Source organism: Brevibacillus sp. B_LB10_24 (genome assembly GCF_046036945.1).
In the GTDB taxonomy this organism is placed as follows: Bacteria; Bacillota; Bacilli; order Brevibacillales; family Brevibacillaceae; genus Brevibacillus_C.
This window is the reverse complement of record NZ_JBJQOQ010000007.1, coordinates 57,672-115,342: the sequence shown is the minus strand read 5'-3', so window position 1 is coordinate 115,342 and position 57,671 is coordinate 57,672. Positions and strand designations below refer to the sequence as shown.

General features: G+C 52.8%; 53 protein-coding genes and 1 pseudogene (2 of these 54 cut by a window edge). 40 read left to right on the top strand and 14 right to left on the bottom strand.

Annotated elements, in window-relative coordinates; genetic code table 11:
• The 3 genes from ACI7RC_RS09145 to ACI7RC_RS09135 form a co-directional block, all read left to right on the top strand.
• On the top strand, positions 1–781 hold the 3' portion of the coding sequence (locus ACI7RC_RS09145) for a protease complex subunit PrcB family protein (RefSeq protein ID WP_408107933.1). 5 nt of this gene lie to the left of the window's left edge; the window shows 781 of its 786 coding nt (coding positions 6–786); its start codon lies off the left edge, out of view; the stop codon is at positions 779–781.
• A gap of 100 nt (positions 782–881) precedes the next feature.
• Positions 882–1,328, top strand: a complete 447-nt coding sequence (locus ACI7RC_RS09140) for an SRPBCC family protein (protein ID WP_408107932.1) — start codon at positions 882–884, stop codon at positions 1,326–1,328.
• A gap of 182 nt (positions 1,329–1,510) precedes the next feature.
• On the top strand, positions 1,511–2,398 hold the full coding sequence (locus ACI7RC_RS09135) for a fructose bisphosphate aldolase (protein WP_486303978.1): 888 nt from the start codon (positions 1,511–1,513) through the stop codon (positions 2,396–2,398).
• 55 nt (positions 2,399–2,453) lie between these two features.
• Here ACI7RC_RS09135 and ACI7RC_RS09130 read toward each other — a convergent pair whose 3' ends face one another.
• A complete protein-coding gene (locus ACI7RC_RS09130; protein ID WP_408107931.1) occupies positions 2,454–3,041 on the bottom strand; it encodes a TetR/AcrR family transcriptional regulator in 588 nt (195 codons plus the stop codon).
• 165 nt (positions 3,042–3,206) lie between these two features.
• Between ACI7RC_RS09130 and ACI7RC_RS09125 the strand changes: the two genes are divergently transcribed.
• Positions 3,207–4,682, top strand: a complete 1,476-nt coding sequence (locus tag ACI7RC_RS09125; RefSeq protein WP_408107930.1) for an MFS transporter — start codon at positions 3,207–3,209, stop codon at positions 4,680–4,682.
• 85 nt (positions 4,683–4,767) lie between these two features.
• Here the strand turns inward: ACI7RC_RS09125 and ACI7RC_RS09120 are convergent, their stop codons facing one another.
• The gene (locus ACI7RC_RS09120; protein WP_408107929.1) at positions 4,768–6,054 is read right to left on the bottom strand and encodes a DHHW family protein; all 1,287 of its coding nucleotides are present in this window, start codon (positions 6,052–6,054) and stop codon (positions 4,768–4,770) included.
• Positions 6,055–6,076: 22 nt separating this feature from the next.
• Positions 6,077–7,483, bottom strand: a complete 1,407-nt coding sequence (locus tag ACI7RC_RS09115) for an MBOAT family O-acyltransferase (RefSeq protein WP_408107928.1) — start codon at positions 7,481–7,483, stop codon at positions 6,077–6,079.
• 281 nt (positions 7,484–7,764) lie between these two features.
• Between ACI7RC_RS09115 and ACI7RC_RS09110 the strand changes: the two genes are divergently transcribed.
• The 17 genes and pseudogenes from ACI7RC_RS09110 to ACI7RC_RS09030 all read left to right on the top strand — a co-directional run bounded on the left by ACI7RC_RS09110 (position 7,765) and on the right by ACI7RC_RS09030 (position 26,180).
• Positions 7,765–8,538 (top strand): IclR family transcriptional regulator, encoded by a 774-nt coding sequence (locus ACI7RC_RS09110; protein WP_408107927.1) that lies wholly within the window; start codon positions 7,765–7,767, stop codon positions 8,536–8,538.
• A complete protein-coding gene (gene pxpB, locus ACI7RC_RS09105; RefSeq protein ID WP_408107993.1) occupies positions 8,538–9,278 on the top strand; it encodes a 5-oxoprolinase subunit PxpB in 741 nt (246 codons plus the stop codon). Before ACI7RC_RS09110 ends, pxpB begins: the two co-directional genes overlap by 1 nt.
• Positions 9,275–10,279, top strand: a complete 1,005-nt coding sequence (locus tag ACI7RC_RS09100; RefSeq protein WP_408107992.1) for a 5-oxoprolinase subunit C family protein — start codon at positions 9,275–9,277, stop codon at positions 10,277–10,279. The genes pxpB and ACI7RC_RS09100 overlap by 4 nt, the downstream gene beginning before the upstream one ends.
• A gap of 11 nt (positions 10,280–10,290) precedes the next feature.
• Positions 10,291–11,052 (top strand): LamB/YcsF family protein, encoded by a 762-nt coding sequence (locus ACI7RC_RS09095; RefSeq protein WP_408107926.1) that lies wholly within the window; start codon positions 10,291–10,293, stop codon positions 11,050–11,052.
• A gap of 24 nt (positions 11,053–11,076) precedes the next feature.
• Positions 11,077–12,264, top strand: coding sequence for an NRAMP family divalent metal transporter (locus ACI7RC_RS09090; protein ID WP_408107925.1), 1,188 nt, complete (start codon positions 11,077–11,079; stop codon positions 12,262–12,264).
• 38 nt (positions 12,265–12,302) lie between these two features.
• Positions 12,303–13,094, top strand: a complete 792-nt coding sequence (locus tag ACI7RC_RS09085) for a putative hydro-lyase (RefSeq protein WP_408107924.1) — start codon at positions 12,303–12,305, stop codon at positions 13,092–13,094.
• Between the two features lies 1 nt (position 13,095).
• Complete coding sequence (locus tag ACI7RC_RS09080) at positions 13,096–14,373, top strand: purine/pyrimidine permease (protein WP_408107923.1); 1,278 nt, start codon at positions 13,096–13,098, stop codon at positions 14,371–14,373.
• Positions 14,374–14,577: 204 nt separating this feature from the next.
• Positions 14,578–16,482, top strand: a complete 1,905-nt coding sequence (locus tag ACI7RC_RS09075; protein WP_408107922.1) for an outer membrane protein assembly factor BamB family protein — start codon at positions 14,578–14,580, stop codon at positions 16,480–16,482.
• A 55-nt stretch (positions 16,483–16,537) separates the two neighbouring features.
• Complete coding sequence (locus ACI7RC_RS09070; protein WP_408107921.1) at positions 16,538–17,281, top strand: stalk domain-containing protein; 744 nt, start codon at positions 16,538–16,540, stop codon at positions 17,279–17,281.
• A 53-nt stretch (positions 17,282–17,334) separates the two neighbouring features.
• Positions 17,335–20,676, top strand: a complete 3,342-nt coding sequence (locus ACI7RC_RS09065) for an ATP-binding protein (RefSeq protein WP_408107920.1) — start codon at positions 17,335–17,337, stop codon at positions 20,674–20,676.
• 146 nt (positions 20,677–20,822) lie between these two features.
• The gene (locus tag ACI7RC_RS09060) at positions 20,823–21,638 is read left to right on the top strand and encodes an AraC family transcriptional regulator (RefSeq protein WP_408107919.1); all 816 of its coding nucleotides are present in this window, start codon (positions 20,823–20,825) and stop codon (positions 21,636–21,638) included.
• Positions 21,639–21,824: 186 nt separating this feature from the next.
• Positions 21,825–22,247, top strand: coding sequence for a VOC family protein (locus tag ACI7RC_RS09055; RefSeq protein ID WP_408107918.1), 423 nt, complete (start codon positions 21,825–21,827; stop codon positions 22,245–22,247).
• A 180-nt stretch (positions 22,248–22,427) separates the two neighbouring features.
• Positions 22,428–23,183: a DeoR/GlpR family DNA-binding transcription regulator gene (locus ACI7RC_RS09050; RefSeq protein ID WP_408107917.1), complete on the top strand. Its 756-nt coding sequence runs from the start codon at positions 22,428–22,430 to the stop codon at positions 23,181–23,183.
• Positions 23,180–24,094 (top strand): 1-phosphofructokinase, encoded by a 915-nt coding sequence (gene pfkB / locus ACI7RC_RS09045; protein WP_408107916.1) that lies wholly within the window; start codon positions 23,180–23,182, stop codon positions 24,092–24,094. The genes ACI7RC_RS09050 and pfkB overlap by 4 nt, the downstream gene beginning before the upstream one ends.
• 14 nt (positions 24,095–24,108) lie before the next feature.
• A pseudogene (locus tag ACI7RC_RS09040) lies at positions 24,109–24,691 on the top strand (PTS sugar transporter subunit IIA); the annotation flags it as partial.
• 449 nt (positions 24,692–25,140) lie between these two features.
• Positions 25,141–25,593: a MarR family winged helix-turn-helix transcriptional regulator gene (locus tag ACI7RC_RS09035; protein WP_408107915.1), complete on the top strand. Its 453-nt coding sequence runs from the start codon at positions 25,141–25,143 to the stop codon at positions 25,591–25,593.
• 17 nt (positions 25,594–25,610) lie between these two features.
• Entirely contained in the window at positions 25,611–26,180 is a 570-nt protein-coding gene (locus ACI7RC_RS09030) for a hydrolase (protein ID WP_408107914.1), read from the top strand.
• 59 nt (positions 26,181–26,239) lie between these two features.
• Here the strand turns inward: ACI7RC_RS09030 and ACI7RC_RS09025 are convergent, their stop codons facing one another.
• Positions 26,240–27,421 (bottom strand): MFS transporter, encoded by a 1,182-nt coding sequence (locus tag ACI7RC_RS09025; RefSeq protein WP_408107913.1) that lies wholly within the window; start codon positions 27,419–27,421, stop codon positions 26,240–26,242.
• Between the two features lie 170 nt (positions 27,422–27,591).
• On the opposite strand from ACI7RC_RS09025, the gene ACI7RC_RS09020 reads away from it, so the two are divergent.
• The 5 genes from ACI7RC_RS09020 (at position 27,592) to ACI7RC_RS09000 (ending at position 33,576) form a co-directional block, all read left to right on the top strand.
• Positions 27,592–27,990 (top strand): hypothetical protein, encoded by a 399-nt coding sequence (locus ACI7RC_RS09020; RefSeq protein ID WP_408107912.1) that lies wholly within the window; start codon positions 27,592–27,594, stop codon positions 27,988–27,990.
• The gene (locus tag ACI7RC_RS09015; RefSeq protein ID WP_408107911.1) at positions 27,987–28,184 is read left to right on the top strand and encodes a YqgQ family protein; all 198 of its coding nucleotides are present in this window, start codon (positions 27,987–27,989) and stop codon (positions 28,182–28,184) included. The genes ACI7RC_RS09020 and ACI7RC_RS09015 overlap by 4 nt, the downstream gene beginning before the upstream one ends.
• A 77-nt stretch (positions 28,185–28,261) precedes the next feature.
• Entirely contained in the window at positions 28,262–30,271 is a 2,010-nt protein-coding gene (gene tkt / locus ACI7RC_RS09010; RefSeq protein ID WP_408107910.1) for a transketolase, read from the top strand.
• 227 nt (positions 30,272–30,498) lie between these two features.
• Positions 30,499–33,036: a transglycosylase domain-containing protein gene (locus ACI7RC_RS09005; protein WP_408107909.1), complete on the top strand. Its 2,538-nt coding sequence runs from the start codon at positions 30,499–30,501 to the stop codon at positions 33,034–33,036.
• Between the two features lie 207 nt (positions 33,037–33,243).
• Positions 33,244–33,576: a hypothetical protein gene (locus ACI7RC_RS09000; RefSeq protein ID WP_408107908.1), complete on the top strand. Its 333-nt coding sequence runs from the start codon at positions 33,244–33,246 to the stop codon at positions 33,574–33,576.
• A gap of 73 nt (positions 33,577–33,649) precedes the next feature.
• Here ACI7RC_RS09000 and trmB read toward each other — a convergent pair whose 3' ends face one another.
• Positions 33,650–34,291: a tRNA (guanosine(46)-N7)-methyltransferase TrmB gene (trmB, locus tag ACI7RC_RS08995; RefSeq protein WP_408107907.1), complete on the bottom strand. Its 642-nt coding sequence runs from the start codon at positions 34,289–34,291 to the stop codon at positions 33,650–33,652.
• 178 nt (positions 34,292–34,469) lie between these two features.
• Here trmB and ACI7RC_RS08990 point away from each other — a divergent pair, with 178 nt between their 5' ends.
• Together ACI7RC_RS08990 and ACI7RC_RS08985 are read left to right on the top strand one after the other, a co-directional pair.
• A complete protein-coding gene (locus ACI7RC_RS08990; protein WP_408107906.1) occupies positions 34,470–36,101 on the top strand; it encodes a stalk domain-containing protein in 1,632 nt (543 codons plus the stop codon).
• Positions 36,102–36,212: 111 nt separating this feature from the next.
• Positions 36,213–36,392, top strand: coding sequence for a hypothetical protein (locus tag ACI7RC_RS08985; RefSeq protein ID WP_408108005.1), 180 nt, complete (start codon positions 36,213–36,215; stop codon positions 36,390–36,392).
• Positions 36,393–36,456: 64 nt separating this feature from the next.
• On the opposite strand, the gene ilvD is transcribed toward ACI7RC_RS08985, so the two are convergent.
• Positions 36,457–38,133 carry a dihydroxy-acid dehydratase gene (ilvD, locus tag ACI7RC_RS08980; RefSeq protein ID WP_408107905.1) on the bottom strand — a complete coding sequence of 559 codons (1,677 nt, stop codon included), beginning with the start codon at positions 38,131–38,133 and terminating at the stop codon, positions 36,457–36,459.
• Positions 38,134–38,333: 200 nt separating this feature from the next.
• Between ilvD and lepB the strand changes: the two genes are divergently transcribed.
• The 4 genes from lepB (at position 38,334) to ACI7RC_RS08960 (ending at position 41,366) form a co-directional block, all read left to right on the top strand.
• Positions 38,334–38,855, top strand: a complete 522-nt coding sequence (gene lepB / locus ACI7RC_RS08975) for a signal peptidase I (RefSeq protein ID WP_408107904.1) — start codon at positions 38,334–38,336, stop codon at positions 38,853–38,855.
• 220 nt (positions 38,856–39,075) lie between these two features.
• The gene (locus tag ACI7RC_RS08970) at positions 39,076–39,573 is read left to right on the top strand and encodes a Crp/Fnr family transcriptional regulator (protein WP_408107991.1); all 498 of its coding nucleotides are present in this window, start codon (positions 39,076–39,078) and stop codon (positions 39,571–39,573) included.
• A gap of 39 nt (positions 39,574–39,612) precedes the next feature.
• Positions 39,613–40,086 (top strand): PaaI family thioesterase, encoded by a 474-nt coding sequence (locus ACI7RC_RS08965; protein WP_408107903.1) that lies wholly within the window; start codon positions 39,613–39,615, stop codon positions 40,084–40,086.
• 149 nt (positions 40,087–40,235) lie between these two features.
• The gene (locus ACI7RC_RS08960) at positions 40,236–41,366 is read left to right on the top strand and encodes a stalk domain-containing protein (protein WP_408107902.1); all 1,131 of its coding nucleotides are present in this window, start codon (positions 40,236–40,238) and stop codon (positions 41,364–41,366) included.
• A 109-nt stretch (positions 41,367–41,475) separates the two neighbouring features.
• On the opposite strand, the gene ACI7RC_RS08955 is transcribed toward ACI7RC_RS08960, so the two are convergent.
• The 4 genes from ACI7RC_RS08955 to ACI7RC_RS08940 all read right to left on the bottom strand — a co-directional run bounded on the left by ACI7RC_RS08955 (position 41,476) and on the right by ACI7RC_RS08940 (position 44,860).
• Positions 41,476–41,853: a hypothetical protein gene (locus ACI7RC_RS08955; protein WP_408107901.1), complete on the bottom strand. Its 378-nt coding sequence runs from the start codon at positions 41,851–41,853 to the stop codon at positions 41,476–41,478.
• Positions 41,854–41,935: 82 nt separating this feature from the next.
• Positions 41,936–42,976: a C40 family peptidase gene (locus ACI7RC_RS08950; protein ID WP_408107900.1), complete on the bottom strand. Its 1,041-nt coding sequence runs from the start codon at positions 42,974–42,976 to the stop codon at positions 41,936–41,938.
• Between the two features lie 128 nt (positions 42,977–43,104).
• Complete coding sequence (locus tag ACI7RC_RS08945; RefSeq protein WP_408107899.1) at positions 43,105–44,448, bottom strand: DUF4179 domain-containing protein; 1,344 nt, start codon at positions 44,446–44,448, stop codon at positions 43,105–43,107.
• Positions 44,441–44,860, bottom strand: a complete 420-nt coding sequence (locus tag ACI7RC_RS08940) for a sigma-70 family RNA polymerase sigma factor (RefSeq protein ID WP_408107898.1) — start codon at positions 44,858–44,860, stop codon at positions 44,441–44,443. Before ACI7RC_RS08940 ends, ACI7RC_RS08945 begins: the two co-directional genes overlap by 8 nt.
• 219 nt (positions 44,861–45,079) lie before the next feature.
• On the opposite strand from ACI7RC_RS08940, the gene ACI7RC_RS08935 reads away from it, so the two are divergent.
• Both ACI7RC_RS08935 and ACI7RC_RS08930 read left to right on the top strand, forming a co-directional pair.
• Positions 45,080–45,877, top strand: a complete 798-nt coding sequence (locus tag ACI7RC_RS08935; protein ID WP_408107897.1) for an inositol monophosphatase family protein — start codon at positions 45,080–45,082, stop codon at positions 45,875–45,877.
• Positions 45,878–45,945: 68 nt separating this feature from the next.
• Positions 45,946–46,608 (top strand): phosphatase PAP2 family protein, encoded by a 663-nt coding sequence (locus ACI7RC_RS08930; protein WP_408107896.1) that lies wholly within the window; start codon positions 45,946–45,948, stop codon positions 46,606–46,608.
• Positions 46,609–46,670: 62 nt separating this feature from the next.
• Here ACI7RC_RS08930 and ACI7RC_RS08925 read toward each other — a convergent pair whose 3' ends face one another.
• The 3 genes from ACI7RC_RS08925 to ACI7RC_RS08915 all read right to left on the bottom strand — a co-directional run bounded on the left by ACI7RC_RS08925 (position 46,671) and on the right by ACI7RC_RS08915 (position 49,947).
• Entirely contained in the window at positions 46,671–47,516 is an 846-nt protein-coding gene (locus tag ACI7RC_RS08925; protein ID WP_408107895.1) for an SDR family NAD(P)-dependent oxidoreductase, read from the bottom strand.
• Between the two features lie 142 nt (positions 47,517–47,658).
• Positions 47,659–48,354: a response regulator gene (locus ACI7RC_RS08920; protein ID WP_408107894.1), complete on the bottom strand. Its 696-nt coding sequence runs from the start codon at positions 48,352–48,354 to the stop codon at positions 47,659–47,661.
• Complete coding sequence (locus ACI7RC_RS08915; protein ID WP_408107893.1) at positions 48,355–49,947, bottom strand: ATP-binding protein; 1,593 nt, start codon at positions 49,945–49,947, stop codon at positions 48,355–48,357.
• 235 nt (positions 49,948–50,182) lie between these two features.
• Here ACI7RC_RS08915 and ACI7RC_RS08910 point away from each other — a divergent pair, with 235 nt between their 5' ends.
• Genes ACI7RC_RS08910 through ACI7RC_RS08890 form a run of 5 tightly spaced genes read left to right on the top strand, consistent with a single transcriptional unit; the run spans position 50,183 to position 55,367 of the window.
• Positions 50,183–51,010 (top strand): ABC transporter ATP-binding protein, encoded by an 828-nt coding sequence (locus tag ACI7RC_RS08910; RefSeq protein ID WP_408107892.1) that lies wholly within the window; start codon positions 50,183–50,185, stop codon positions 51,008–51,010.
• Complete coding sequence (locus ACI7RC_RS08905; RefSeq protein ID WP_408107891.1) at positions 50,988–51,839, top strand: ABC transporter permease; 852 nt, start codon at positions 50,988–50,990, stop codon at positions 51,837–51,839. Before ACI7RC_RS08910 ends, ACI7RC_RS08905 begins: the two co-directional genes overlap by 23 nt.
• A gap of 40 nt (positions 51,840–51,879) precedes the next feature.
• Positions 51,880–52,968 (top strand): ABC transporter substrate-binding protein, encoded by a 1,089-nt coding sequence (locus ACI7RC_RS08900; protein WP_408107890.1) that lies wholly within the window; start codon positions 51,880–51,882, stop codon positions 52,966–52,968.
• A 14-nt stretch (positions 52,969–52,982) separates the two neighbouring features.
• Complete coding sequence (gene prpB, locus ACI7RC_RS08895; protein WP_408107889.1) at positions 52,983–53,879, top strand: methylisocitrate lyase; 897 nt, start codon at positions 52,983–52,985, stop codon at positions 53,877–53,879.
• Between the two features lie 45 nt (positions 53,880–53,924).
• Positions 53,925–55,367, top strand: coding sequence for a bifunctional 2-methylcitrate dehydratase/aconitate hydratase (locus ACI7RC_RS08890; RefSeq protein WP_408107888.1), 1,443 nt, complete (start codon positions 53,925–53,927; stop codon positions 55,365–55,367).
• 74 nt (positions 55,368–55,441) lie between these two features.
• Here the strand turns inward: ACI7RC_RS08890 and ACI7RC_RS08885 are convergent, their stop codons facing one another.
• Positions 55,442–57,043: a copper amine oxidase N-terminal domain-containing protein gene (locus tag ACI7RC_RS08885; protein ID WP_408107887.1), complete on the bottom strand. Its 1,602-nt coding sequence runs from the start codon at positions 57,041–57,043 to the stop codon at positions 55,442–55,444.
• Positions 57,044–57,367: 324 nt separating this feature from the next.
• Between ACI7RC_RS08885 and ACI7RC_RS08880 the strand changes: the two genes are divergently transcribed.
• Positions 57,368–57,671 carry the 5' portion of a DNA translocase FtsK gene (locus ACI7RC_RS08880; protein ID WP_408107886.1) on the top strand. Its footprint extends 2,303 nt past the window's final position, so 304 of the gene's 2,607 nt are visible here — the first part of the coding sequence; the start codon lies at positions 57,368–57,370; its stop codon lies beyond the right edge, outside the window.

Here is a 57,671-nt window from a genome sequence, read left to right as displayed (position 1 = left end):
GAGACATTCATTCATGGCGCTCATCCTCGGGATTTGCTTGATGACGGCTTCTGCCGCTGCCGCACAGGCAGCCAATGTGACTATCCGCGTAGACAACCAGCCGTTCGCGGTGAAACATGAGCTTGCGATGCTGCAAGATCGGACCATGATCGCCGCCGATGACCTGGCTGCTTTGGTCAATGGCAGCATTGCCGCAGAGCAGGGGATCCTTCGCCTGACGGCCGAAGGCGGACAGACGATCCAGTTTAAACCGGACGAGGGCCAGGTGCGAACCGGCTCCGACTGGACTCCGATTGACCAGGGGGCGGTGACCAAGGACGGGCTGGTCTACCTGCCGCTGCGCTGGACGTTGGAGCGGCTCGCCTATCAGGTGAATTGGGACGCCGCGAATGCCGCGATATCCATCACCGCACCAGAACAGCAGAAGGGCTTTTTCACCGTATCATCCGAATCCCTCACCGATGAAGAACGGACTTTCGTGGAACAGGTGAAACGGGAGAAGGGCGTGCATAAAAAGGGTGGGCTTTATGTCATCGCCCGCGGGGAGGTTCCTCATCCTGGATATGGACTGGAGATAGTCAGACAGGAACAAAGCTGGGAGCAGTTGTTCGTCTACGTCAGGCTGACCAAACCGCAGCCGGGCATGATGTACCCGCAGGTGATCAGCTATCCCTATCTGGTCGGCAGGGCCGAACTCGTCCCGTACACCACTGTAGTCTTTGTGGATGCGGATACCGGAGGGCCGCTGTTTGCAGAAAAGGTGCCATCGAAATCGAAGTGATTGATACCACACAACGAATGGATGAAGCCAGCTATCGCCGGTCAAGATCTCTGCGCGATGCTGGTTCTTTCTTTGCGTATGAACACGTGGAGGGTAGAGGATGAAGACGTATCGCGCGATGGTAAAGAGGACGATTGATGCTTCTGTCGAGACGGTGTACAGGGTGGTAAGCGACATGGAGGAGCACAGGAAGATTTTGCCCAAGGAATTTGAATCGTTCGAGGTGGTGCAGGGCGGCAAGGGAGCAGGGACTGTCTTCAAGATCGTCATGAATGTTCTTGGGACGAAAACGAGCAACGTGATGACGATTACGGAGCCCGAACCTGGGCGGGTGATGAAGGAAGAGGATGCCGCCGCCGGCCTGGTCACGCTGTGGACGCTCGATCCGCTGGAGGGCGGCAGGCGATGTGAGTTGAAATTGGAATCCACATTCCGCAGCAAGCCCGGTTTTGCCGGTTTTATCGAGCGGCTGCTTGGCCCCGTTGTCGTTCGCTCCATTTATCGGAGGGAAATGGAGCTGTTACAAGCGTACGTGACAAAGGGGTGATCCTGTCAAACGGCAGAGATGCCGGTTTTTTGTCATGTGTGCTTAAACGGCAGCTTTGATGTACAATGAAGGAAATGGCAAGTATCAAGTATGGTTTCATTTGTCATCCATAATCAAACGGCCCGTTCAAGCGGTGCCAGGTTTGAGGGTATTCATTCCACGACAAGGAAGGAGAACTAGCATTGAAAAAGGAACAAATGGAGCGAATTCATACGGGAAAAGGTTTTATTGCAGCGTTGGACCAGAGCGGCGGAAGCACTCCAAAGGCGCTTCGGCAGTACGGCATCAAGGAGGACAGCTACTCCAATGACGAAGAGATGTTCGAACTGATTCACGAAATGAGAAAGCGCATCATCACGAGTCCGGCATTCGATTCGGAGTACATTTTGGGCGCGATCTTGTTTGAAAACACCATGGACCGCACGATTGATCAGCAATTTACAGCCGATTACCTGTGGGAGAAGAAGGGCATCGTGCCTTTTTTAAAGGTAGATAAAGGGCTCGCTGAGCTCGAAAACGGCGTTCAACTGATGAAGCCGATTCCTGATTTGAACAGTCTGCTCGCGCGGGCGGTTGAAAAAAATATATTTGGGACAAAAATGCGCTCAGTGATTAAAGAAGCCAACCCGGAAGGGATTCGCAAAGTCGTCGAACAGCAGTTCGAGGTTGGCAAACAAATCCTGGCGATGGGGCTGGTTCCCATTATCGAGCCTGAGGTCGATATTTACAGTACGGATAAGAAGCAATCGGAACAGATTTTAAAAGATGAGATTTTCAAACAGTTGTCCGTCCTTGATCAGGACGCCAAAATCATGTTGAAGCTTTCCATCCCGACAGAGGATGATTTTTATCGCGATTTGATGGACGATCCGCATGTCCTCAGGGTGGTAGCACTGTCCGGCGGATATGACCGAAGCGAAGCAAACGAAAAACTGGCCCGCAATCACGGCTTGATCGCCAGCTTTTCACGCGCCTTGTCGGAGGGGCTGACTGCCCAGCAAACCGACGAGGAATTCAACACGGTGCTGTCCAATTCCATTCAGTCCATTTATCAAGCATCCATCACCTAATCCCGGATGACACATGACGCAAATACGCCGATCAAGGCACAGGCTGTCGACTTTTTCAACAGCCTGTGCCTTTTTCTGGCATCTGCTCCTCGATCAGAATCCGTGCGGCACGAAGAAAATCCTCCTGTTTATAGGCAGACTTGTCCACGTAAGAGACCATCAGGGCGCCGCTGCACAAAATCCGCAGCTGCGCGGTAAGTTCACGGGGGTTTTTCGCCCCGCACTTTCGTGTGACTTCCTCTATTTTTTCCCATAGCTCCTGGCGGCTTTGAATGGCTTTCTGGTGGCCGGGATGATCGGAATCCGGAAACTCAACCACGACATTCATGAAGGGACATCCGCGGTATTCGGGTTGATTCATTCTTTCGGCCAGGCTTTCGAGCATGGCCAAAAGTTGCCTTTTCGGCGAATCGGGGTGGCGCTGCGCTGCCTCTTCCATCCGTTTCAAGCTCAGTCCTTCTCTTTCTTCCAGGTATTGAACGATCAGATCATCCTTGCTGGGAAAATTGCGGTAAAAGCTGGCTTTGGCTACCCCGGATTCCTCGATCACCCGATCGATTCCGACAGCCCGTACGCCTTCCTGGTAAAACAAATCAGACGCCACTTGTAAAATTCGCTCTCGTGCCGACAACTTATTTTTCACGAATCATCACCCGATCTTAACATTTTGCAGAGATTTTGTTTGACACGAGACAGATCTGTCTGTATCATAATGACAAACGAGACAGAACTGTCTGCCTCTATTTTAAAAAACATCCTGGCTGCTGTCAATCGGCCGGGGATGCCAAGAAAAGGAGTATGGTCCATCATGCCCTCTGCAGTCAAATCTGCTGCCCTCGATCGGCAGCCGGCCAGCACCACAACCCGCTCAAGACTGGGATTGACACTGACTGTCTTGCTGCTAGCCACCTTTATGACAGTGGCGAATATTTTTATTGTCAACGTCGCAACGCCCTCGATTCAGCTTGGCCTAAACGCCAGTTTTTCAGACGTCCAGTTTATCATCTCAGGCTACACGTTGGCTTTTGCCGTCGCCCTGATTATCGGCGGCCGCCTTGGCGACAGATTCGGGCGGAAAAAGATGCTGATCGTCGGAGTAGCCGGCTTTGCGCTTGCCTCTTTGTTTTGCGGCTTGTCTACCAGTGTGGGGATCCTGACAGCGGCCCGAATCATCCAGGGATTAAGCGCCGCCTTGATCTCACCGCAGGTATTGTCGCTCATTCAAGTGAACTACCCGCCCGAAAAACGGGGAGCGGTATTCGGCTGGTATGGCGCCACACAAGGCCTGGCCGCATCGACCGGGCAAATCATCGGAGGGCTGCTGCTGCAGGCAAACCCCTGGGACTTGGAGTGGAGGACGATTTTCTTTTTTAGCATCCCGATCGGCTTGTTTATCTTGTCCTTGACACCCTTTATCCCTGAGTCAAACGCATCAGACGACACCCGGTTCGATTGGGCGGGAGCTGCTCTTGTCGCAGCGGGACTCATGCTATTGGTGTACCCGCTCGTGCAGGGCCAGAAGGAAGGCTGGCCGCCTGTGCTTATTTTCAGTTTGCTCTTGTCGTTCCCTGTCTTGACGGCATTCGTGTGGTTTGAAAAACGGGTCCAGCGAAACAATCGCGTTCCCTTTATGCAAGTGGATCTATTCCGGCAGAGGGTATTTTCTGCCGGCATGATCGTCGCATTTCTGCTGATGTCCTCGCAAGCCGCTTTTTTTCTCATTACCGCTTACTTGCTTCAACTCGGGCTGAGCTTTACGGCATTGGAAGCGGGAGTCGTCCTCCTGCCGATGGGCATCGGTTATTTTCTGGCTTCTCTGTTATCTTCCAAGACAGCCGGCAGGATTGGTTCGCATGTACTGACGATTGGTTCCATCCTGACGGCAAGCGGTTATCTGCTTCTGGCTATTTCTGTCGCGATGACGGGAACGGAGCCGAGCGTGATCCGGTGGATTCCCGCCTTGGTCATGCTCGGCGTCGGGCAAGGCTTTATTGCCGCTCCATTAACCAATATCGTCCTCGCAAAAATACAAAAGAGCGATGTCGGTTCCGCGTCAGGTATCCTCATGACGGGTTTCCAGATCGCTTATGCGATCGGAATTTGCCTGATCGGCATCGTCTGGCTGAACGGGCTTCGTTACCATGCAGATTTGGCCGGTGTCCGGCAAGCCATCGCGCAAAACTATACGGATACGTACATCCTTTGTCTTTCCTTGCTTGCGGCCTATACCGCGTTTCTGATTCCCCTTGTGTTGGTTCTGGTCAAAAATACGGAATCAAAGTAAGCTTGGTCATGAAAAGCTGGAGTGTACTACCGCCTGGTTCATCAGATGAGTCTGAAAGCGGCAGGACCGATGAAGTACAACGCGGTCACCTGCCGCTTTCTTTTTCAAATTCGTAGTTCTGACTGAAAAGATTGTCGTCGTGGAAAGCGATGATCAGGATATCGTAATGCTCGCTCGTCAGGATCTTTTTCAAGCTGAATTCTGGATAATAGCGATTGTCGTAAACGGTTAGCTTGTTAAAATTCTGGGCTAAATACGGCGTTATGGGATTCATGAAAGAATCTTTAAGCAGCAGGACATGCAATTGATTATCAGCCTTTGGATTTTCATACGTGATTTTTCGTCTGTCCCCGCCATATAGGGTTCCATAAGTATAAGTGCTTCGACCTTTTTTGAAACCGTAAAAATCGGTGAAGTTTGTGATGGTCTGTCCGCCGTCAGTGTTAATTACTTCAAACCGCTTAAATGTGAACGGCATTTTTGGTTCGTACAGAATCGTTCTATCTGCTTTTTGGGGATCTACAGCATCATTGATTTGGGCGTTATAACTGCCTTCGAAGCTGCCGGTTGTCAATTTGGAAACTTTGATCTCACTCAAAGACATGGGCTGGCCTTTGAATTTGGCCGACCTTTTCGATATTTGATCGATCATTTCCTGATAGGCGATAAAGGCACCTTTGATATTCCAATGATGATCGGTTTCAAAGTACAGTTCTTCCAACTGCGCTTTCGTAAAAGTATCGAACTTGTTTCCAATATTAACGACATTTACATCTTTATCCAGTTTAGATAAGAAATAGTCTTTCGATTTGCCATAGGCGTCGGTTTGCAAATATTTCGGGTACAAATGCATCAATGCTTTGGTTCGCGACGGGTTAAAGACGAAAAACGTTTCTGTATTTTGCTCTTGGGCGAATGCCGCCGCGTCGTTTAATTTTGCGGTCGCAGCGTCGATTTCACTTGAGTGAACGGTTTTGTCGGTCATCGGCAAAATCCATGTATGATTTGTCACCACGAGATTGGACACGATACGCGAATCTTTGATTTCTGTTCCGTCTTCGGGTTTCTGCGGTTGATGAGCGTGGAACATGTTTTCGAACAGCATGGTATTAAACAGCATGGAATTTTGCTGATTTTGATAGATTTTAACCATTTCATTTCGAAAGACGATTTGGTCATTTACATATTGATTCATCCCTTCGAAGAAACTGCGTGTCGTAACGGCTTCAAAGCTGATATCGGGCAGCTTGCTTAACGTTCTGTTTTCGATGGCAGAGATGTCTTTATCCGGATAAATGATGCTGGCGATTGCGAAACCGAAAATAATCGCTAAAAATGCGGCCATATAAACGATTGAAATAGGCTTGTCCACTTCGCTGCTCCTTTTGCAAAAACTAGAATCTGAAATACAAGAAAGGGTTATAAGTTGAATTGATCAGATACAAGATAACCTCTCCGAAAAGGAAGAAGTTGAACAGCAGCGCAAAAACGGTTTGTGCTTTTGTGAACACCTTGTTGAGTTGCAACCTTTGAAGTTTCGGATATACCGGCGCGGCAACGATCAGCGCAATGGCAAAGTGGAGCCAATGCAAAGACAGCAACGAGAGCGCTTGGGAATCGAATATTTCGCCGCCGCGGGAATAGAACATCGAAGCAATGAATTCTGTTGCGTATCCAAAGTCATCGGCGCGGAAGAAAACCCATCCAATCATGACAAGCAGCAGCACAACGACATGGTTTACTGGATAAATCTTGGATAGGATCTTTTCCAGACCGGCTTTTTCCAAAGCGATCAGGATCCCGTAGTACAGGCCCCAGGCAATGAAAGTCCAACTGGCCCCGTGCCAGAACCCTGTCAGCGCCCACACAATGAATAAATTGCGATAGATCTTCCAGGGAGCAGCTCTGCTTCCGCCGAGCGGGATATAAACATAATCCCTGAACCAACTGCCAAGAGAGATGTGCCAGCGTCTCCAAAACTCTGAAATGCTTTTTGAGATATACGGGTAATGAAAATTCTCCGCGAACTCGAAGCCAAACATTTTCCCTAAACCGATAGCCATATCGCTGTAACCGGAGAAATCATAATAGATTTGCAAGGTGTAAGCGAGAATGCCGATCCAGGCGCTGCCGGTGGAAAGGTCCGCGGCAGAAGTGGCGAACACGGTGTCTGCTACGGACCCGAGAGGGTTGGCCAAGAGTGTTTTTTTTGACAAACCGAGAATAAAACGTTTGATTCCTTCAGCGAATTGTATGGAAGAAAATACGCGTTTGCTGAGTTGTTCGGCGACGGCATTATATCGAATAATGGGACCTGCTACAAGCTGCGGGAAAAATGTAATGTAAAGCGACAAACGGAAGAGATTTTGCTGCGCTTTTTCTCTTTTTCGATAGACATCGATGACATAACTGAGCGCATGAAACGTATAAAAAGAAATTCCGATAGGCAGCGGTATTGGATGGAAACGGAAATTCGTTTGCAGTGCAGAATTCATGACATCGACAAAGAAGTTCGCATATTTGAAGAAGCCCAGCAGTCCGATATTAAATACGATTGCAAACGTCAATATCGCGACTCTCTTTTTTTCGTGATCATCCGCTTTGTCGATCCAAATCCCAAAACCGTAGTTCATAATAATGGACACGATCATGAGAACGACATATCTCGGTTCACCCCAGGCGTAGAAGACAAGACTGGAAATCAGGAGAACCGTATTTTTCCATTTGAACGGAACTGAGAAATACAGTGCAAGAACAAGCGGTAAAAAGAAAAACAAAAAGATGACTGAACTAAAGACCAAAACTTGCTTCCTCCCTATTGAGCAGATCGTGTATTGGTTCCGTTTTTCCAATTCATTATAACTTGTTTGTCAAGCTTCTGTTGTCTCAACCTATTCCTTTTCCACATGACAAGCGCGCCGAATCCGGCGTGTTTTTGGTGTTCATGCAGACAGGCAGGGCTTCAATATGCGGGATGGAAAATTCGATATTGTCGTTTTATTCAAAACAGATTTATAATCAGAGAATACAGTGCAAATAAAACGGAACGATAGTTCCGAATATCGGAACGGAGAGTGGTGCGGTGTCTGAAACCAACAGTACGGTGATGAAAGCAGCGCAATTACTGCGGCTGTTTCTCTCACATCCCCATCTTTCCTTGCCGCAAATCGTCAAGCTGTCTGGTCTGCCGAAAACGTCGGCGTATCGGATGCTCTGTTCCCTGGAAGAGACGGGATTTGTCCGGAGAACTGCGGACGGCGCCTATGAATTGGGACTGGTCTTTTTACAATTTGGACACGCTGTATCCGAACAATTGGATATTCGCAAGGTATCCCTGCCTGTCATGCAGCAGCTTGGAAAAGAGGTCGGGGAAGCCGTCAACCTGATCGTCAGGGATGGCAATGAGGCGATCTACGTGGAAAAAGTGGATACGTCGGAACCAGTCCGCGTCTACACGGCTATTGGGCGCCGCGCTCCCTTGTACGGAGGGGCTTGCCCTCGCGTTTTATTGACGTACATGCCAGAAGAAGAGCAGAAGGTCTATCTGAGCCAAGTAAAATTGGAGCCCATCGCCAACAATACCATTACAGATCTGCAGCAGCTGCGCAGAACGATCGCGATGGATCGGGCAAACGGCTATACGGTCAGCCATTCAGAACTTTACAACTTCACGTCGGCGGTGGGGGCGCCCATTATCGACCACTCCGGGCACGTTGTCGCCGGATTGAGCATCGTGGGTCAGGAAAATCGTTTTCGTGACGAGAAATTGCCTTTTTACATCGAAAAAACAGTAGCCGCAGCCAAAGAAATCTCGGAGTTGCTGGGGTGGACAAGCGGAGAAAGGAGAGGGGCATGATGGAGGCTGTGTTTCAACCATTGGGCGATCAGGCGGTAGTCGTGCAGTTCGGCACGGCGGTAAGTCTGGAAGCGTACCGGCAAGTAAGGCGGGTTTCGGCGATGCTGGACAGGCGGCCCCTGCCGGGGATGGTGGAATACATCCCGGCCTATACGACTATTACGATCTTTTACAACCCGCAGGAGCTGTACGACTGGTACAAGAATGCTGGACTGGCAGATCGGGAACAAGATTCCGGCTCCCCGTATCAAATCTGCTGCTGTCTCATTCAAGAACAACTGGAACAGGCCGAGTTTGAAAGTGAGGAAGCGGGACGGATCGTTGACATTCCGGTATGTTACGGGGGAGAACTGGGGCCTGACCTGGGAGAAGTGGCCCGGCTGCATCAACTGAGCGAACAGGAAGTGATCGAGATTCACGCGGGGGGAGATTACCTGATCTACATGATTGGATTTGCCCCCGGGTTTCCTTATATTGGCGGCCTGTCGGAGAGGATTGCCACTCCCCGGCGAAAATCTCCCCGCCTGTCCATACCCGCCGGTTCTGTCGGGATCGCGGGAAGCCAGACCGGGATCTATCCCATGGAGACGCCGGGCGGCTGGCAGATTATCGGCAGGACCCCGCTGCGGCTGTTCCGGCCTGAGGACAATCCGCCCAGTCTGCTGCGGGCGGGAGATCGGGTTCGCTTTGTCCCGATTTCCCTTGACGATTTCCGCGCCTTTGAGGAGGGATCATCATAAGCATTCGTGTCATTCAACCAGGATTGTTAACTTCTGTACAGGATATGGGCCGTTACGGATTTCAAAAATATGGCGTGATTGCGAGCGGGGCGATGGATCCGTTCGCCCACCGCACAGCCAATTTGCTCGTCGGAAACGAGGAGGCCGAGGCCACTTTGGAAATGACGCTGAAAGGGGCGGTCATCGAATTTCCCGAAGCGGCGCTGATCTCCATCTGCGGCGGGGATCTTTCCCCGTCTGTCGAGGGAATCCCGGTGCCCTTGTGGAAGCCGGTTTACCTTAAAAAAGGCAGCATTCTCCATTTCGGCTATTGCCGATCGGGTGCCAGAGCTTACCTGGCCATAGCCGGGGGATGGAGTGTCCCTGCGGTGATGGACAGCCGGTCTACCTATTTGCGCGCGGGAATTGGCGGTTACCAAGGACGCGGCCTGCGGGCGGGAGACGAGCTTGCCTGCGGGGAGCCGACTTGGCTGGGAAGACGTATCGCCGATCAATTGCGCAGCCAGGCGAACGGGGCTGCATTCACAACGGCTGACTGGGGAGCGGCGCGCGAAATGCTCCCGGCTTATTCTTCTGCCCCCGTTGTTCGGGTCATGCGGGGCAATCAGTGGGACTGGTTTACAGAGGAGGGCCGCCGTTCCTTTTTATCGGAATCGTATCGCGTTACTCCGCAGTCCGACCGCATGGGCTATCGGCTGGACGGTCCGGTGTTGGAGCAGACAGAGCGAAGAGAGTTGATCTCGGAAGCTGTCGCTTTCGGCACCGTACAGGTCCCGCCCGAGGGAAAGCCGATCGTGCTCCTGGCTGACAGGCAGACCACGGGCGGCTATCCGAAAATCGCCCAGGTCGCCACAGTCGATTTGCCGTTGATGGCGCAGACGAAGCCGGGCGAAGCGCTTCTCTTTGCGGAAATCAGCCGGGAAGAAGCGGAACGGCTGCTGATGGCGAGGGAAAACGAGATTCGCCAGCTAAAAACGGGCATTTTGCTCAAATGCACATAGGAGGGACAAGCATGTATCACGTCGATTTGAATTGCGACATGGGAGAAAGCTTTGGAGTGTATCGGCTGGGAAATGATGAAGCAATCCTGGCATACGTCACATCTGCCAATATCGCTTGCGGTTTCCACGCGGGTGATCCGGCCACCATGCGGAAGACGGTTAAGCTGGCGATGAAAAACGATGTAAAAATCGGTGCTCATCCCGGCATTCCTGACCTGCAGGGTTTTGGCAGACGGAACCTGGCTGTCTCTGCCGAAGAGGCATACGACATGGTCGTGTATCAAGTAGGGGCATTGCTAGGGTTTGTCCAATCGGAGGGAGGGGTGATGCAGCATGTAAAACCGCACGGGGCTTTGTACAATATGGCAGCTGCCAAGGCTGATCTGGCTCGGGCGATCGCGGAAGCGGTATACCGGGCCAATCCGGAATTGTATTTGGTAGGGCTCGCCGGCAGTCAGCTGATCGAACAGGCGGAAAAAATCGGACTGAGGACGAAAAGCGAAGTTTTCGCAGACCGCACGTATCAGCAAGACGGCACCCTTACGCCGCGTAGCCAGCCGGATGCGCTGATTGAAAGCGATGAGGTAGCAGTGGGTCAGGTGATCCGGATGATTAAAGAAGGCAAGGTGTCAACGCGGCAGGGAAGTGACTTCACGATTAAAGCGGAGACGGTCTGCATACACGGTGACGGGGTGCACGCTTTGTCTTTTGCCCGGCGCATACGGGAGACACTTGAAACAGCCGGAATCGAAGTAAGAGCGATGTCACAATAAACTAAAAGACAAAGGGGATGTCTTATGAAACAATCACGCTGGAGCATACTTTTGGGGGCTGCCTTCCTGATGGCGACCTCAGCGATCGGGCCGGGCTTTCTTACGCAGACGACCGTTTTTACGGAAAAATTGGCCGCCAGTTTCGGCTTTGTCATCCTCATGTCGATCCTGCTGGATATCGGGGCGCAAATGAACGTATGGCGGATTATCGCCGTCTCGGAAAAACGGGCCCAGGATATCGCCAACATGGTGCTGCCCGGCATGGGCTATCTGGTCGCGCTATTGGTCGTGATGGGCGGTCTGGCCTTTAACATTGGAAATGTGGCCGGTGCCGGCCTGGGACTCAACGTGCTGTTCGGCATTTCTGCGGAGACGGGTGCACTGGCCAGTGCGATCATCGCCATCTGCATCTTTCTCGTTCGGGAAGCGGGGAAACTGATGGACCGCTTTGCCCAGATCATGGGCTTTGTCATGATCCTTCTTACTTTATACGTCGCGGTTACATCAGGGCCGCCGGTGGGGGAAGCGGTGATCAAAACATTTGTTCCGGACTCCATCGACATTCTGGCAATCGTCACACTTGTCGGCGGAACGGTTGGCGGGTATATTACGTTTGCGGGCGGCCACCGCCTGTTGGACGCAGGAGTAAAGGGCGTCGCCTCTCTGCCGGAAGTAACCAAAAGCTCTGTTTCCGGGATTGCCGTCGCTTCCATCATGCGGATATTCCTGTTCTTGGCTGCTTTAGGCATCGTGGCGCAAGGTCTTGTGCTGGATCCGGCCAACCCGCCGGCTTCGGTTTTCCAACTGGCTGCGGGCAATATCGGGTACAAGATCTTCGGGATCGTCATGTGGGCGGCTGCCGTTACATCCGTCGTCGGCTGTGCCTACACGTCCGTATCTTTTATTCGCACCTTCCATCCGAAAATTGATCAGGCTAACAAATGGCTCATCATCGCTTTTATTGCCATTTCTACACTTGTCTTTCTCATTGTCGGCCGCCCGGTCAAGATCCTCGTCCTGGTAGGTGCCCTGAACGGACTGATTTTGCCGATAACACTCGGAGTCATGTTGATTGCCGCCTACCGGAAAAAGATTGTCGGGGATTACAGGCATCCGCTTTGGATGGCGGTTTTCGGCGGAATTGTCGTCGTCGCCATGGCGATCATGAGCGTCTATACGCTGATCAATGAACTGCCCAAATTGATGTTGTAATCCGATGGTTTGAACCTACAAAAGGGAGGAGACCGCATATGACTACCATCGCAGAATTGAAACCGCAAGTAGCCCGTCAATGGATGAGAGAACAACGCTGGCAAAAACCGACGGCCGGAATGGCCGAGGGATACACCCAGGCGAACCTGGCTATTTTGCCCCGGTCGCTCGCCTATGACTTCTTGTTGTTTTGCCAGCGAAATCCCAAGCCGTGCCCGGTCCTGGACGTAACGGATCCCGGGTCGCCCGTGCCGTCAATCGTCGCCCCTGATGCGAACCTGCTTACCGACCTGCCAAAATACCGGGTGTACAGGCACGGAGAACTAACAGAGGAAGTAACCAGCATTGAGCATCTGTGGCGGGAGGACATGGTTGCTTTTTTGCTCGGATGCAGCTTTACATTTGAGAAGGCATTATTGGAAAACGGGATTCCGGTGCGGCACATCGAGCAGGACTGCAATGTGCCCATGTACGTCACCAACATCCAATGCAAGAGTGCGGGCCGGTTTGCCGGACCGATGGTGGTGAGCATGCGGCCCGTTCCCCAGGAACAAGTCGTCCGGGCCGTTCAGGTGACCTCGCGTTTTCCAGCGGTTCACGGCGCCCCTGTACATATCGGGGACCCGGGGGCAATCGGGATTCAGGCGATCGACCGGCCTGATTTTGGCGATCCGGTACCGATTCAGGGAGGAGAGGTTCCTGTCTTTTGGGCCTGTGGGGTGACGCCGCAAGCCGTGGCCATGCAGTCCAAGCCGGAAATCATGATTACTCATGCTCCGGGACACATGTTCATCACCAATCTGCGCGATGAGCAATTCGGAGTTCTCTAAGATGAAATTGACGCTTTCTGCCATGCAATGGGCCATGTTTACCCTCGCGGGAAGTATCGTGGCCCCGTTGGCAATCGGTCAGGCATACGGCATGTCCGCCCAGGAAATCGGCGAATTTGTGCAGCGGACACTGTTTGTGATGGGAATCGTAGCGCTGATGCAGACATGGCGGGGGCACCGCTTGCCGATCATGGAGGGGCCGGCCGTCCTGTGGTGGGGCGTATTCCTTCTATTTGGAACAATGGCTCCAGCCTTGGGACAAGAACCCCGTTCCATCCTGCCCGCACTCGGATTGGGGCTCGTTTTCAGCGGCATCTTGTTCGGGCTGATGAGTGTATGCGGATGGATCACCGTGATCAGGCGATTGTTTACACCCGCGGTAATCGGCACGTATTTTTTGCTTTTGGTCGCACAGATGAGCGGCCCTTTTATCAGCGGCATCCTGAGTGCAAAGGAGAACCCCTTTGACTGGAAGGGGCCGGCCATCTCGATTGCCACCCTTGTCTTGTCTCTCGGCCTGGCCCGTAGCAGCAAACCTTTCTTGCGGAATTACTCCGTATTGATTGCGATCATTTTTGGCTGGTCGCTGTTTCAACTGTGCGGACTTAATCAGCAGGCAGGCGGAGCATGGGATGCCGTGTTTACCTTGCCGGGCGTCTGGTCCTTTGGCTGGCCGGAGTGGAACGGAGGCATTCTGTTCACATCTGCGATCGTAACCGTGCTCTTGCTCAGCAATATGATCGCCAGCATGGAGGCGGTAGGCCAAGTGATCGGCCGTACAGACAGGGGGAATGAGAAGCGCTCAGGATTGATCATGGGCGCCAGTCAGACCTTATCGGCCGTTTTCTCTACCGTTGGCTTCGTTCCGCTGTCCTATACGGCCGGGTTTATCATGACGACGCGGATGAAGGAAAAGCTGCCGTTCATCCTGGGGAACCTTTTCCTGGTGGTGATCAGTTTTTTCCCCGCTGTGACGGGTCTGTTTGCATCCATTCCCGTATCCGTCGGGTACGCCAGCATGTTTCTCTCCTTTGTCAACATGCTTGGCATGGGATTGCGCGAGATTAGCAGGGGCGGGTTGGACGAACGGCAGGTTTACATCGTTGGAATTTCACTCATGATCGGAATCGGCTGCATGTTTTTGCCCGCTTCCTTTTTCCTGGCGGTTCCTCCCTTCCTGAGCCCATTGCTCAGCAACGGCCTCCTGATGGGGGTCGGCACCTGTCTCTTGCTGGACCGGCTCGTTCGCCGGGAAGAGAAAGTACAATCCTATCTGTAGCAACGGCGGTGAATGGAAGACGGAACCGTTGGTAACGCTTTTGAAGCGCTCCCTTCTTTAGAGTCGATCTAAAGGAGGGAGTTTTTTTGGTGTTTCAAAAGACAAAATGGACGACTTTCTCTCGAGAAAACGGCGTGTTCATGTAAGTTCTGCCCGGTCGGTTTCAGAACAAAGCGGAAATATCTGTCCTGCAGGTCTATTCTGATGGAAAGGAGCTTTGCCATGTTTGCCGTGTATAAAAAGAAATGGCTTTACATTGTGTTCTCTTCTGTTTTTCTGATGGCCAGTCTGCTTTCGTTCCAACCCGCAGCGGCAGGCTCAAACGACAAGGAGAGGTGGAGATTCACAACAGGGGATGTGGTCGTCTCCTCCGCGGCAATCGGCCAGGACGGAACCATCTACGTCGGATCGTTCGATCACAACCTCTACGCAGTCGATAAAAAAGGAAAAGAGAAATGGCGCTTCGAAACGGAGGACAGCATTATTTCCTCTCCGGCGATCGGCGCAGACGGAACCATCTACGTCGGATCCTGGGACAACAGACTGTATGCGGTCAATCCGGAGAATGGAAAGAAAAAATGGCACTTCGAAACGGGGGACAAGATCTCCTCCTCCCCGGCGATCGGCGCAGACGGGACGATCTATGTCGGATCTTGGGACAATAGACTGTATGCGATCAATCCGGAGAATGGAAAGAAGAAATGGCATTTCGAAACGGGCAACGTAGTCAGCTCCTCGCCGGCAATCGGCGCAGACGGCACCATTTATGTCGGCTCCAACGACAAGAAGCTTTATGCGATCAAGCCTAACGGGACGAAGAAATGGGAGTTCGCAGCGGGGGATGCCGTCAGCTCCTCTCCGTCGATCAGCGAGGACGGGACGGCCATCTACGTCGGTTCGAACGATTCGAACCTGTACGCGATCAATCCGGGAAACGGCAAGGAGAAGTGGCACTTCAAAACGGGAGATCAAGTGATTTCCTCGCCGGCAATCGGATCAGACGGCACCATCTATGTCGGATCGTATGATATGTACCTCTATGCCGTCAATCCAAAGGACGGAGGCGAAAAATGGCGTTTTCCAACAGGTGGATATCTGTTCTCCTCGCCGGCAATAGGGGCAGACGGTACCATCTATATCGGCTCCGGCGACAAGAGACTTTATGCGGTCAAGTCAAATGGGAAGGAAAAATGGCACTTCGAAACAGAGGGTGAGATCGGCTCCTCCCCGGCGATCGGACCCGACGGCGCCGTATATATAGGGTCATATGACAAAAATGTATACGCCATCGGGATGGTTTCCGTAAGCGAGATCAACCTGAATAAAACCGAATTGACCGTAAACGTCGGGCAGAGCGAAACGCTTCAGGCGACAGTCATGCCAGAGGATGCTTCTTTCCAGGAAATCAAGTGGTCCAGCAAAGACAGCGGCATCGCCAAGGTGGACGATTCCGGCAAAGTGACAGGCGTTAAGCCGGGCAAGACGACGATTACGGCAACATCGGAGGATGGCGGATACTTCAAACAATGTGTCGTAATCGTAACCGAAGCGAAAGATCCGCCTGTTTCGGATGTCTCACTGTCGGACATCAGCGGACACTGGGCGGAAAAGAACATCATCCAGGCGGTGAACAAAGGCATCGTGAAAGGCTATCCCGACGGGACCTTCAAACCGGATCACACTGTCACCCGCGCCGAGTTTGCCGTACTGCTGATGAATGCGCTGCAGCCTTCGGGCAAAGGTTCAGCGCTGGTCTTTACAGACAAGGAGACGATCGGCTCGTGGGCGGCAAAGGAGATCGCGCAGTGCGTGGAACTCGGCATCATCAATGGCTACCCTGACAACACCTTCCGGCCCAACAAGACGATTACCCACGCCGATATGATCACCATGGTTGTCCGGGCGGCCAACTTGCCGACCGCATCTGATGCAGCGAGCGGGTACCTGGATGACGCGGATATTCCCGACTATGCAAGAAGCAAGGTGGCTGCAGCCAAACTGTACGGCATCACCAGCTACATCACCGGCAACCGATTCGAGCCTCATGAACCTTCTACCCGGGCCGAGTCGATAACGGCCATCATGAACATGCTGAGAGTGAAAAAATAATGAGCCCGATTGGGCGAATTCGAGTTGTTCATTAGATGACGGAAGGATGAATATGATGAAGATGAAAACGGCAAAGATTCTCTTGTTTGTTTTTGTTCTCCTTGCCAGCTCTTTTGCATCTGCTTATGCGGCGGCCAATATGGAGCCGATCAATGCCTTTTTTAATCGGGGTGTGTCGTTTGTATTGAACGGCGAGCTGTGGCAGCCTAAAGATCCATCCGGAAAACCGCTGACAGCCATTTATTATAACGGAAGCAACTACTTGCCGGCCCGCGCACTGGCTGAAGCGTTAAAAGTACCGATCGACTACGATGCTGCCAGTCAAAAAATTTATATCGGGGGCAAACCCGGTGAAAAAACGCCGATCTTCTCCATGCCGATGGAGATTGACAACATCTATGCCGTTCTGTCAAAAGATCCAAATGAAACAGCGGTAAATGGAGGAAAATACAAACAAGTATTGAAGATTGATCAATATGCAGATATTGTGTTTACCATTGACCGAAAATACAAGCGGCTCGTTTTGGATGCTGCTGTCATAAGCCCCGGTGAGCATGAGGTAGAATTTTCACTATATAACGCGGTGGAGATTGCCGGAAATACAGCCAATACCCTCCTGGAAAAGCACACCGTTAGTCCGGATGACAAAGTAAAACGGCTTATCTTTGATGTAGAGGGTCTGGAAAAAATCAGAATCCATGTGCAAAGTCCCAATCTAAATCCTTATATTTATGCGAGGATTGTAGATACTTCATTTTTTGACAACGGTGATACTGCTGCCAGTGATGGCTTGAAATAGTCTTGCCTGGCAGGGATTTGCAAGGTTAGACATGCGGCGAGGGGGAGAGCGGGTTGGCGGGCTGTCATTTTCAACTGCTGGGCGGTTTAAAAGTCACCTTCGACAACGACGAGTGTACGATGGTTATTTCCGCCGGAAAGGTAAGGCTGCTGCTGGCATACTTGGCTCTCACCCCTGACATTCCGCACAGCAGGAAGAAGATTGCCTTTGATTTCTGGCCAGATTCTACCGAAAAGCAAGCCCTCTCCAATTTGCGGAAACTCTTGCACGATCTGCGGGAGTCCCTTCCCCAGGTCAACCGATATCTCACGATCACTCCAGCCTCTATTCAGTGGAATCATGGGCTGCCCTTCTACTCGGATGTAAGCGAGTTTGAGCAGGCGGCGAAAGGCAAAACCCTCTACGAGCTCCACAAGGCAGAAGAACTGTACAGGGGCGAACTCTTGCCTGGTTTTTACGAGGAATGGCTCGGAGCGAGGCGGGAACAGCTGGCCCAGATGTATATGAACGTGCTCGATAGTCTGATTTCCCATTTAGAAAGCCGGCGAGAGTACCCTACAGCCATCTCATTCGCAAACAAGCTGCTAGCCCAGGATAAATTGAGAGAAGAAACGTATCGCACGCTGATGCGGCTGCATGCCCTTAATAAAGACATGGCGGACGTCGTGCAGTTGTATCGGCAGCTGCGCCGCTCCCTGCAGCACGAGTTGGGGATCGAACCTGCTCGGGAAACCACGCAGCTTTTGGAGATGCTCATGCAAAATGGCGACGAACGACAGGCCGCCGCTCAAAGTCCTGCGCCGCTGATTGGCAGAATCGAAGAATGGGGGCACCTGTTTCGCGTCTGGAAGCAGGCAGCGGACGGCAGCAGCACCTTGCTGGTATTGAAAGGGGAAGCAGGTATCGGCAAAACCAGATTGGCCCTGGAATTCAAACAATGGGTGGAGAGTCAGGGAGGGTACACGTCATTTGCCGGCTGCTTTCCGTCAGTGAAAGCGCTGTCTTACACGCCGGTCACTGTATGGCTGAGAAGCCTTCCCTTGCCGGAGCTCTGTCCGGCAGCCCTGTCGGAATTGTCCCGCCTGCTGCCGGAGTTGTTGGAACGATACCCTGACATGGTGCTGCCAAATCCTATCCAGGAAAACTGGCAGCTTAACCGCTGGTATAGCGCAATCGAGCGGATGCTGCTGGCCAGGCAGCCGCTGCTGTTGATCCTGGACGACATTCAATGGAGCGACCGGGAGACGCTCCAGCTGCTCTCCTATCTTCTGCGCGGCGATTCCAATGTCAGACTGCTCGTCATCGCGACGATGAGAACGGACGAGTATCCGGACGATGTCCTTGGAGACTTTTTTTCCGGGCTTCAAATCGAACGGAAACTGACGAAAATCGAACTTGCACCGCTTACCGAGGAAGAAACGAAGCGGCTGGTGGCCGCGAATGTCGGCAACGCTTTGGCGGACCGGTTCTCGGCTGGCTTATACGCAAAAACCGGCGGCAATCCGCTTTTTATCGTGGAAACACTGCGGGAATCGCAAACGTTCAGCGGCAGCGAGATTCCGCTGTCCCCGCTGGTAAAAACAGTCATTGAAAACCGATTGGGCCGGCTGTCGCCGGAAAACCGAAAACTCGTCACCACGATTGCCGCAGTCGGGAGGCCCGTGTCACCCGCTTTGACGGCGTTCATCCTGGACTTGAAGGAAGAAACGATCCTCGAAAGACTGGAACAGCTGGTCCAGCTCAAAGTGATGCAGGAAGACAATACGGGGCAGTACGATTTCACCCACGACATCATCAAGGAAACCGCCTACAAATTGACAAATGAGAGCAGACGCCGCATGTGCCACCGGCAAATCGCTGCCGGACTGCTCGCCTTCTACCGGGACCAGCCCGAAGCCGTCGCTGCGGAAATCGCCTTTCATTACGAGCTTGCCGGTTCGGAAAAACAGGCCATTGCCTTTTACAAAATGGCTGCGTCAGCAGCAGAGAAGCTCTATGCCAATGAAACGAGGATGAAATATTACAAGAAACTAAGCAGTTTGCTGCCTTCCGAACAGGTCCTGCCGATCCTGATGAAACTGGGCGATGCTATGATTGTTGTAGGAGATTGGACCGAAGCGGAGAAAACCTACAGGAATTGGCTTCAACGCTTCGGTTACTCCGTGACGCGTGCAGAACGAGCCCACTGCGACACTGCGCTTGGCAATTGCTTGCGCTTGCAAGGAAAGTATGAGGAAGCGAAAATTCATTTGGAACGGGCACTTCAACAGTTTACGCTGTTGGAGGACAAGGATGGACTGAGCTACGTATACGGAACGCTCGGCATCCTGTATTATTACGAGGGAGATTACGACCAATCGCTGCATTATTTGACGCAAAGAATGGAATTGCCCGATGTCGGCAATCGCACCCGGGATGACTGCCGGTTCTTCGGTTTCATCGGATTCCTGTATTATGACCAATGCGAATATGACCAGGCCATTCATTGGTTCCATAGGCAAATCAGGCTGGCGGCAAAGCTCCGGGAGGAGTATTTCGCCGCAGAAGCGATGGGCGGATTGGCCCTGGTTTATTTTGAAACGGACGATATGGACCTGGCTTATGACCACATTCTCGAAAAGATAGAGATCAGCAAATCGCTCGGGGCCCGGATGAGTTTCGCCATGGCTGTCGGCATGTTGGGCAAGTATTATCATTTGCACGGATCCCGCGTACAAGCGGAGCAATGCATCGCCTTTTGTCTTGAAGAAGCGGTCTTGATCAAGGATTTGCATATCGCCGCCGTTGTGCTCGGCATAGAAGGATGCAATCTTATGACCCAGCACCGGTACGAGGAGGCCGGTCATCTGATCGGACTCTCGAGGAGACTGGCAAAGCAGCAGCATATTCCCTTCTTCGAATGTGAAGCGCTTTATTTCACGAGCTTGCTGCGGCAGCGTCAGAATCAATACGAAGGTGCTGTAGAGGCCGCTGAAGAGGCACTCCATATCGCTGAGCGGCTAAAACGGAAAGACTTGCGGGTCACCCTGCTTGTACAGCTGTCGCTTCTCAAGACAGATGTAGGGCGGATTACTTCTGCTGAAGCCATGGAGCAGTTGGAACGGCTGCGGGAACAATCCTCTCGCCGCCAAGAACAGGCTGCCGTTCTATTCGCCATGTGGAAGCTGAATCCGCAATCGCCCGAGTATCGGAGCAAGGCGCTTCAACTGAATGAAGAGCTCTACCAAAATTCCGGCAAGGAGGAATATCTCATCCGCTGCCGTGAAATGAACGGTTCGCCTAAAGTCGTCGCAGCGCGTCCGCTGCCGCAGCTTGCAGCCGAACCTACGCAAAACAAACGGATCTCCCCGCATGTACTGGCGGAAATCGATCGCTATCTGAACCGATCTGGATGAACTTCTCACCCCTTTCATCCTGTGCAGCGAATCAGCCGCCCCGAAATGGGACGATATGAACAATGTAAGGAATGGTATGTTATCATTTATCTAGCGATCTAGCAAAAACGTGAAGATTCACGATCGACAAGGGGGTGGGCCGTAACATGCGAATGTATCTTCCTATGCAGCCGCCTGCATTCCAAAACGAATTGGCGGATCCTGATTATCGCTATCGGGAGTATTTGCCAAGCGCCGGACTGGAATCTTATGTCGCTTGTTACTGGACCCTTGACACTAGGGCATCAGAGAAAATACGTGTGCACCGGATTATACCGGATGGATGTGTCGATATTATTTTTGATGGGAAAGCTTCCTCTTGTTCAACAGGGGCCTTTGCGGTAGGGTTGATGACTGCGTATGAAACGATCAACCTGACGACAAACCAATCCTTATTTGGCATCCGTTTCTTTTCGGATAGCGCACGTCGCTTGTTGCGCTATCCTGTCTCTGCGTTGAGCGGATACCATGTGTACCTTGAGGAGTTATGGGGAAGCGAAGCGAGGTTTATCGTGGAAGAAGTGGGGTCAGCCCATGATGTTTCAGAAATGATAGAACGGGTTGAAGCCGCATTGTTCCAGCTTTTGCGGCAGCATGAATCACAGGCTGATCCGCTGCTGCTGTCGGCCGTGCAGCACATGTATGCCAGTCAAGGAATGATTTCCGTTCGCGTATTAGCGGATAAACTTGGTTATAATGAAAGGAAAGTAAGAAGGATTTTTCAAAAAGAATTGGGAGTCAGTCCGAAAGAGCTGTCGGACATCATTCGATTTCAATCCGTCTTGCAGGAACTGCAAAAGGGGCCCCCGTCCCGTTTAACTGACATCGCGCTGAAATACGGATACTATGACCAGCCGCACTTTATCCACCATTTTAAACGCTTTTACGGATTGTCTCCCGGACAAGTTTTTCCTTCCATTTGACCGTTTTTTACAGGATATAACTTCCTGAGATGGCTTCCTTATCCTGCATGAAAAGCATCCGCTAAAGAAGAAACAGCTTCTTCGAAAGGTCTTCTTTAGAAGCTTTTCTTACAATTGCTTCAGACTCACTTATGCGATCATCTACGATAAATACGAAAACAAACGACTTGCGGAGGGAAATAAACGATGAAACCACGCATTTCCGTACTTACATTGGGTGTGGATGATCTGGAAAGGGCGCTGACCTTTTATCGCGATGGACTGGGTTTGCCGACAGAAGGCATCGTTGGCAGGGAGTTCGAACATGGGGCGGTTGCCTTTTTCGACTTGCAGGCAGGTGTCAAACTTGCCATCTGGAACCGGCGCGATCTCGCCCATGAGGCAAAAGTCCCTCTGAGATCACCAAGCTCCACCGAAATGACGATTGGCCACAATGTCGGGAGTAAAGCAGAAGTGGATCAGATCATGGAACAAGCCCAAAAGGCGGGAGCCATTATTACGGACCCCGCGCACGATGCCTTTTGGGGAGGATACTCCGGCCACTTCCTGGATCCGGACGGCCATTTGTGGGAGATCGTCTGGAATCCGGCGTGGGAGATTGAAGAGTAAATTTTGCGAGCAGACGATCAAATGCCTTCCTGTTGCCAGGAGGGCTTTTTTCGTTCCAAGGAAAATAACCGTCGGCGATCTTGAATGGATTTGATCGTTTATGATTGTTTTTGACCGAAAATGAGTGTATAATGAAAACAAACCGATTGGTATTGCAAGAAGGGAGGGTGCGATGAACTGATGCTAACCCCTGAACGCCATCGACTTATTGTGGCATTAGTGAAAGAAAAAGACTTCGTGGGCATTCATGAACTTGTGGAAGCGACAGGGGCATCCGAATCGACGATCCGCCGGGATTTAAGCGAATTGGAGGAGCAGCGAATGCTGAAACGGGTCCACGGCGGGGCGTCTGTGCTTCAAAGCAAAATCGAAGAACCGACGATTCTGGAAAAATCGGTTAAACGCGAGCGCGAAAAGATCGCCATCGGCAAGTTTGCCGCCGGTTTGATAAAAGAACATGACTCCATTTTCATCGACGCGGGAACCACCACGTATCAGATGCTGCCCTATCTCCCGGATCACAACATCATGGTCGTCACAAACGGGGTGGACATTGCCCTTCAGTTAACCAAGCGAAATATCAGGACGATCCTTTTGGGCGGCGAATTGAAAACGGCTACACTCTCGCTGGTGGGGCGGGATGCGATCAATTCGCTCAGCCAATACCGGTTCGATAAATGCTTTCTCGGCATGAATGGAATTGACCTGCATCACGGTCTGACCACACCGGATCCGGATGAGGCGTACGTCAAACAGCTGGCTCTGCAATTTTCCGATGAACGGTATGTCTTGTGCGACTCTGACAAGTTTTCCCGGGTCACTTTTGCCAAAGTGGGAGACTTGCAAGAAATCACGGTCATTACGGATGACGGATTGAGCCAAGAGGAAAGGCAGGCTTACGAAAGATTATCAACTCTCAAAGTGGTGAAAGCATGATTTACACAGTTACCCTGAATCCATCGATTGACTACCACGTGTGGGTGCCGGCCCTGTCTCAGGGAATGATTCACGAGGCGCAAAAAGAGTGGAAGGTTGCCGGCGGGAAAGGCATCAACGTCTCAAAGGTCCTTCGCCTCCTTGGCGTAAACAGTACGACATTGGGGTTTGTCGGCGGGTTTACAGGAGCGTTTATCCAGCAGCAGATCGAACAAGCCGGGATTTCCCATCAGTTTATCCCTATCAGCCAGGAGTCTAGGATCAATATAAAGATAAAGGCCCAAACTGAAACGGATATCAGCGGAGTCTCACCGGACATTCCGGAAGACTCTCTGCAGCAGTTGCTTCGGCAGATCGGCCGCTTGCAAAGCGGCGATTATCTGGTCCTGGCGGGCAGCGTGCCGAAAAGCTTGCCGTCCGATATGTACCGGACGATCATGAAACAGATGCGCGGCAAGGGGGTCCGAATCTTCCTCGACGCGAAAGGGCCGGCGCTGGAAAGCGGCTTGTCGGAAGAACCGTTTCTCATCAAGCCCAATCACCAGGAGTTGGGCGAGCTGTTCGGCGTGACGATTGCGACCCCGGAAGAGGCGGTCGATTGGGGACGCAGGGCGCTGCAAATGGGCGCACAAAACGTAATCGTGTCGATGGCAGGTCAGGGTGCCGTTTTTGTCAACCGACAAGCGGCCTATGTCGCCCACATTCCGCCGCGCAAACCGGTCAACTCGATCGGTGCCGGTGACTCGATGGTTGCGGGATTCCTGTACGGCCATACGCAGGGAATGGATACAGAAAACGCGTTTCGCTTCGCCGTAGCGGCAGGCAGCACGACCGCGCTGTCGGAAGGCTTCTGCACGCATGAAAAAATAGCAGCATTTCTCTCGGAAATTACCATCACAGACATTTCATAAAGGGGAGGGCGACGATGGAAAACGAGATTCGCATCGCCGATTTTGCTAAAATCAGACACCATTGTTCTTCATTTGTCTGCTTCCACAAAAGATGCGGTACTGGATGAACTGATTGCCAAATTGGACGAAGCAGGACGACTGAACAGCACGGACGGAATGAAGCAGGCGATCCTCGCCCGCGAGGCACAGGGCTCCACCGGAATTGGCGAAGGAATCGCCATTCCGCATGCCAAGACAGCAGCGGTCAAATCACCTGGCATCGCGTACGGTTTTTCCAAAGAGGGCATAGATTTTGACTCGTTGGACATGCAAAAAGCGCATCTGTTCTTCATGATAGCCGCGACGGAAGACGCCAATCAGGCTCATCTGGAAACGCTGGCGCTGCTCTCCCAGATGCTCATGGACGAATCGTTTCGCCAGGAGCTGACGAAAGCAGAGACGAAGGAACAGGTTCTGGATATTATTACCCGAAAAGAAAAAGAAATCCAGGGTGAACAGGAAAGCGCTGCTGAGGAAACACAACAGGAGTTGAAAAAAGTAGTAGCGGTCACAGCTTGCCCGACAGGCATCGCCCATACGTACATGGCCGCCGACGCGCGTGATTCCTTCCCTCATGGCCGGTTCTGCGGTTGCCGGCGGATTGTCGATGCTGTTCGGCTGCACATTGCCTGCCCCTCATGGCGGATTATTCGTTCTGCCGGTTGTAGGCAACGCGGGACTTTACGTCGTTTCCATTCTGGCCGGCACGATTGTCACGGCATTGATGCTGAATGTGTTGAAAAAGGATGCTATCGAGTAAAATACGTTCCAAAACCGGGCCGGATGCACAACCGTCCGGCAGCCGGTTTCGTGCAAGAGGCAACGGGCTCTTTTATGTAAGGTCTGCCGAAGCGGGGGTAACTGCCCTCGCTTTTTTTCGTTCGATTTTCTTCCGGGATGGTATGGAATGCTTCCTATATCTGTACAATACAAATAAATAGCTGTACAATACAGATATCTTGAGGATTCTCTGAAAAGGGCATCAAACAACGGAAAAGGGGAAACACATGAGAAAGCCTTACTATGAACAAATCGAGCATGAAGTGGTCATGCTGCTCAGACGGGCGGATTTTAAACGGACGCTGGACGGTTCGGCCCGCACGATGGACAGGTCGGCGTACCTCTTGTTGAAATGGCTGGATCGTGAAGGACCGTCAGCCGTCGGCGTCATCTCGGAGGCGTTCCAATTGGACAATTCCACCATCAGCAGGCAAATTGCCGCATTGGATACGAAAGGGTGGATTCACCGTTATTCACACCCGGAAGATGCCAGGATAAGCATGGTCGAGATTACGAAGTCCGGCCGGGAAGCGATTCAGGCCGCCAAAGCGCTGCGTCTGGAGGCCTATGCGGAATTGCTGAACGACTGGACGGAAGACGAACTGGACATCTTTTCGAAGCTGTTGTCCCGATTGAACCGCTCCATCGAACAACGTAAACGACTGCAATCAAATTCGTGACAAACGGAGGGAATCCTGTGAATTCACTGGACATCGATTTTCAAAAAACCGCGCTGGTCATTATTGACCTGCAAAAAGGAATTGCGAAACTGCCGAACGGACAGGAGATTGTCGAGAAAGCTGCCCGGCTTGTAAAGCTATTTCGTGAAAAAGCCGGGTTTATCTCTTTTGTGAGAGTTGATTTTCACGACGGTCAAGATCGACTGAATCCGAAGACGGATCAACCGGTTAACGCCGTTCAACGTCCCACCGATTGGGCCGAGTTTGTTCCGGAGCTCGGAGTGGGGGATGAAGATTATATCGTCACGAAGCGTCAGTGGGGAGCTTTTTTCGGTACGGATTTGGATCTGCAGCTTCGCCGCCGGGGGATCGATACGATCGTGCTGTGCGGGATTGCCACGAACATCGGGGTGGAAAGCACGGCACGGGAAGCGTTTCAACTGGGCTATGATCAGGTATTTATTACGGATGCGATGATGACTAACAGCCAGGAAGAGCATGAAGCGACCTGCAAATATATCTTCCCGAGAATTGGAAAGGTGAGGTCCGTTCAGCAGTTTCTGTCGGAAGTGAACGGACTCGCGTGAATGCTGATCTCGCCGGCGGCCGGGAAGCGGCATCTCAAAGGAGGACACTCGGTCCTCCTTTATTTTGTCCTTCCGATTGGTTGGGGCAAGCTGCGGTAGCGCTGCAGGAACAAGATCAGCAGCACGCCGACGAGGACGGCGCCGAGGATGTAGGGGCTGGCGTAATGCCATCCGTACAGACCGCCTGCGACCAGCGGACCGAGAATGCGGCCGAGGGTGTCCATCGAACTGATCGTGCCGGCGGTAACCCCCTGTCCTACCGTTGTGCGCTGGGTGAGCATGGCGTTCGATGTCGCCCGGATCATCCCCTGGCCCGCGCCGAACAGGGAAAGGAACAAGGCGAGGCTCCAGAAGCCTTGGGCAAACAGGATCAACACGAACCCGATGGTGTACAGGAACAGGCCGAGAGAGAGCACCTTTGCTTCGCCCCATTTTTTTACCATCGGGCCGATCATCCCGCCTTGGATGAAGGCAGCGATGATTCCCATGACCAAAAACATGTAGCCGAGGTCTTTCGAGTCCATCCCGAACAGATCCAGGATGTAATACCCGAAGGTCGTCTCCAAGCCGGAAAAGGCGAAGGAGACGATGAAGACCAGATTGTACAAGAGGGCGAGCGGACCCGTGGCAGCGGCCAACACGTGAAACCGCCTGGACTTTTGTCCGTCGGCCGTGCTGATGCGCTTTTCTTTTGGCAAGCTCTCCGGCAATCTGAAGGCGACAATCAAAAGCGTAAGCACAGAAAAAGCGGCAGAAACGTAAAACGGATACGAGAAGTCCCATTTGCTGAGCACGCCGCCGATGACCGGGCCAAATACGAAGCTGAGGCCGACGCCGGCGCCGATGACGCCCATGCCCTTCGCCCGCTCCTCCGGCGGAAACAGGTCGGCCACGATCGCGCTGACCGTCGGAATCGCTGCGGCGGAGACGATCCCGCCCAGCAGCCGGTAGATCAGCAACTCCGTATAGGAGGTGGAGAGTCCGAACAAGACAAACGTAATGGCGAAGCCCGCCAAGCCCAAAAGGATGAGCGGTTTGCGCCCGATTCGGTCAGACAGCCTTCCCCAGATCGGCGCGAACAAAAATTGCATAATATTGTAAATGGAAAAAAGCAGGGCCAGCTGAAATGAATTTGCCCCCAGCTTTTCCGCAAAAAATGGCATGACGGGGATGATGATGCCAAATCCGAGCATAATCAAAAACATGATGGCAAACAACAGGGGGAGCTGCTTTTTGTGCACCTGAAAAAACCTCTCTCCTATGTAAATGTCAGTGTATATATGTCTGGTTTTACCTTACGTTACCAATATCGTGAAGTCAAGTACAGGGAGAAGCGCGTCAGAACATCCCGGCATGGTATAATAAGTGAATCCGAAATCAAGCAGATTATGGCACGGGAGTGAACCCATACATGGCAAAACAAATGGTATACTACATATCCTGGCAGGAGGACGACTGGCTGGACGAGCTGCTCGACTACTTTCCGGCAGTAAATGCGCTGGTCCCTGCCGCCAAAACCTGTCAGGCCATCAAGGAGCAGCGGCAGTCAGGCGAGGTGGAGCAGGCGGTCTTCGTGGTAAATCCCGCTGCAGATCCAGAGGAAACGGACAAATTCCTGCAGCAGCTCACCCGTGACCCGGAGCTCTCCAAAGAGCCGCTCTATCTGGTAGGCGTAAAGGAGCCGGAGGCGGACAGCTGGCGGGAACGCTATCCTCAGGCAAAGGTTGTGGTGATCAGCGGATACAGCTTCGACTTTGACTATGAAGCCGTTCTGGCTCAGATAGAGGCAGAGTGGGGGAGCCGGCCGTGAGCGGGAAACCGTCTGATTTTTCCCTGGATGAGTTTCTGCGCCGTTTTAGCATCTTCATCTATACCGGAGATCCCGAGGGTGACTGCCTGCTCATCGAGGATGAGATTCGCGAGTTGAAACAGCTTGGGCTGATCGACAACGAGGAGTATATGCAGGCGATGATAGCCGTTCGCCAGCGGTTTAAAAAAGAATGAGCGACTCCGCGATAGGAAAGCCAGTCAAGCTATGATATAATCACACTGCCAACAATTCGCAGGGGGGAAAATGTGGAATGACTACACAGCAATCATCTGTAGATCTATTAGCGATCAATACGTTGCGGACGCTTGCGATTGACGCCATTGAAAAAGCAAACTCGGGACATCCGGGCATGCCGATGGGCGCAGCTCCGATGGCCCACGTCCTGTGGAGCCGCTTTATGAAGGTAAATCCGCAAAATCCCGGCTGGATCAACCGGGACCGCTTCGTCCTGTCCGCCGGACACGGTTCCATGCTGCTCTACTCGATGCTCCACTTGATGAAGTACGACGTATCCATAGAAGATTTGCGAAACTTCCGGCAGTGGGGAAGCCGCACTCCTGGACACCCTGAGTACGGCCACACGCCAGGCGTCGATGCGACGACAGGTCCCCTTGGACAAGGTATTGCCATGGCAGTCGGAATGGCGATGGCCGAAAAACACCTTGCTGCTGTGTACAACCGCGAACAATACGATCTGATCAACCACTACACCTATGTCATCTGCGGTGACGGCGACCTGATGGAAGGCGTGTCGGGCGAGGCGAGCTCGCTGGCCGGCCATTTAAAACTGGGGAAACTGATCGTTCTGTACGATTCCAACGATATTTCACTGGACGGGGAGCTCAGCCTCTCCTTTTCGGAAAACGTGGCCATGCGCTACCAGTCGTACGGCTGGCAGTATCTGCGCGTAGAAGACGGCAACGATCTGGCTGCCATCGAAGCGGCCATCGAACAGGCGCGGGCTGAATTGGATCGGCCGACGCTGATCGAAGTGAAGACGACCATCGGCTACGGCAGTCCCAACAAAGCAGGCTCCTCTGCCTCCCACGGCGCACCGCTGGGCAAGGAAGAGGCGGCTTTGACGAAAGAATCCTACCAATGGGCGACAGACCGCGAGTTCTACGTTCCGGAAGAAGTGTCCGGCTTCTATGCCAAAGTGGCTGAGGCGGGCGCCAAGCAAGAGGGCGAGTGGCAGAGCCGCTTTGCCGAATACGCCAAAGCCTACCCCGAACTGGCCGAACAGTTGACGCTGGCGATGAACGGACAACTGCCGGCGGGCTGGGACAGCGAACTTCCGAGCTACGAGGCCGGCAGCAAACTGGCGACCCGGGCAGCCTCCGGAAAGGTGATCAACGAGCTGGCTGGCAAGCTGCCGAACCTCTTTGGCGGATCGGCCGACCTGGCAGGCTCCAACAACACGCTGATGAAAGGGGAAGGCAATTTTCTCCCCGGCAGCTACGAAGGCCGCAACATCTGGTTTGGCGTGCGCGAATTTGCCATGGGCGCTGCCCTGAACGGGATGGCCCTGCACGGCGGTCTCAAAGTGTACGGAGGCACGTTCTTCGTCTTCTCCGATTACGTTCGTCCGGCTGTCCGCCTGTCGGCCTTGATGAAGCTGCCGGTGACGTACGTATTCACGCACGATTCGATTGCTGTCGGCGAGGACGGTCCGACCCACGAGCCGATCGAGCAGCTGGCTTCGCTTCGGGCCATGCCGGGCCTGACGGTGCTGCGCCCAGCGGATGCCTATGAAACCAACGCCGCTTGGCATTATGCCGTCTCGTCCGCGGATGAACCGGTCGCACTGGTCCTGTCGCGGCAAAACCTGCCGGTGCTGACGGAGAATGCCGCTCGTGCCGCCGAAGGAGTGGCCAAGGGAGCCTATGTCGTAGCTGATGCGAACAATGGCAGTCCTGAACTGCTTCTGCTCGCAACAGGATCGGAGGTATCCCTCTGTCTCAAAGCGTGGGAAGTCTTGAGCGAGCGCGGTGTGGCTGCACGCGTCGTCAGCATGCCGAGCTGGGAGCTGTTCGAACGCCAGCCGCAAGCCTACCGCGACCAAGTGATTCCGCCAGAGGTAAAAGCCCGTGTCGCTGTGGAAATGGCGTCGCCGCTGGGCTGGGAACGTTACACCGGCGATGGCGGTTCCGTAATTGCCATCAATCACTTCGGCGCCTCGGCTCCTGGTGAGAAAATCATGAGCGAATACGGATTCACGGTGGAAAATGTAGTAGAAACAGCAGAAAAGCTGCTGAAATAAGCGAGAATTTTCCCGTTTACCGACAGCCTGTCCCAATCTTGTTAGGGGCAGGCTATTTTGCGCCATTTTTCCATGGACATTTCGAGATGCCTATGAAAATATAAGAAAAGCTCCTATTTCAGTCCCTTTGAGTCGCTAATCGGCGGGAGCCTGGACCTATTTGCAGAAACTTTTTCACGGTTCAATCGTCTAAAGTGATGGAGAGGTAAGAGACCAGGAGGTATTGCATGGCAAAGGCCAAGAAGAAAGTCGTAAAGAAAAACAGATGGCTGATGTTTGCCGCTTCATTTATTGTTTTTCTGATTTTAAGTGTATTTGGGGGGTATTTCTCGCTTCTCTTCGCTGGAGAGAAGATGATAGACATGCAGAAGCTGGAGGATTTGAAGCTGGATCCGACCGTTCTGCTGGACAAAGACGGGCAGCCGATCATCGAATTGAATAAAGAAGGAACCCGCGATTACGTCAAGTTCAATGAGATACCGGAGAAGCTCGTCGACGCATTTATCGCTGTAGAAGACAAACGCTTCTTTGATCACAATGGCATCGACTTCGTCAGGGTCGCCGGAGCTATCATCAAAGATATTAAATCAGGCGGCGCTGTTGAGGGCGGCAGCACGATTACCCAGCAGCTCGCCAAAAACGTATTCCTCTCCCACGAAAAGACGTTCTGGCGGAAGACGAAGGAAGCAAGCATCGCGATTAATCTCGAACGCAGATTTTCCAAAGACGAGATTATGGAGATGTACCTGAACAAGATTTATCTCAATCACGGGATTTTTGGCGTGAAGGACGCAGCCAAATACTATTTCGGAAAAGACGATTTGTCCAAGCTGACGATCGGGGAAATGGCTACGCTGGCAGCGATCCCCAAGGCTCCGGCGTATTACTCGCCGTTTGCCCATCCGGACCGGGCCAAGGAACGGCGGGATACGATTTTGCGGCTGATGGCGGAACAAGGCTATATTACGGCGGAAGAAAAAGAAAAGGCCCAGGCCGAACCGCTGCCAAAAGAACCGCATGAATCGGCGCAGCAAGGCATGAAAAAAGGCTATCAGGCCTATGTCGACTATGTCATGCAGGAAGCGAAAAATCTGTACGATGTTAGCGAAGACGTGCTGTACCGGGGAGGGTGGAAAATCTACACCTCACTCGATCCCAAGATGCAGGATGCGATGGCAGACGCCTACGGCAACGACAAGCTGTTCCCGAAAGACGGCCAAACCCAAAAGGTGCTGTCCAGCATGATCGTCATCGATCCGAATACGGGCGGCATCGCCGGCATGATGGGCGGGCGCGACTATGTAGCCAAAGGGTTTAACCTGGCGACCGACATGCGGCGTCAGCCGGGGTCGACGTTTAAGCCGCTGGCAGTTTACGCGCCGGCGCTGGATCTCGGCGAATATAACATGTACTCCCGGCTGAGCAACCAGAAGCAGAGCTTCAACGGGTACTCTCCGAGGAACTGGAACAACAAGTACAGCGATACCGTCGACATGTACACCGCCGTCAACCAGTCGTTAAACATTCCGGCGGTCTGGCTGTTAGACAAGATCGGAATAACCGAAGGGATGAAGTACATCAAAAAATTCGGTATTGAGCTCGATCCGCAGGACCGCAACCTGGCAATTGCACTGGGCGGTTTGACGAAAGGCGTATCTCCGTTGAAGATGGCCCAGGCGTATACGACCTTCGTGAACAAAGGGACGATGGTCGAGGCGCACACGATCACCAAAATCGTCGACGACCGGGGCACCACTGTCGCTACTGTGGAACCCAAGCGAACCGACGTCATCTCGCCGCAGGCTGCCTGGGAAATGCACAGCATGCTTGAGGGCGTCGTATCCGACGGGATCGGCGGCAGGGCCCGTTTGAGCGGCGGCCGTCCGGTAGCCGGCAAGACGGGAACGACCCAGTCCGAAGTGTTTGCCAACAGTACGAAGTACAATAAGGACGCCTGGTTTGTAGGTTATACGCCGCAATACGTAGCGGCCGTCTGGATGGGGTTTGACCGTGAAGACAAACAGAATGTGATGGCCGACGGAAGCGGCAAGACCGCCGATCTGTTCAAGGCTGTTTTCGACCAGGGGCTGAAAGGCACGAGTGCCGGCCAGTTTACGCCGCCTGAGGGCACAGTCAAACACGAGGAACCGAAAGTAGAAATGACTGCGCCGAAGCTGGCCGCTGTGCTGGCGATGGAAAACCAGAAGCCAAAAGTGGTCATTAACTGGATCGGGAACGAAGGTCTGGACTTGACCTATGACCTGTACCGGTTCAAGAACGATCCAGATGCAAAAGAACTGATTGCCTCCGGCATCAAGGACAACACTTATGTAGATCCGCTCAATGGAACGGTTCTGTACAAGTACATCGTGATTCCGCGCGATGCCGACGGAAATGAAGGGCCGCCGTCCAATATCGCGGAAGTGGATATGTCCCAAGTTGAGCAGCTGTTGAATGACGGCAACCAGTTTGAGGAAGGGGATCATTCCGGAGACGGAACCAACAATGGCGGGCAAGGAAATAATCATTTCCCGGGTGATCAGAATGGTGACAATGAGCAGTTTCCGCCGGATCAAGGTGGTGACAACTCTTCCGGTACAGGCAGGGATCCCGGAAACGGCGGAAACAACGGGAATGGCGGTTATGATGGCACTGGCGGGAACAATGGAAATGGAAACCCGCCGCCAGATATACCCGAATGGGGAGGAAACCAATCCGGCGGGATCGTACTGCCCCCTCCGCCACCTGACGGCACCCAGCGGTAAGCTCCTTTTTATTGATGCATAGCCGATCGTCACCGCCTCGTGCGGTGGCGATCCATTTTCATCTCGCTGTCCCGGGAAATTTTTGCTTTGTCAATTGTTGGACTATTTCCACAGCCGCGGCCGCCGTGTTACAATGAACGGTATGATAGATACTTTCATTTGACACTCGGGCCGGTTGGTTCCATGAGGAACAGGAGGGGATAATTGATGACAAACGTTGAACGGCAATCACTGGAACAGTTTTTTGTGGAAAAACTACAACAAGCCAAAGTTTTGTTTGAACGCGCCCTTGACTGTAAACACACTGATTTTGATGACCTGTACCCCTACATGAACGAACAGCCCCAGTTTTTCTGGTATAAGCGTTATGTCGCCTGGTCTGAACTGCTCACGGTTGTAAAGTTGGCAAAAGAATTGGAGATCGACTGGGAGTCGCAATTCACCGAACGCCAGGCAGAGTTTATCGAAGGGAAAGTCTTGCAAGGAAAAGTTTTGGATAACTGGTACGCAGAAGAGAAGATGAGCCAATTGGAAGAATAATCTATCAGATGCGGTCTAAAGAAATCGAGCCTGCAGGAAGCGTCCTGCAGGCTTATGCTTGTCTGGAAAGGCATTATGGTTGAACGATCGCTTCCAGCCGGTAAATCCGCTGTCCGCGTGCCGAGAACCGCTGCTCGTATTCCGTCATGACGTTTCCGGCCGCCCATTCTGAATGATGCAAGTCAAAGGTGATCTTTTGCAAGTGGAAGCGTTCGGCTGCAAACTGATTGAGCGAGAATTCAAACAGGTCTTCGTTGTCCGTCTTTACGTGAATTTCACCATTTTCTGGAAGGAGTTGTTTGTACATCCTGAGAAATGTCGAAGCAGTCAGGCGCCGTTTGGCATGTCTTTTTTTGGGCCAGGGATCGCTAAAGTTCAGGTAGATCCGGCTGATCTCGCCCGGTGCAAACAAATCCGTGAGCATCCTGGCATTGTATTGGACAAGCGCCAGATTAGGGATGTCTCGCTGCTCTGTCCGCTGGGCAGCCCGATAGATGACTTCTGCCTGCACTTCCAGTGCGATATAATTGATGTCCGGGTTTTGCTCGGCAAGCGTCGTGATGAACCTTCCTTTTCCGCAGCCGATCTCCAGATGAATCGGATGGCGGTTGCCGTAGCGTTCGTGCCAGCGGCCTCTGTAAGAAGCGGGATGTTCGACGAATGTGGGGTACTGGCGAAGCGCTTCTTCCGCCCCCGGTATATTGCGTAAACGCATAAAAACCTCCTTATGTCATGAGCAAAAAGAGAATACCATTCCTACTTTAATCAAAAGTCTCATCTTTTTCAACTCGATCACAATTGAATCTTTTTCCTGTTTTTAGTAATATAGAAAAGATGGTGACTTAATCTCGCTGTCATTGTGAAAAAAAGGAAGGGAGATCAGTGGGAAGTTGATGTTGTGGAAATGGAAGATAGGTTTTCTCGCAGCGGCGCTACTTATCATTCAACCTGGAGTTACATACGCAGCAGACCAAAGTGCACAAGCGGGCGGCGTTCACCTGCCTGTCGGCAATGATCGGCCCCTGGATATCAAGCTTCCTGGAAACGACGGTGTGAAGCGCAAACAGCCGGCACTCCGCGGAGCTGAACACTTCGAAATAAAATGGAGAGTAGAAATGGATCAAGTGTCCAACCTGGTTGCCGATCAGGATGGTGACATGTACTTTGTCGACATAAACTATGTCGTACACGCTATTTTTGAAAATGGCCAAGAGAAATGGACATACAAACTGGATAGTACGGGATTGCGCGGTTTCCCGGAGTTGTATATGGGGAAAGACGGCGTTCTCTACGTTTTAATCGAGGGAGTAGTAAAAGAACAGGACTCCGGCTTGCAGACGAACAAGCCCGGCATCGTTGCTCTGAGCCGGGAGGGCAAGCAGCAGTGGAAGCTGGAGATCCCCAATCTCGTCAGCATCGCCGACGTCTACTTCGATGCGGACGAATACGGCAATGTGACCACGCTGACTGACGGCGGTATCATCGGCATTTCATCCGCGGGGCAGGTCCAGTGGACGAACAAGCAGATCGCCAGATCCATCCTGACCAAGTACCGCGATTCGATTATAACGGAGAATAACATCCTCAAGATCAGGCGGGACAACCAGGGAAACAGCTACGTCACCACCAAGGATCACCATCTATACGGAATTGACCGCGGAGGCAAACTGCTGTGGCAGAAAAAACTGGTGAATGACTATCAAGATTTTTACGCGGCCAAGTCGGGTATGATCATCTTGCTTTCTTCTGCGGGAGCGAGGCTGGTGGACGGCCGTGACGGCACCGTCCAAGAGAGCAATGATTGGCTCGATCAGCAAAAAATCGATGATGTGGGCATCCCCAATGACGGGGAGGGCGGCATCTACCTGAATTTTGATACGAATGGCATCCTCAACGTAGACAAGTCCGGCCGTGTGAAGTGGGAGTACCGGACGGATTACAAAAATCAGCTGGATCTCTATGACGTCAGCTCGGACTGGCAGGGAAACGTCTACTTCAGCAATACGGCGGGCAATCTGTATTCCCTTGACAAGTACGGGAATGAGCGCTTCGTACTGGTGAGAGACAGTGATCTGTTTACTTCTTCCTCTATCGTGATCGGCCATAACGGCAATATGTACTGTTTGACGGAGGATCTCGGTCTGATCTCACTGGGCAAAAAGGAAATACAAGTCTTCCTGGACAACCGCGGCATGTCTTTGAGCAAGCTGCCGATTGACGCCGGTGACAAGGTATACGTTCCGCTAAAAGCCATCTTCGAACAGTTGGGCTGGAAGGTAGAGTGGGATGACGAGACCAAAGCGGTTGTCATGCGGCGCGACAAGCAAATCGTCCGGCTGTCGACAGAGGCCCCCTCGGCAGAAATCAATGGCCGCCCCGTCACGCTGGCGGACAAGCCCAGAGTAATTGAGGGAACGACTTACGTGGCCCACGATTTTATCAGTCTCGCTACCGAAGGGAAAGTGAAGGTAGAGTGGGATGCCAAAACCAAAAACGTGCAGATCAAGGCAAAAAGCAATGGATGAAGCTCTCTATGAAAAAACAACTCCTCTTTCAAAGAAGAGTTGTTTTTTTACGTTTAGATATGAGGAAGGTGGAGATAACTAAGAATAAGTTTTGAAAAGGAGTGATGAAAAGTGGAAATGAGTATGAGTTCAGAGGACGTCATTGCTCAAATTAAGCGGTTGCATGGCAACGGAGAATCACTCAGTAAAAAGTACGTAAAAAAGTCGCACCCGGAATTGATGAAAAACGCCCTTTACTACTATCCGAGTTGGGAACATGCCATACAAAAAACAGGAGTTCTGTCGACCTGATTAATAGCCATGGGAGAAACCCCAGAGAGTGATTCGCTCTCTGGGGTTTCCGTTTGCCCAAGGGTTAAATCTTCATGATGCCGCCCATGCTTGCATTGGTGACTAGTTGTGAATAGCGGGCCAGGTAGCCGGTTTTTACTTTTGGCTCAAAACCTTTCCAAGATGCTTTGCGCTTCTCCAGCTCGTCCGCTGAAACGTTCAAATGGATCTGTCTTTCTTCGATGTCGATGGTGACGATATCGCCGTCCTGCACGAATGCCAACGGTCCTCCTTCGGCGGCTTCCGGAGAGATGTGTCCTACGCTGATGCCGCGGGAAGCGCCGGAGAATCGTCCGTCCGTGACCAGGGCAACCTTGGTCCCCAGTCCCATCCCGACGATTTGGGAGGTCGGAGCCAGCATCTCAGGCATGCCCGGACCGCCTTTTGGCCCCTCGTAACGAATGACGACAACGTGTCCTTCCTTTACTTTGCCGTTCGCGATGCCTGCCAGCGCCTCTTCTTGCGAATCAAAGCAGATGGCTGGACCCTCGTGCTTTTTGATCGATCCGTCGACTGCCCCCGCTTTAATGATCGAGCCCTGCGGAGCCAGGTTGCCGAACAGAACGGCCAGACCGCCCCGTTCGCTGTACGGATTGTCCAGACGGTGGATCACGGCTTCATCGGTGATTTCCGCATCGGCGATGTTTTCCCCGAGAGTTTTGCCGGTAACCGTTATTCGCTCGAGGTGCAGCGCCCCTGCCTTTTTGGACAGCTCTTTCAGGATGGCGGAGACGCCGCCGGCGCGGTGGCAGTCCTCAATGTGGTAGTCGGAAGCCGGAGCCAGCTTGCAAAGGTGCGGGATGCGTTCCGCTACCTGATTGATTCTTTCGATCGGATATTCCATTCCCGCTTCATGGGCGAGCGCCAATGTATGGAGCACGGTATTGGTGGATCCGCCCATCGCCATGTCGAGGGCAAAGGCATCGTCCAGGGCCTCAAGCGTGACGATATCGCGAGGTTTGATGTCGCGCTCGATCAGTTCCATGAGGTAAGCGGCGGTCGATTTTACCAGCTCTCTGCGCTCTGGCGAAGTTGCGAGGATGGTGCCGTTGCCGGGAAGGGCGAGGCCCAGTACCTCGGCCAGGCAGTTCATCGAGTTGGCCGTAAACATGCCGGAGCATGATCCGCAGGTCGGGCAGCCGAACTGTTCCAGCTCTTGCAGCTGCTCGTCGTCGATCAGACCGGCCTGACGGGCGCCTACCCCTTCAAAGACGGAAGAAAGCGAAATGCTGCGGCCGTCTTTTGTCTTTCCGGCAGCCATCGGTCCGCCTGTAATGAAGATCGTCGGGATGTTGACCCGCAGAGCGCCCATCATCATCCCTGGCGTAATTTTGTCACAGTTCGGAATACAGATCATACCGTCAAACCAGTGTGCCGACACGACCGTTTCCAGACTGTCAGCGATAATTTCCCGGCTCGGCAAGGAGTAGCGCATCCCGATGTGGCCCATGGCAATCCCGTCGTCAACACCGATCGTGTTGAATTCAAAAGGAACGCCGCCGGCGGCCCGTACTGCTTCTTTCACAAGCTTGCCAAACTCCTGCAGGTGAACATGGCCTGGAATGATGTCGATGTATGAGTTGCAGATGGCGATAAACGGTTTGTCAAAATCTTCTTCTTTGACACCTGCGGCACGCAGCAGGCTGCGGTGCGGGGCCCGGTCCATCCCTTTCTTGATCATGTCACTTCTTCGTCTCGTCATATTGTTGGCTCCCTTCAAAACATTCTACACTATTAATAATACCGTTCAATCGCCCGACAAAGCAAAGAAATTTCATATTTCCAGCCGTTTTTTTTAGAGAGTTGTCACAAAAAAGAACAGGATTGGTCCATTTTACCTGAAATCTTTTCCTGTATTGGCTCGTAAAAGAAAGTAGGAGGAGAAAGAGAAGGAGGAGTGCGATGAGAAGGCTGTTGAAAGTGATAGGAGATTGGATCCCGCCGATTGCAATTGCTTTGGTGCTGAGCCTGTCTTTCCGCTCGTTTGTCGGGGAAGCGGCAAAAATCCCCTCTGGTTCGATGATCCCGACACTGCAGATAAACGATCGGCTGTTTATCGAAAAAATGATCGATCCGAGCGATTTGCATGACGGGGATATCGTCGTCTTCAAGCCGCCGTTTAAAAGCGAGTACGATCGACTGATCAAGCGCCTGATCGGCGTCGGAGGGGACACGATCGAAATTCGCGACGGCATGCTCTTCCGCAATGGCGAGAAGGTAGACGAGCCATACGTTGAAGAACCGATGAACTATAACTACGGCCCGATTACGGTGCCGGAAGGAAAATTTTTCTTCTTGGGGGACAACCGGAACGACAGCTACGACTCCCATATGTGGCCGACGCCGTTCGTCGATGAGAGCCAGATTATCGGCAAGGCTGTGTTCCGCTACTATCCCTTTAGCGAAATGGAAATGCTGCAGTAAACCCGGACCGGGCCGTCTCGATGGAGGCGCCCGGTTGCTATTTTTTTCGGAAAATTGAAGGGGGTGCGGAGCTTTCGCCCCTTTCGCTGCAGCGGTCGGGATTGCTGGATAAGCCCAGTATGTGCCGTTTCCGTTGTTGCAACCAGACAATATTTGATACTATGGAACACAGGGCAGTCCTGTCATGGGAATCGTTACGTCTGGCAAAGAGGTGGATCACGTGATTTTGCATAAAGGTGAGGTACTGTTTCGGCAGGGGGAAAACGGTCCGCTCTACAAGGTAATGAGCGGCTTGTTAAAAGTGGTTCGACTGCAGGAAGACGGAATGCCCCTTCTGTTTAATCTGCTGCTTCCCGGCGAGTTGATTCCCCATCACTCACTGATTACACCGAAGGAGTATCACGGTACGGCCATCGCTTTGATGACGACTGAAGTAGAAGTCATTCCCGCAGAAGCATGGTACCAGGAACTGGATGAACATCCGGAAATCTATCGGGAAGTGGCTCTGTCTCTGCAGGGAAAATTGAGGATGATGCAGCAGCGGATCGACCAATTGACTCCCTCGTCGCCCAAGAAGCGGCTGGACTTGCTGCAGCGCTGGTTTGACCAGTATTTCCAGGGGATCTCGATCAACCAGCTGCTGACGCAGGAGGAGGTCGGCCAGTTGATTGGGGTTCGCCGCGAGACGGTCAATCGGCTGATGCGGCAAAAACACTGAGCTCATGCTGCAAATGGATAACGAATGGAGGAAACAAAAGTGTTAGCGGATTTGCAAGAGATTTTAACCAACAGCACGGAAGAGGAGCAAGAGATCCTGCGATTGGCGATGCAGGCCATCCGGCAAAGACGCGAATCGGGCAGGGCGTATCCGTCGGGATTTCTCGGTCTTGACGGCAGGTTTGTGGACGAGCGGACCTACCAGTTTATCGTTCCGATCACCTCCTACATGATGAATGAGTTGGGAATCGTCCATGGCGGAATTACCGCAACCCTCGTCGACTGCACGATTGGATCTCTGGTCAATCTCTCGCTGCCGCAGGGAGAATATGCGGTTACGACTGAATTGAAGGTAAACTACATCCGTCCGGGCAAGGGAAAGGCGCTCCGTTCGGAAGCGACAATGATACATCGCGGCAGGAGGCTTGTCATCTGCGAGGGAAAGGTATTCGACGACCAGGAGCAGTTGATCGTCCACGCGACGGGGACGTTTATGATTCTGCAGCGGAACTAGCGCATATCTAAAAGTACAACCCTGCACCCGGGCTATGGGAGCAGGGTTTTCTTGTATGCTTGATCCTCCCGTCATGTAAAAATACACACTCCTTTTGCCGATATAAAAAAATGTTATTATTTTTGAATCTTCATGGGGGGATACAGCTGATGAAAAAGATTATTTCAGGGAGCCTGGTTTTGGCGTTGATGCTTGCGGTATGGACACCGCTTGAAGCGGTACATGCGGCAGATAAACCGGCGAAAGAGTCGAAAGAGAAGGAAAAGGACAAAGAGAAGGCCGAGAAAGAGAAGGAAAAGGACAAAGAGAAGGCCGAGAAAGAGCGGGAAAAAGAAAAAGAGAAAGCCGAGAAGGAACGGGAGAAGGAACAGGAAAAGGCCGACAAGGAGAAGGAAAAGGCCGAAAAAGAACTGGAGAAGGCTGCGGATAAAGCCAAAAAGGAAGAAGCAAAAGCCGTGAAAGAAGCGGAGAAGCTTGCTGAAGAGATCAAAAAGGTGGAGGGTAAGCCCAACGCCGGCAGCCAATCCGCCGATCTGGAGCAAATAAAGCAAGCGACTGCGGCCAAAAAAGCGGCGATCCAGCAGGCTGTCAAAACGAAAAAAGAGCTGATCGAACTTCGTCAGGAACTAAAAAAAACGGGTGAAGTGACAGATGAATTAAAGGAGAAGTACGAGGAGCTTGCCAAACAGCTGGAACAGCAGTCCGAGCTAAAAGAGGCGCTCGAAGTGCAGAAAGAACTGCTTGATCGATTCTACAAGCCCGGCGACCAAGAGATCTACAGCAAATTGGGCGAACTCTACGAAAAGAACGGACAAAAAGGCCTGAAGACCTTTGTCAACGGCAAGGAAGTCGTCATGGCGGATACGCCGTTCATCCAAAATGGCCGTACTTTGGTGCCTGTTCGCGCTATCGGCAACGCCTTGAAGGCTGATGTCAAGTGGGAACCAGAGACCCAAAGCGTGGAAGTCGTACGCGGAGACAGCAAAATTGTTCTTTATCTCGATTCGGACGAAGCGCAGGTAAACGGGGAAAAAATCAAACTGGAAACAAAACCGGTGCTGAAAAACGGGCGTGTCTTCCTGCCGCTTCGCTTTATCGGCGAAAAGCTGAATGCAAAGGTAGGCTACCAGGAGCAGGGGGAATTGATCATCGTCGAAGATCAACAAACGGCCGATCCGGCACAGACGGAGGAAAACGAATCCTTCGACCCTGATGCAAAAGCCGCGCCTGCGAATGAAGCTGCAGCTTCCTCTGATGCATCGAAAGAAAGCAATTTGTAAGAGAAAAAAGCTCCCTGCCTTGCGCACGGCAAGCAGGGAGCCTCAAGGTTACCAGCTGTTTTCTATTCGCGACCTCTGCGGCCAAGCCCTTAAGGTCGTTTCGCTGCGCTCAGGGAATGACCGACATTCCGCTGTACCTGGCGATGTACTGAAGCATTTTTTGCGACAGGGGAACGATAAACTCCATGTCTTCCCGCTCCACGACGCCTGAGCGAGTCACGATCCGGGCCCACTTGACCGCCAGTTTGAAATAATCAGAGCCAAATGTGGTGCGGATCAACTCGGAGCGATGGCGAAACGAAATGCCGGGAGAATCGACCCTGACCGGAATGATGCTGATGATATCGTGTAAAAACAGGTGGTATGTCGTATGGGGTTTTTGAAAAACCAATTCTTTGCTGGTCACAGAGCAGCTTAAACTTTTATTCATCTGTGTCAGTTTTAACTCGCCCTCAAGGTTTTTCAGCCGAATAAAATTACTGTTCATTTGATACCCTCCCCGGGGAGCCGGTTTCACTTATCATAGAGGGTATCGGGCATACGTGCAAGGGTAAAAACCGGAAATAGGCTTAAGGCAGGTAGCGGCGCGCCCCGGCAAACTCAACAGCGTAAGCCGGTTCATCAATCGAGACGATCTCTACGGTCCTGGATGCATTGGGCGAATGAATCATTTTCCCATCGCCGATGTACATCGATACGTGGTGAACGCTGCCTTTGCCGTTGTTGTAGGCGAAGAACAGCAAGTCTCCCGGTTGAAGTTCTTCCTTGCTGACCGGCGTGCCTGCCTTCGATTGCGGGCCGGAGTCGCGCGGGATCGTAATTCCGTGCGATTTAAAGACGGTATGCGTAAAGCCGGAGCAGTCAAAGCCAAAGCCTGAAGTGCCTGCCCAGAGGTAGGGCAGCCCCAAAAACTTCTTCGCCGTGTTGACGAGATCGGCACCCGTCGGAGCGGGGATGTCGGATTCCGACTGATAGATGGCCACATCCGCTTTCGACACCCACTTGTTGCCGCTGTTCGGGGTGATCAGCATGACCTTGTCTCCCATCTCTTTTTGAACGGGCAGCCTTGTGTTATAGCTGACCTCCATAAACTTGTGATTCATGGCGTTTCCGTCGTAAAGCCAGGCCGTCGGGCTGGTCACGATGGCAAACGGACGATCGGAAAACTCGTCCAATCGGTGATTATCCGTCAACTGCACTTTTGGCACCCAGCCGGGATAACCCAGCGTACTTTTCGGAGTGGGTTGTCCTTCCGCAGCTACTTTGATCCAGTCGCCACGCTCCTCCATAATAACCACTCTCGCCCCGTAGAGAGCCTGAGTCTCCAGCATGTCGGCACTAGTGAGCTGCAGTTTTTGCGCCAGGGTCATGCTTCTTGTCCATTTCCACAGGTCTACAGGATTAGTGAGAGCGGGAATATCCACCTCGCGCGTCTTGGACATGCCTTTTTCCGTCCACAAGCTTGCTGCTGCTACATCAACATATGCGGTATCGCCAACCCGAAACTGAGGCTCCTTCGGTTTTTCCGCGGCAAAAGAGAGAACCGGCAGCAGCGATAAAACAAAGGCGAGCAGCAGAACCCCAACCGTCCATTTGCTGATTTTTTTCATGCACATACTCCTCTCCGTCAGGAAAATGTTATTTTCTTGGTCTTATAGTACAATAAAATTCTGACTATTTACATAGAAAAGTGGAACCGGCCCCACATTTCCTGGTGGAAAGCCGGTTCGTCAACAAATTATTTCAGTCGCACCTTAAAAGGCTGGCTGATCCGTGTCGGGTAATTGGTAATCCGAAAGGTCAAGGGACCGGTGTAATCTTCTGTTTTGATGTGGAAGGAGGTCCGCTGAACGCGGCTGCTTTCATCCTCATCGCTGTGTGCGATTGTCGTGGAACCTTCTGTTTGATACGACTTCCCTGCAGCATCTGTAAATTCCGAATCGACGATGGAGTAGGCATGCTTGTCGCCGGGGAGCTGTTCGATGAGCAGATTGATCGTCGTGTATGCTGTTCCTCTGAAGATCGACTCCAGCTGGACGCGCTGATCCGGGACTTTCAGGAGCTTCTTTTCCCCGAGGTCGATGACGAGAGACGATTTGTCTTTGTCCAAGGCCATCAGTTTGCTTCCTCTTACATACAACTCCTTTGCCTGGGAGAAGTAGCTGCTCTCAAAGTAAATCGTCTGTTTCGAATCGCCGATGACGGAAAGGTTGGTATTCAGGACTTCTCCTGTTTCGTCGACGATCTCGAGGTCTTCGAAGCCCATGATGTTTTTTGTGTTGTCCGGATCAAATTCGACGCCAAGTTCAATTCGGGTCGGGTAGATGACCGCTTTGGTGAAGGTGAATTTCTGTCCGGCGATGTCAACGGTTTGATCGACCGGCACGGTTTCTTTCATCCCGGCGAACTTCGAGCGGTCAACGGGGATGGCTACCTCCCAGACGGTATCGGGTCGTTCGATATCGCCAATCAATTTCACCCGCATGATGACTGTGTCAGGAACGGGCAGGTCTTCTCCCATTTGCATGTCGACATGTCCCTTCAAGATGAGGTCATCCGGGTTACTTTCCCCAGATCCACAGCAGGAATATCCGACAGAAAGCGGCTGTCTGTTCCCGTCCAGCAGTTCAACGGATGAAGTCAGCAGTTTTTTGGGTTTGCCCGTCGTGCTTTCCGCGGTGTAAAAAATGTTCAATCTAATTTCGTCCGCGATAATGCTGTCAACCGTCAGGCGTACACCGTCCTTCTCGTCAGAGATCCCCACCGGCTGCACGAAGTCATGTTCGACAGCACGCTGCAAGCCTTGATCATAGCTGATCATTTTTACGAAGTAGGACATGCCGGGCAGCTCGCTGACCAGAGCGGCGAATGCAGGCGACACCCGGATGCTGACGGCAAGCAGAAGGCAGAACACACATACGGCAGCAGAGACAGCGAGGCCCCAGCTTCTTGCCGGGCGTTTTTTCTTGGCGAGCTGCATACCCCGCTCGATGGCCTGATCGAGCTGTTCGGACGCGGGAAGCGGCTGTGCGGCATACTGCTCTTTGATTTTTTGCAGCGCTTGTTCTTCGCGATCAAACATGGAAATCACCATCCTTTTCCAGCAGTTTGCGCAGTTGTGACAACGCCTGATGCAGGCGGGTTTTGACCGTCCCCTCCGGCCGTCCGATCACGCGGGCGATCTCGGCGATGGTCATATCTTCAAAATATTTGAGGATAATCACCTGCTTGTACTTTGGCCCGAGCTGTTCCAGCGCCATACCTAAGTGAACTCTTTCTTGCCGCATATCGTCAGAATGTGACGCATGCTCTTCCGGGACGGTTTCGATCAGCTTCCAGCGCTTTTTTGCTTTCGTCTGGTCGTGACAGTAGTTGAGCAGGATGCGGATCAGCCAGGTTTGGAAGTACTGCGGCTCTCTCAGTCGAGACAACTGCTTGTAAGCCCGGAACGTCGTCTCCTGGACGGCGTCCAATGCGTCCTGCTCATTTTTCAATAGGCGAAAGCCAAGCGGTACAGCTGCTGTTTATGTTCCTGCATCAACTGGTAAAAGGCAGTATCATCGTGCCTGGCTGCCAGTACTAACGAATCTGTAGACAACTTTTTCCACCTCACTATATAGTTAGACTGTGCAGCGGCGAAAAAGGTTTGGTTGATCTTCAGTGCCGGATTGGGTACGATGCAAATACACGCTGAAAAAAGGAGTTTATCCAATATGATCGAGATCGCAAAACAAGCGGCACTGTACGCGGGAGAACTGCTGCGGGAGCGCTTTTCCGAGCAGCTTACCCCTGACCTTGAATCCGACAACGATGTGAAGCTGCCGGAGGATAAAGCGAGCGAGCAGCGCATTATCGAGGTGATCAATCGTCATTATCCGAGCCATACGATTGCTTCCGAAGAGATCGGGATTGTCCAGCGAGACGATGAGTACCTGTGGATCGTCGACCCGCTGGATGGAACGAACAACTATTTTATCGGCCATCCGTACTTTTCTGTCTCCATTGCGCTGCAGCATGCGGGGGACGTCGTGCTCGGCGTGGTCTACAATCCGGTTTCCGGCCAACTGTTTTGGGCCGAACGCGGAGAGGGAGCCTACCTCAACGGCAGGCGGCTGTTCGCCTCTGCCCGAAGAGAATTGCCGAAAGCGGTAGGAACGTACATTCGCGGACGCGATACGGTGACCAAAGAGGAGGAGCTGGCGTTTACTGCCCCGTTCGCCCTGCAATCAAAACGGCTGATGCGGACGATTGCCCCTGCGCTTGACTGGTGTCTGTTGGCCAGCGGCTGGATCGACTATATCGTCATGCAGAAATCTGACATCATGGACGTCGCGGCCGGTATCCTGATCGCCCGGGAAGCGGGCGCCACGATCACCGATTGGAGCGGGGAGGGGTACCGCCATGAGCCGTTCACAATCCCCAGCCTGGCCAGTCTGATCGCAACGGGAGGACCGCTTCACGAGACGATCCGCGCCATGGCGGTTGCCGACAGCGGATCGGAACAGCGGTAACCTGCCATGATCGGATAAGAAACCTGAAGCTATTTGCGAGATACCAGAGTACAGGGAGGCAGACATGTATGGATAGAGGACCAAGACGGGTCATCTGGCTCGGCTTTTTGAGTACGGTTGGATTCGCTCTCGTTGCCTACCTCGTCGCGCGGAATGCTACGGCCCCGTTTGACAGTTTGCTCTCGTCCGCCGTGCAGCGCTTTGAATCGCCGACACTGACGGAGCTGGCACTGGCGCTTTCCTTTATCGGTTCGACAAAGGCTGCTGTAGTGATATCTGTGGTGGTGATCGCCCTGCTGTTTTTTGTGCTCAGGCATCGGAGCGAGCTGGTGCTGTTCATCGCCGCGGTTGGCGGAGCGGCGCTCGTCAACGACTTTTTAAAGCACCTGTTCCAGCGGGAGCGGCCCACTTTGCACCGGCTGGTCGAGGAGACGGGATACAGCTTTCCCAGCGGCCATTCGATGGGGGCGTTTGCCTTGTACGGCATCCTCGTCTTTCTCTTGTGGAAGCACATCCCCTCTCGCATCGGACGAGCACTTCTGCTGCTGTTTGGCGCAGCCATGATCCTGGGGATCGGATGGAGCCGGATCTATTTGGGGGTTCACTATCCCAGCGACGTCATCGGCGCCTACCTGGCCAGCGGGGTCTGGCTGACGGCGTCCATCTGGGTGTATCAGCGGTACCGGGAGCGGGGGCTGAGGCGGCGGAGGAGACATTTTCCCGGAGGGTAAGCAGTGCGAACCGCCGGGGACAGGGGGAGCCTGTTATTCTGGGGTGCAGGGTCCTCTCGGGCTCAACAAGAGGATCTCTCACTCGGGGTTCCATGCAAAAAACCGGCACGCATGCCGCCATCGACTAAGAGGACACTGCCGGTGATGAATGAGGCGGACGCCGAGGTGAGGAAGAGGACGGCATCGGCGACGTCCGAAGCCCGGCCGTAGCGTCCGATGGGCGGAAGCGGCCAGGAGAGATAGTCGTCCTCGGCCTGCAAGGTTTCCCCTGTTTTCACCATGGTTTTCATGCCGGGAGCGATATCCCCGGGGGCAACCACGTTGACGCGGACGCCGTCGGGGGCCAAGTCCAGGGCGAGCATTTTGCCTGCCATGTTCAGAGCCGCTTTGGTGACGGAGTAGGCCCCCGCCAGATTCTCTCCGGAGATGCCGGCATCCGAGGAAATGAGGACGACGGCGCCATTGCTTTGTTTCAACAGTTTGGCTGAAGCCTGAACAGTCATAATCGCCCCCTGGACGTTGACGCGGTAGAGGCTAGCAAGATCCGCTTCGGAAGTCTCCAGCAGCGTTGCCTTGCGTCCGATGCCGGCGGAGCAGACCACTGCGTTCAAGACGCCAAAGCGTTCTTCGATTTGCCCCAGCAGACGATCCAGATCCGTGCGCGACGATACGTCGCCGGGGAAAAATACGCACTGCTGTTCATCGGAGCGTTTTAGCGCTCCGATCGCTTTTTCCGCCTCCATGCCCCTCTGCTCGCATTGGCCGACCAGCGCAATAGAAGCGCCTGCTCTCATATAGGCGGCGGCAATTTCACGTCCAATGCCGGAAGTTCCGCCGGTGATCAAGACGACGTGGTGTGTGAAGTCTGCTCGATAAACGCCTGTTTTGTCATGTTGCTGCGATCCCATGGCCAAAACCTCCTTGCCCAAGTACTTTTTGCTCTTCATTATGATAAGGTGGGGGCAAGAAGATGTCTCCATCCAAAACCTCGTTTGCAAAAGCCAACCAAGCTTGGACTTGGCGTACAGGCAGTATCTTCACAACCGGAGGTCAACTGTACACTTTCATCCGGAACAGCCTTTGCGGCCGCCCGACCGTTCCATACTGCAGGAACTCGTCGGCGATACCCTGTTCTGTCAGATATTCCAGATAAGCCCTCGCCGTCGAACGGCTGACACCGGCGAGACGGGCGATTTGTTCCGCGCTGTAAGCCTGCTCTCCTTGGAGCAGGCTTTGTTTAATCCTCTCCAGTGTGCGGCTGTCGATCCCTTTTTGCAATGGCTGCACCGGTTGGGACTTGGCCGCTCTGAACTTTTTTAGTCCCTCCACAAACTTCTGGTCCGGCTGAGCGGGCGAGCGCAAGTGGATCTTGAACTGCTTGTACTTTTCCAGGGTATCCTGCAGCAGGTCGAGGTCAAAAGGCTTGATCAGATAATCGAATATGCCAAGCCTGAAAGCTTCCTCGATGATATCGATCTCTTTGGCCGCGGTGATCAGAATGACGTCGCAGGGAATCTTCTCCGCCCGGATGCTGCGCAGGACTTCAATGCCCGATTTATCAGGCAGGTAAACATCGAGAATGAGCAGCTCGGGCTGAAACTCCCTGATGCGCGCCAACGTCTGTCTGTAATTGTGGGCGGATCCGACAAACGTATATCCTTCCTGCCCTTGGATGTATTTGCCATGGACGCGGGCAATCATGAAGTCATCATCCACGACCATCACCCGGTGATTGGAATGATTCATTTAGGCACTCCTCCTTATCGGCAGTGTAATCCGGAAGAAGGTTCCTTCCTCCGATGTATCGAACGTGATTTTCCCTCCGCTGTTGGAAATGAGCTTGGAGACAAAAGCAAGCCCGAAACCCCGGCCTTCTCCCTTCGTTGTCGAACCGTCCTCGAACAGGCGATCCCTTAGATGCTGATCGATGCCGGGTCCGTTATCCCGCACGTGCAGCACCAGCTGTCGGGCCTCTTCCTTGATAAGCACGCTTACCGTCGGGGGCGATTTTTTGTGTGCAGCGCCTTGAATCGCTTCGAAGGCATTTTCGATTGTGTTTCCCAAGACGGTCACCACTACCTCGCGCCAGGGGCATCGGTCGGAAATGTAAGAATCTGGATCGATGACAAGCTGGATGCCGAGTTCGCCGGCGCGGTGCGTCTTTCCGATCAAAATCCCGACGATAGCCGAATCGCGGATGCGGGCCAGATAAAATTGCAAGGCATCCTGCTGATCTTCGTTCACCCGCTCAATCACCGATTTCGCCATATCGTATTCGGATATTTTGATCAGGCCGGAAATCAGGTGCAGCTTATTCATGAACTCATGTCTTTGGCTTCGCAGCGTGTCCACGTACCGCCCGATGTCGGCCAGCCGCTGGTCGATCTGTTCCAACTGCATCTTGTCGCGGAATGTGGCGACGACTCCGATGACTTGCCCGGAGAGCGTAACCGGTACGCGGTTGGCAATCGCAAGCGTATTGCCGACCATGATCGGTTGGTCGCTTTGCGGGATGCCGCTTTCAATCACCTCTGACATGCGTGAGGCGGGCAAGACCTCCATCAGGTTCTTGCCGATCAGATCCGCATCTTCCATCTCCAGCATTTTTTTGGCTTCCCGGTTGCACGTGACGATTTTGCCCTCCCGGTTTACGGCAATGATGCCCTCGCGGATCGCGTCGAGAATGGCAGCTTGTTCCTGGGTGACGAAAGCGATTTCATAAGGCTCCATATTAAAAATCTGCTTTTTGATATGTCCGGATAACAGGTAAGCTCCCAGCAAACCGACAAGCAGCGCACAAGCTCCGATCGCCCCGATTTTTGCCAGTGAAATGTACAGCTGTTCCCACACGTCTTCCACCATAAAACCGACGGAAACCACCCCGATTTGCTGCCCTTCCCGATTAAACACGGGAGCTTTTCCCCTGACGGAAAAACCAAGCGTACCTCTGGCTTCGGTTATGCTCTCTTGCTTGTTCAAAACAGCTCCGTTATCGCCCCCTACCATGCGCTTTCCGATTTCCTCCGGATTTGGATGGCTGTACCTGATGGTGTCCATGTTGGCGACAACGACAAATTCCGCGCCGGTTTTTTTGCGCAATTCCTCCGCAATCGGCTGAATGAGTTGGGCGGGGTTCGGCGATTGAAACGCTTCGACGATTTCCTGCATGCCGGCGATGGTTTTGGCTTCCGCCAGCGCAAGCTCGCCCTTGGCCGCAAATGTGTTTTGGACCATCATGTAGAACAGCGCTGATATCGTCAATATGAGCACGAACAGAATATTGAGCGCAACCAACCAATTGATTTTGCTACGCAGCGTCATTTTGCTAACCCATCCCATTGATAAGGCTCCTCGTGCTGAAATGTGTATCCGACAAATGATTGTACAACCAGTTTACTGTCGGTACCCACAGGAAGCAAAGCAAAATTTCAAAAATTGCCGTTAACAATATCGCCAAAACAAAACATTATCGTCAATATTCTTTATATTGCGTAAATATTTTAAGCCCGGCAAAGCACAGATATAATCGGATTCATGTAAGCGCTGACAAATTGAGGGTAAAGGGGAGTACAGCATGTCTTTGCAAAATGCAGGTAAGTCAGATCCGCCCATGATTGAGCTGCAAAACGTAACGAAAGAATTTTTGAAGCCCTCTGGCGAAATCCATACGGTGCTGCAAAATATTCATCTCAGTGTAGCCAAGGGGGAGTTTTGCTCGATCGTCGGGCCTACGGGGTGCGGCAAATCGACGACACTTGGGCTGATCGCCGGATTTGAACCCCCATCGGCAGGCAAGGTTCGCATTAACGGAGAGGAACTTAAAGGGATCAATCAACGCGCAGCCTGCGTGTTTCAAACGGAGAACGCCTTTCCCTGGAAAACCGTGATCGATAACGTCTCGCTGGGTCTGCGTTTGCACGGCATGAAGAAAAGCGAGGCGTACAGCGAGGCCCGGGGGTGGATTGAAAAAGTGGGGCTGAAGGGCTTTGAAGGGCATTACCCGCATCAGTTGTCAGGCGGCATGAGAAAACGGGTTGCACTGGCCCAGTGCCTGATTACCCAGCCGGAGATCCTGTTGATGGACGAGTCGTTCTCTGCGCTGGATGTGCATACCCGGCACTTGATGGAGAATGAGCTGTTGAAAATTTGGGAGGAAACATCCGCTTCGGTCTTTTTCATCACGCACGACCTGGAAGAGGCCATCGCTCTGAGCGATCGTGTGGTTGTATTGACCGCAGGGCCGGCGGCGTCAGTGAAAGGGAACTATGCCATCAACCTGGACAGGCCGCGGAATGTAGCGGAAATTCGCTTCGACCGCCAGTTTTTGGAGCTGCACGAGCAGATTTGGAACGACTTGAGAGATGAGGTGATGGCGAGCTATGCAAATACAAACAGCGCTTAACAATTCACATGAAGAAATCGCCATGCGCAAAAAAGAGATACGGGCCAGGGCTGCCAAGATCAAAATACGCAATCTGTCGCTGCAAATTGCCGTGTTTATCATCATCTTTGGCTCTTGGGAATTCCTGTCCGATCAAAACATCATTGACCCGTTCTTTTTCTCCAGTCCGTCCGCCATCTTCATGCATATTGTCGATTGGGTGGCCAACGGTACCAGCCAGGGACCGCTGTATATCCACTTTGTCGTATCGTTTGAGGAGACGATTATCTCCTTCATCCTGGGCGTTCTCCTCGGCGTCATTGCCGGGTATGCGCTGGGCCGCAACGAAGTGCTGGCCGTGATCTTCGGTCCTTACATCCAGATGTTGAATGCGCTTCCGCGGGTGGTGCTGGCGCCAATTTTTATCATCTGGTTTGGCCTTGGCATGCCTTCCAAGATCGCTTTAGGTGTGACGCTTGCCTTCTTTATCGTCTTTTTCAACGCGTTTCAAGGTGTACGCGAGGTGGATCGCAATCTGGTTAACAACGCCCGGCTGCTCGGTGCCAGCAAAAGGCAACTGGCCCAGCATGTGATCATTCCGTCAGCGCTGACCTGGATTTTATCCAGCCTGCATTCCAGCTTCGGCTTCGCCCTGGTGGGTGCAGTCGTAGGGGAATTCATCGGATCGACGAAAGGTCTTGGCTTTCTCATTGCGCAAGCGCAGGGGACCTTTGATACAACCGGTGTCTTCGCCGGGATGGTGCTGCTTTCCGTGACGGCTCTGGCAGCCAACTGGGTGGTCGGCAAGCTGGAGAAACGCTTCATCGCCTGGAGAAGCGTTCGCCAATAGGTCAGGTATTCCAAATCCAACACATAAAGGGGTTTTAACGATGAAAGTTGCAAAAAGAACGAAGTTTGGCGCTGCCGTGATCTTATCTCTCGGCCTGATCCTGGCCGGCTGCGGGGGGACGGAGAAGCCGGCCGCTTCCTCACAGACTCCGCAGCCTGGCGGGGGGGATTCCACCGCAACCGCTCCGGCACCGGAAAAGCTGCCCAAGGTGAATATCATGGTGGGCGGCCTGGAAAAAATCATTTATCTTCCGGCAAAATTAACGGAGAACCTGGGCTACTTCAAGGAGGAAGGCTTGGAGGTGGAGCTGACGAGCCAGGCTTCCGGGGTCAATGCGGAGCAAGCTTTGATCGCCGGAGAGGTTCAGGGGGTCGTCGGCTTCTACGATCATACGATCGACATGCAGGCAAAGGGCAAGAATTTGCAAGAGGTGGTCCAGCTGGCGAGAAACCCTGGCGCCCGTTTGATGGTGTCAAACAAAAAGAAGGATGAAATCAAAACGCTGGCCGATTTGAAGGGGCGAAACATCGGCATCACCAGTCCCGGGGCTTCCTCCCACTTCCTGGTCAACTATTTTGTCACCAAAGGAGGCAACTCGACGCAGGATTACGTTCCGCTCGCTGTCGGCGGCGGGGGGACCGTGATCGCGGCGATGGAACAAGGCCAGGTCGACGTGGTCTGGGCAACCCAGCCGACGACCAATTTGTTGGAGGCAAAAGGCTTGGCCAGCACATTCGTCGATCTGGAAAGCAAGGAAGGGACCGAGCAAGCTCTCGGCGGCTTGTACCCGGCATCCAGTTTGTACATGAGCGCCGACTACGTCGAAAAGAATCCGGAAGTGGTGCAGCGCTTGGCCAACGCCTTTGTCAAAACACTCAAGTACATCAATACCCATAGTGCAGAAGAAATCGCCGAGCAATTGCCAAAAGAATACTACGCCGGCGATAAGGACAACTATGTAAAGGCGCTCAAATCCAGCCTCCCGATGTTTACGGAAGACGGGAAAATGCCGGAAGGCGCTCCCGAGAAAGCATTGGAGATCCTGACCGGGTTTAATCCGAAATTGAAAGAGGCCAACATTGATCTGAGCAAGACGTTTACCAACGAGTTCGTCGACAAAGCGAACTAAAGGATGTGCAGAAGATGAACGAGACTTATTCCCATTCGCCCGGAAGCCGGCTCCGTCAAGCACTGAAGGCGGAGAAGCCGCTGCAGGTGGTCGGAACGATCAACGCTTATGCCGCCATGCTGGCGGAGCGGTGCGGATACAGAGCGATTTACTTGTCCGGAGGAGGAGTGGCCAACGCCTCCTTCGGGCTGCCGGACCTCGGCATTACCAACGTTAACGACGTGTTGGAAGACGTCCGCCGCATCATCAATGCCGTCGGGTTGCCGCTTTTGGTCGACGCCGACACCGGCTTCGGCAGCGCCTTCCATATCGGGCGCACCGTACGGTTGATGATCCAGGCGGGGGCGGCCGGCATTCATATCGAGGATCAAGTGTCGGCCAAAAGATGCGGACATCGGCCGAACAAAGCGATCGTGAGCCAAGCGGAAATGGTGGACCGCATCAAAGCGGCGGTCGACGCCAAGACAGACCCGGATTTCGTCGTGATGGCCCGGACAGATGCGCTGGCAGTCGATGGGCTGGACGCCGCCATCGAGAGGGCGTGCGCTTGCGTCGAAGCGGGGGCAGATATGATTTTTCCGGAAGCCGTCCACACCCTCGAGCAGTACGAAGCGTTTGTAAAAGCGGTCAGGGTGCCGGTCTTGGCCAACATCACGGAATTCGGGCAAACGCCGCTGTTTTCCGTGGATGAGCTGGAGCGGGCAGGCGTCAGCCTGGTTTTGTATCCGCTGTCCGCTTTTCGTGCGATGAATGCCGCTGCCTTGAAGGTTTTTCAGACGATCAGGCAGGAAGGTACGCAAAAAAACGTCGTCGAGCTGATGCAGACCCGTGCGGAGCTGTACGATTTTCTGGATTACCACGCCTACGAACAAAAATTGGATCGGTTGTTTTCGCGGGAAACGGAGGAGTAACCAACGCATTTTTCAACGTGAATACGGTTATGGAGGAAGAAGCATATGTCGTCTTTCATCAGCAATGTCAGGCCGGATCCGGATCAAGTGCTGCTGGATATGGCTGAATACGTGTACGAATACGAGATAGACAGTGCGGAGGCGTTCAAAACAGCACGTCTCTGCCTGATGGACACGCTCGGCTGCGGCATGCTGGCCTTGCGCTATCCGGAGTGCGCCAAGCATTTGGGACCTGTGGTTCCAGGCACCATCGTACCGGGCGGGGTCAGGGTTCCAGGCACTTCGTTTCAATTGGATCCCGTCACAGCGGCCTTCAATATCGGCTGCATGATCCGTTGGCTCGACTACAACGACACGTGGCTGGCTGCCGAGTGGGGACATCCGTCCGACAATCTCGGCGGCATCCTGGCCGCGGCCGATTACCAGAGCAGAAAAAACGTCTCCGCCGGCAAAGCGCCGTTGAAGATGCGGGATGTGCTGAATGCGATGATCAAGGCCCACGAAATTCAAGGCGTGATCGCTTTGGAGAACAGCTTTAACCGGGTGGGACTGGATCACGTCGTACTGGTGAAGGTAGCGTCGACAGCGGTTGTCACTCGATTATTGGGCGGAACCAAGCAGGAGATGATCAATGCCGTCTCCAACGCATGGGTGGACGGGCAGGCACTGCGGACATACCGGCATGCTCCCAATACGGGATCCCGCAAATCCTGGGCGGCCGGTGACGCTACCAGCAGGGCCGTCAGACTTGCGCTGATGGCGCTAAAAGGGGAGATGGGCTATCCCTCTGCGTTAACGGCTCCAGGGTGGGGTTTTTACGATGTGCTGTTTAAAGGCAAGGAATTCAAATTCCAGCGGCCGTACGGTTCGTACGTGATGGAAAACGTACTGTTCAAAATCTCGTACCCGGCGGAATTTCACGCCCAGACCGCTGTCGAGTGCGCATTGCAATTGCACCCGCAAGTCAGGGACCGCTTACCGGACATCGATCGTATCGTGCTTTCGACACATGAATCGGCGATTCGCATCATCGACAAATCCGGACCGCTGCACAATCCGGCTGATCGGGATCACTGCTTGCAGTACATGGTCGCCATCGGTTTGATATACGGCGAACTGACTGCCGATCATTACGAGGATGGGACAGCTTCCGACCCCCGCATCGATGAGCTGCGCGAAAAGATGGTGACAGCGGAAGACCCGCGCTATTCCGCCGATTATCTCGATCCGGACAAACGCTCTATCGCTAATGCCATTCAAATCTTCTTCAAAGATGGGAGTCAAACGGAAAAGACAGAGGTGGAGTACCCGGTCGGCCACCGCAGCAGACGCGAAGAAGGAATCCCGCTGCTCGAACAGAAATTCACAGCCAATCTGGCCACTCGTCTGCCGGCCAAGCAGGTGGCGGAGATCATGGAACTGTGCATGGACCAACAGGCGTTGGAGGAGACCCCGGTTCATGAGTTTGTAGACAAATTTGGCATATAGCAAAAAAAGGATCGAGTCGTCAGATGCATTCCGACGACTCGATCCTTTCTTATTTTCCTGTCGATATTTCCGGTTTAGCTGGCTTTTTCAAATTCGATAATCGCCTGCTGAACTTCTTCGATCCAGGTTACGTCTGCACCAAACGCTTCGCTGACGAATTTGAGCGGAACGTAAAGGCTGCCGTCTTTTTCAAGCGGGGCAACCGGCAAGGTCTTGGCTTGGCCGTCGACCGTAGCCGTTTTGCTGCCTTCCGTTACTTTGATTGTTTTGCCGTCTTTGGAGAAGGTAGCAGTCTTGGTGGCAGGATCGTAGCTGATCTGCGCGCCCATCTCTTCGCCGATGAAGCGGAACGGCACCATCGTCGAGCCGTCTTTGAGGAACGGGCGGACGCCTGCTACCGGTTCTCCGTTCAGCGTGGTCGAGTTGTCCTTCAGATCGAAGACGATAAATTCGGATTCGCCCGGGACGCTGGAGATCTCTTGGGCAAAGCGATACAGGAAGCCTTTGTCGTTAAAGGCTTTAATCGCATTCTCATCTTCCTGCAGCTGCTCTACCGTAACGGTATCGCTGGCAGCAGGGAAGGAGATGGCCGTTCCCTTGCCGTGATTCCAGGAGTAGTAATCCGCTTCCCAACCTATCGTAACCGGTTTTGGCAGCTTGCCGTCAGGGTCTTTTACTGCAGCAGACAGAGCGGAGATGCTGCGAACTTGATTCTTGTCGGAGTCGATGTAATAGTCGAGCTTCAGTTCAAGCGATTGCACGCCCGCTTCTTTTACCTGCTCTACCATTTGATCAATCGTGTACTGTTTTTCCAGCTGTTCTACTTGCATCTTCAGGAACGCCAGGCCTTGGTCCACCATTTTTTCGATTTCGGCGCGTTGTTCCTGGGCGGAAGGCTTCTTCATGTCAGCCGCCACTTCAGCCGGGATGTTATCCGTAGCAAACTGGCTGGTCAACGTCATGAATTCGATCGCAAAGTCGCGAACATCTTTATTGGCAGTCGCGTCTTTTGCCGTGTACAAGAGCATTTTCAGCAATTCCGGAGTGTCGAGAGTGACACTGATATGGGTAGCATCCACTTTTTTGCCGTCCGGCAATTCTACGGATTCCTTGCCGAGATTTTTCACTTGGGAGAAGTCAAATCCGTATTTGTCGATGTACTTTTTCATGAAGTCCAGCGTCAACTTTTCAATTTTATCCTGGAACGCACGAAGCTTTTCTGCATCCACTTCCATTTCCTGGGGGTTTGCAGAGTTGATTGCCAGGTACTTTTGGTCGATCGGAGTTTTTACATAGACATCATTGCTATTTACAAGCATTTCCAGCGCTGCTTTTTGGTCCCCTGTCCAAAGCTGGTTGTCACGTAAAATCTTGTCGTCGTTTAACGTGAAAACGATTTTTGCCTCATTGGTTGATACGGTTGAGCCTTCCATTTTCAGTCCGGCTTTCAGAGCATTGACAAACGCCAGAGCTTCTTTCTTCTCTTCTGCGTTGTCGATCACAGCGTCTAAAAGTTTGTCCAGGTCACCTGTCATTTTGAAGGTCCCTTGGAAATCAGCACTTGGCTGATCAGCCGACTTGATCATCGACTGTCCAATCAGTGCGGTTTCTCCTGAGCAGCCCGTCAGTAACAGCAGCGCGGAGAAAACCAGGAGATACGCCTTTTTCCACATCATCTTTCACCTTCTTTTTCTCGCCCTGCATTCTTATACCTATTCAGGGGAATATGTAAGTGAGGGACGAGAGTATTTGTTTACAATGGTTAATACGTTTTAAATAGGTGGAAAGTTTCGCGGAATTACCAATAAAGTGTGAACACTTCTTTTTTCTGGATTGGAAACCGGCCTGAAATCAATCAATTCAACGCCCCGCATCATGGTTCCGTGAAGAAAAAAGATGGAAATCGTGGTAAAATGGTAACAGTCGCAAAAAGACCGGCCGATTGGCTTCCATCTGTTTGACCGTTCGGCCATGAGTTTGAAAAGAGAGGACGAAGCAGCATGTGGACTTGGCTTCAAAAGATCGTTGAAGGCTTGGCGGGTGAAAAAAGGGAGGAACCCACGAGTTCCCCGGTTTCATATCCTTCAGGCAAACCGTTGGAAGCCAGAACGACCAATATCTACCCCAAGCAACGGAATCTTTCGAAGGAGCAGAATGTTCCCAAGGGGCCGGGGCGCGTGCAGCCAGAGGAACAAAACAAGCCCCGCGGCAAAGGCGAGTTCCGTTTTCCGGTGATTCCCGATCCGCCAAAAAACAAGATTGAACGCCCTGAACATACAACGCCAGCCAAATCATCTGCCCCAA

Excerpts from the sequence above, each read along its gene's own strand:
- ACI7RC_RS08910 (WP_408107892.1), top strand. The coding sequence starts at position 50,183 with ATGTCTTTGCAAAATGCAGGTAAGTCAGATCCGCCCATGATTGAGCTG.
- ACI7RC_RS08930 (WP_408107896.1), top strand. The coding sequence starts at position 45,946 with ATGGATAGAGGACCAAGACGGGTCATCTGGCTCGGCTTTTTGAGTACG.
- ACI7RC_RS09080 (WP_408107923.1), top strand. The coding sequence starts at position 13,096 with ATGAAATTGACGCTTTCTGCCATGCAATGGGCCATGTTTACCCTCGCG.
- ACI7RC_RS08945 (WP_408107899.1), bottom strand. The coding sequence starts at position 44,448 with ATGTTTGATCGCGAAGAACAAGCGCTGCAAAAAATCAAAGAGCAGTAT.
- ACI7RC_RS09055 (WP_408107918.1), top strand. The coding sequence starts at position 21,825 with ATGAAACCACGCATTTCCGTACTTACATTGGGTGTGGATGATCTGGAA.
- ACI7RC_RS08890 (WP_408107888.1), top strand. The coding sequence starts at position 53,925 with ATGTCGTCTTTCATCAGCAATGTCAGGCCGGATCCGGATCAAGTGCTG.
- ACI7RC_RS08900 (WP_408107890.1), top strand. The coding sequence starts at position 51,880 with ATGAAAGTTGCAAAAAGAACGAAGTTTGGCGCTGCCGTGATCTTATCT.
- pfkB (WP_408107916.1), top strand. The coding sequence starts at position 23,180 with ATGATTTACACAGTTACCCTGAATCCATCGATTGACTACCACGTGTGG.
- ACI7RC_RS09140 (WP_408107932.1), top strand. The coding sequence starts at position 882 with ATGAAGACGTATCGCGCGATGGTAAAGAGGACGATTGATGCTTCTGTC.
- ACI7RC_RS09050 (WP_408107917.1), top strand. The coding sequence starts at position 22,428 with ATGCTAACCCCTGAACGCCATCGACTTATTGTGGCATTAGTGAAAGAA.
- ACI7RC_RS09060 (WP_408107919.1), top strand. The coding sequence starts at position 20,823 with ATGCGAATGTATCTTCCTATGCAGCCGCCTGCATTCCAAAACGAATTG.
- ACI7RC_RS08960 (WP_408107902.1), top strand. The coding sequence starts at position 40,236 with ATGAAAAAGATTATTTCAGGGAGCCTGGTTTTGGCGTTGATGCTTGCG.
- ACI7RC_RS09005 (WP_408107909.1), top strand. The coding sequence starts at position 30,499 with ATGGCAAAGGCCAAGAAGAAAGTCGTAAAGAAAAACAGATGGCTGATG.
- ACI7RC_RS08885 (WP_408107887.1), bottom strand. The coding sequence starts at position 57,043 with ATGATGTGGAAAAAGGCGTATCTCCTGGTTTTCTCCGCGCTGCTGTTA.
- ACI7RC_RS09000 (WP_408107908.1), top strand. The coding sequence starts at position 33,244 with ATGACAAACGTTGAACGGCAATCACTGGAACAGTTTTTTGTGGAAAAA.
- ACI7RC_RS08955 (WP_408107901.1), bottom strand. The coding sequence starts at position 41,853 with ATGAACAGTAATTTTATTCGGCTGAAAAACCTTGAGGGCGAGTTAAAA.
- ACI7RC_RS08920 (WP_408107894.1), bottom strand. The coding sequence starts at position 48,354 with ATGAATCATTCCAATCACCGGGTGATGGTCGTGGATGATGACTTCATG.
- ACI7RC_RS09095 (WP_408107926.1), top strand. The coding sequence starts at position 10,291 with ATGTATCACGTCGATTTGAATTGCGACATGGGAGAAAGCTTTGGAGTG.
- ACI7RC_RS09090 (WP_408107925.1), top strand. The coding sequence starts at position 11,077 with ATGAAACAATCACGCTGGAGCATACTTTTGGGGGCTGCCTTCCTGATG.
- ACI7RC_RS08990 (WP_408107906.1), top strand. The coding sequence starts at position 34,470 with ATGTTGTGGAAATGGAAGATAGGTTTTCTCGCAGCGGCGCTACTTATC.
- ACI7RC_RS09125 (WP_408107930.1), top strand. The coding sequence starts at position 3,207 with ATGCCCTCTGCAGTCAAATCTGCTGCCCTCGATCGGCAGCCGGCCAGC.
- ACI7RC_RS09070 (WP_408107921.1), top strand. The coding sequence starts at position 16,538 with ATGAAGATGAAAACGGCAAAGATTCTCTTGTTTGTTTTTGTTCTCCTT.
- pxpB (WP_408107993.1), top strand. The coding sequence starts at position 8,538 with ATGGAGGCTGTGTTTCAACCATTGGGCGATCAGGCGGTAGTCGTGCAG.
- ilvD (WP_408107905.1), bottom strand. The coding sequence starts at position 38,133 with ATGACGAGACGAAGAAGTGACATGATCAAGAAAGGGATGGACCGGGCC.
- ACI7RC_RS08925 (WP_408107895.1), bottom strand. The coding sequence starts at position 47,516 with ATGGGATCGCAGCAACATGACAAAACAGGCGTTTATCGAGCAGACTTC.
- ACI7RC_RS09035 (WP_408107915.1), top strand. The coding sequence starts at position 25,141 with ATGAGAAAGCCTTACTATGAACAAATCGAGCATGAAGTGGTCATGCTG.
- tkt (WP_408107910.1), top strand. The coding sequence starts at position 28,262 with ATGACTACACAGCAATCATCTGTAGATCTATTAGCGATCAATACGTTG.
- lepB (WP_408107904.1), top strand. The coding sequence starts at position 38,334 with ATGAGAAGGCTGTTGAAAGTGATAGGAGATTGGATCCCGCCGATTGCA.
- ACI7RC_RS08950 (WP_408107900.1), bottom strand. The coding sequence starts at position 42,976 with ATGAAAAAAATCAGCAAATGGACGGTTGGGGTTCTGCTGCTCGCCTTT.
- ACI7RC_RS09075 (WP_408107922.1), top strand. The coding sequence starts at position 14,578 with ATGGAAAGGAGCTTTGCCATGTTTGCCGTGTATAAAAAGAAATGGCTT.
- ACI7RC_RS09085 (WP_408107924.1), top strand. The coding sequence starts at position 12,303 with ATGACTACCATCGCAGAATTGAAACCGCAAGTAGCCCGTCAATGGATG.
- prpB (WP_408107889.1), top strand. The coding sequence starts at position 52,983 with ATGAACGAGACTTATTCCCATTCGCCCGGAAGCCGGCTCCGTCAAGCA.
- ACI7RC_RS08915 (WP_408107893.1), bottom strand. The coding sequence starts at position 49,947 with ATGGGATGGGTTAGCAAAATGACGCTGCGTAGCAAAATCAATTGGTTG.
- ACI7RC_RS08935 (WP_408107897.1), top strand. The coding sequence starts at position 45,080 with ATGATCGAGATCGCAAAACAAGCGGCACTGTACGCGGGAGAACTGCTG.
- ACI7RC_RS09020 (WP_408107912.1), top strand. The coding sequence starts at position 27,592 with ATGGCAAAACAAATGGTATACTACATATCCTGGCAGGAGGACGACTGG.
- trmB (WP_408107907.1), bottom strand. The coding sequence starts at position 34,291 with ATGCGTTTACGCAATATACCGGGGGCGGAAGAAGCGCTTCGCCAGTAC.
- ACI7RC_RS08905 (WP_408107891.1), top strand. The coding sequence starts at position 50,988 with ATGCAAATACAAACAGCGCTTAACAATTCACATGAAGAAATCGCCATG.